The following is a 54,898-nucleotide window of genomic DNA, read 5'->3' as shown; positions in this document are numbered from 1 at the left end:
GGCGGCGGCCATGGGGTGGTTCCCCCGGTCCGTCGCCGCGGTGACGGACTCCGCGCCGTGCTCCACCAGGAAGCGGGTGCACTCGGTCAGCAGGTCGTAGGCGTATCCGTGCCCGCGGTGTTCCGGCAGGACGCCGATGAAGCCGACGCACGGACCGGACATGTTGTGCACGGGGATGTGCATCCCCGCGAGTTCGCCCTGCGGGGTGTACGCCACCTGCCACCACTCCCGCGGCGACGGGCACCAGTGGAAGAAGTCGAGCTCCGACTGCGCCGCCAGGTCGAGCCCGCCCTCCTCGACGTCCTTGAGCGCGTGGGCGTCGAGGGTCGCGGAGTGGATGCGGCGCAGCGCCTCGAAGAACACCGCGTCGTCGGGCTCCGGACGGAAGTCCAGTCGCCCGGGCCGTTCGGGGAGTCCGCACTCGGGTGTCCACCGGTACAGGAAGCGTTCGACCAGCAGCTCGTACCCGGCGGCCCGTGCGGCGGCCATGCGGGCCTCGGTGGCGGTGCGCGCGGCGGGGTCCTCGCGCCAGGTGCCGGGAGGGTTCAGTTCGAGTTCGACCTGCCAGGGCGCGGAGCGCAGGAGCTCGGCTCCGGCCTCCTCCTCGCCCTCGGCCACGTCGAACCAGTTGACGTCGACGGGTTCGGTGTCGTCGGGGCCGCCCCACCAGGCGGCCCGGGCGACGACGGTGCCGTCGCGCAGGGCGACGCGCTTCCACTCGGGGCGGTGGCGGGTGAGCCGGTGGCCCGCACGGGCGTCCAGCGGGTCGGGCAGGGTGTCGAAGAGACGGGCGTCGCTCGCGTCGAGCGCGCGGATGACCAGATCGGTCACGGTTCCTCCGGGAGGTGTACGCGTGGTGCGCTCCCGGGTCAGTCGAGGTACGCCGGGACAACGGGGAGGGAGCGCGGAAGTGGGATGGACTGCACGGCTCTGCCCTCCTTCCGTCGGTCTCGGGGCGTCGGGCAGAGCTTAGGAGACGCCTCACGGGCCCGTCCACCGGTTTCCGGGGGCGGGCGGGTGCGCGGGGCCGCCGAGGAGGGCAGGCGTACGGCTCCGGCCTCCGCGTGCGCGCGGTGCGCGGGCGTAGGAGCGTGGGGGTGTGCGCAAGGTGCCCGCTCTGTCCCCGCGCCGGGGCGAGGACCGGCGGAGCTGGCTGAGCGGGGCGCCGCCGCCCCGCTGGGTCCGGGTGCTCCCGCCGGCCCTCGTCGTGGCGATCTGCGCGGCCACGGTGCTCAGCAGCCGGCCGCAGGACGTCGGCTTCCTGCTGGGCGCCGTCCCGCCGCTGGCCGTCCTGTCGTACGGCCCGCTGGCGACGGCGGTGCTGGGCGGTGCGGTGGTCGCGCTGCTGCACGTCCCGGCGCTCCACCTCGGCCATCCGGGCAACGCCGATCTGGTGACCGTCTCCTTCGTCGCCGCCCTGAGCGTCCTGCTGTCCTTCGTGCGCAGCCGCCGTGACGTCCAGTTGGGCCGGGAGCGCACGGTCGCCGAGGCCGCGCAGCGTGCCGTCGTTCCCCCGCTGCCGGAGCGGGTGGGGGCGGTGCGCTGCACGGGGCTGTACCGGGCGGCGCAGCGCGGCACGCTGGTCGGGGGCGACTTCTTCGACGTGCGGGACGGCCCCTTCGGCGTCCGGGCGGTGATGGGGGACGTGCAGGGGCACGGCCTGGCGGCGGTGTCGACGGTCGCCTCGCTGCTGGGGGCGTACCGGGAGGCGGTGCTCGACCAGCCGGACCTGGCGTCGGTGGCGAGGCGGCTGGACCGCAGGCTGCTGGTGGACTCGGCGGACGCGCGGCACGCCGAGTTGTTCGCGACGGCCGCGCTGCTGGAGTTCTCCGCCGACGCGCTGGAGGTGCGGGTCGTCGTGTGCGGCAACCCGCCGCCCCTGCTGCTGCGGGGCGCGCACGCCACGGAGCTGGAGGTGACGCCGTGGACGCCGCTCGGGCTCGGCCTCGCGGACTCCGGGGCGATCGAGGCGGGCGCGGTGTCGCTGCGCCCCGGCGACCGGCTCTTCCTCGCCTCCGACGGCGTGGTCGAGGCGAGGGACGGCAGCGGCGCCTTCTATCCGCTGGCCGAGCGGCTGGCCGCCCTCGCGGGCGAGGACTCCGCCGCGCTTCCGGGCCTGCTCTGGGCGGACCTGGTGCGCTTCTGCCCGGACGTGCAGGACGACGTGACGATGCTCGTCCTCACTCCTTCGCCGCCGCCCGTGCGGTGACCGTCCCCTCGCCCTCCCCCTCGGCGTCGATGCGCGGCAGGATCCGGTCCAGCCACCGCGGTGTCCACCAGGCGTGCCGCCCCAGCAGCGTCATCACGGCCGGCACCAGGAGCAGCCGTACGACGGTGGCGTCGACGAGGACGCTCACGGCGAGGCCGAGCCCCAGCATCTTGACCACGATGTTGTCGCTGATGACGAACGCCGCGAAGACACTCACCATGATCAGGGCCGCGCAGGTGATGACCCGCGCGGTGATCTCCAGGGCGTGGGCCACCGCACCCTTGGCGTCGCCGGTGCGCAGCCACGCCTCGTGGACCCGGGACAGCAGGAAGATCTCGTAGTCCATGCTCAGGCCGAAGACGATCGCGAACATCATCATCGGGACGTAGCTCTCGACGGGCACGGTGCCGGACACGCCGAGCGCGGGCCCGCCCCAGCCCCACTGGAAGACGGCCACGACGACGCCGTAGGACGCGGCGATCGACAGCACGTTGAGGACGGCGGCCTTGAGGGCGACCAGGGGGCCGCGGAAGACGGCGAGGATGATCAGGAACGCCAGGCCGACGACGACCGCGATGATGAGCGGCAGCCGGCCGGCGACGATGTCGCGGAAGTCGACCTGGGCGGCGGTGGTGCCGGTGACGTAGCCCCGGGCGTCGGTGCCGGCGACCGCGTGCGGCAGGGTGCTGTCCACGAGGCGGTTGGTGAGGCCGGTGGTGGCGGCGCTCTGCGGGGAGTGGGCCGGGTAGACCGTGGCGAGCAGCACGTCGCCGTCCTGGGTCGCGCCGACCGGGGTCACCGCGGCCGTGCCGGACACCCCGTCGAGCCCCTGGGCGACCCGCGAGGCGAGGTCCTGGCGCTGCGACTGGGGCACCCCGCTCTGGTCGACGACCACGGTCAGCGGGCCGTTGGAGCCGGGCCCGAAGGCGTCCGTCATCAGGTCGTAGGCCCGCCGGTCGGTGAAGGAGGTGGGGTCGGCGCCGTCGCCGATGTGGCCGAGCTGGATCGAGAACACGGGCACGGCGAGCAGGGCGAGGACCGCCACGCCGCCGGCCAGGAAGGACCAGGGCCGCCGTTCCACGCGCCGCGCGTAGCGGTGCCAGGTGCCGTGCGGCTCGGCGCCCGGCTCCGCGTCGGTCTCGGCGACGGGGCGGCGGACCCGCAGGCGGTCGAGGTGCCGGCCGGCGAGCCCCAGCAGGGCGGGCACGAGGGTCAGCGCGCCCAGGACGGCCGCGACGACCGTGACGGCCGCGGCGATGCCGAGCTTGCCGATGAAGGACACCCCTGAGGCGTAGAGGCCGAGGAGCGCGACGATCACCGTGCAGCCGGAGACGAGGACCGCACGGCCGCTGGTGCCGGTGGCGTGGCCGGCCGCCCGGACCGGATCGGCGCCGTTCATGAGGTTCTGCCGGTGCCGGGTGATCAGGAAGAGGGCGTAGTCGATGCCGACGCCCAGCCCGATCATGGTGGCCAGGGTCGGGGAGACGGTGGCGAAGGTGAACGCCGCGGCGAGCAGGCCGAGCGCGGCCAGGCCGCCCACCACCGCGATCAGCGCGGTCACCAGGGGGGCGACGGCGGCCAGGACGCTGCCGAAGCCGGTCAGCAGGACGACGATCGCGACGCCGAAGCCGATGAGCTCGCTCGCCCGGTCGTTGGCGGCGGGGCGGGCCAGTTCGCCGAGCGGGCCGCCGTACTCGACCTCGGCGCCCGCCGAGCGCAGCGGCCGGACGGCGTCGTCGACTCCGTCCAGGTAGCCGTCGCCCAGCCGGGCGGGCTGGATGTCGAAGCGGACGGTGAGGTAGCCGGTGCGGCCGTCCGCCGACAGGGGGCCCTCGTCGTGCCCGTCCGGGGAACCGGAGGCGGGGCCGGCGGTGAGCGGGTTCTGGACGGCCAGGACGTGCGGCAGTTTCTGCAGTGCGCCCACCGCGGTGGCCATCGGCGAGTCCAGGGAGGTCAGCGTCTGGTCGCCGTCGTGCACGACGATCTGGGCGCTGTAGCCGCCGGCCGCCGGATCGTGCCGTTGCAGGACGTCCAGGCCCTGCTGGGACTGGGAGGAGGGCAGGGTGAAGTCGTCGGAGTAGGTCCCGCCGAAGGAGCGGTTGGTGAGGGTCAGCGCCACCAGGGCGGCCAGCCAGGCGACGACCACGACCACACCGTGCCGGGCGCACCACTCTCCCCACCGCCGCAGGCCCCCCGTTCCCGCGGCTCCCCGTCCCCCGGCGCCGGTGCGCCTTCGTGCCATGACCGTGGTCCTTCTGCCGGGCGAACGCTCGATCGCTCCATTACACGCCGGGGCGGTGCGGGCGGCACGCCGGACCCGCCCGCGCCGGCACTCCGGATGCGCGGGCCGGTTCCGCGGGGAATGGTGGTAACGGGACATTCGGAACCGAACAACAGCACGGCACCGAAGCAGCGATCCGGATCCGAGGAGCACTGATCATGTCGACGCCACAGCCCGACGCCTCCCGACCCTCCGAAAGCCGCGCGGACGACGACCGCGCCACTCCGGACGACCTGCTCCACGCCCGCACCGGCACGGAGGTGTCCCCGGAGGACCTCGTCCTGGCGGCCGGCCAGGACGTCACCCCCGAGACCCTGGAGCGGGCCAGGCGGAAGCTGGCCGAGGAGGGCCCTTCGGCCATCGACAAACTGCTGCCCTGACCGCGGGGAGCCCCCGGCCGGAGGCAGGTCCGGCCGGGGGCTCCCCGCAGTCGTGACGGTCCTAGGACTCCGGCAGTTCCGTCTCGTCCTCCACCACGTGCACCGCGGCCTCCTCGGCGCCCGCGGCCCCGCCGTCGACGCCGACGTCCTGCGCGACCGTCTCCTTGGTCGTGTCGGTGCGTACGCCCTCGTCGGGGGCGACCAGGCGGCCCGAGCGGTCGGTGCCCGCCTCCGGGTCGACCGGTTCGCCCTCGCCCCCGGGTGCGTCGCCCACGCCGTCCCCGTCGGGCACCGGCTCGTCGGGGACCTCCTCGGCCAGCCGTTCGTCGAGGCTCTCGCCGTCGAGCTGCTCGGCGGCGGTGGTGCCGTGCTTGGTCACCCCCAGGGGCTTCTCCGGCGGGGAGTAGCCCTCGTCGAGCGTGTCGTCGTAGGTCCGCTCGTCGAGGGCGTCCTGGAGGTCGAGGGGCGCGGCGTCCTCCTGCTCCTCGTTGCTGCCGGTGGGCTGGTAGGCGTCGTCCGCCATCGGGTCCGTGCCCATCGCTGCCTCCCTTTCGCGCTCGCGTCGGCTCGGTGGTCTCGCTGTCCGGTTCGCGTTTCCCGATACGCGATCTCTAACCCGGCGGCGCGACGCGGATCTCCAGGCCGGCGAAGGGGTGCGGGGCCCAGTGGCGGGCGTAGGCGGGCGGGGTGCCGCCGGGGCCGGTGAGGGCGGCGACCGGGATCCGCCGGGCGGTGTCCTCGATCTCGGCGGGGGTGGTGTTCTCGTTGCTGCCGCCGGTGTTGCCGGAGGAGCAGCCGGTGTAGTAGCCGACCGGGATGGAGTCGTGCTCCGTGAGCAGGCAGGGCGGCCGGACGCCGAGCCGGTGCAGTTCGTCGGCGACGCGGGCCCATGCCTCGCGGCTGTCGACGTTGCGGTTCACCGTGCCCACCAGGACCGAGAACTGGACCGCCAGGTGTCCGGCCACCGCGAGCGCCACCAGCGTCGCGGCCACCGGCCGCCACCGGTCGCGTCCCGTCCTGACCAGGTGCCACAGGGCGTCGGCGACCGGAAGGGCGAGCAGGGCGTAGGCGGGCTGCAGGAAGCGGGGCGCCGCGTAGCCGATCAGGAACAGGTAAGGCACCGCTGCCGTGACGGCACAGGCCAGCGGGAGCAGCGTCGCGGTGGCGCGCCGGGCCCGGACCGCGACGACCGCGCCGAGCGCGGCGACGGCCGGCAGCAGCAGCCACCACAGGGTGACGACCGGGTGCGGCATGGCGCCGGTGCACGGGCGGCACAGGCCCCGGCCGCCGAGGCTGCGCATCTGGTCGCCGACGGCGATGTTCCAGCCGAGGCCGCCCTGGATCTCGGAGGCCCGGTGCAGGCGCTCCCCGAGGCCGCCGTACCAGGCGTACGCCTCGATCACCCACTCCCCGCCCCCGGCCGCCAGGCCGCCCGCGACGGCGAGCAGCAGCGGCCAGTGGCGGCGTACGAGGACCAGGAGCAGCAGGGGTGCGCAGACCCAGACCGCGTCGGTGGGGCGCATCAGCGCCATCAGCAGGGCCCCGGCGGCCGCCGCGCACAGCACGCCCCGGGCGGGCCTCCGTCCGGCCCGCCGGTCGCCCAGGGCGCGCACCGCGCAGCCCACGGTGATCAGGGCGCCGATCGCGACCCAGTAGTTGGGCATGGCCTGCGGGCCGTAGAAGAGGGTCACCCAGAGGGTGGCGAAGAAGGCGCCGGCCGTGGCGAGGACCCGGTCCGGGAACAGGCCCCGCCATGCGCGCAGGGCGAGGTACAGGCCCAGGCCCGAGAGCAGGGCGAGGTAGACGCGGAGCAGTTCGGTGGAGGCCGACCAGGAGGCGACGGGCGCCACCAGCAGGGGGACGCCGCGGGAGCGGGGCGCGCTGAAGAAGGCGGCGGGGTGGTGGGTGGTGACCTGGCTGACGTACACGATCTCGTCCCAGCCGAGCCCCATCGCGGGGTGGACGAAGACCAGTTGGACCAGGGCGAAGACGGCGGCCACCGCCGCGACCGGCGCCCGGCCGCGCAGCCGCCGCGCAGTGCGGGACCCGGTCGGGTCCGCACCCCGGCGGCCTTCGACGACAAGGGCGTTCACGCCGTCGGCCATCGCGCACCCCTCACCCCCGCGCGTGGCGGGGCCGCTCGTTCCTCACCTCCCGCCGCCCGTGCCGGGGGCCGGAATCCCGGAAAACATGGTCAAACTAACCCGCGTGTCCGCGGCGTGCAGGGTGGAACTCGGCCACTCGCGCGCTCACTCCTCATTCGTTCCCGGCCGGTCGGCGCCGCCGGGGCGGCGGTGCAGGGGCTGTTCCGGGGTGGGCCGCCACTTGGGCGCGGAGATGCCGAGGGTGACCGGCTCCTCCCCCTTCACGTGCACCTCGGTGCCGTAGTGACGGATCGTCAGCGGCGGGCCGCCCAGCAGCGCGTACGACGCCCGGTCGGGACCGATCTCCACCTGCAGGCACCGGCCGCGGAACTGCAGCCGGAAGGCGAGGCGGCTGAACTTCTCGGGCAGGCAGGGCGCGAAGCGCAGGGCGTCGCCGTCCCGTCGGGTGCCGCCGAACCCGACGACCAGCGCCATCCACGTACCGGCCAGCGAGGCGATGTGCAGCCCGTCGCGGGTGTTGTGCTCCAGGTCGGCCAGGTCCATCAGGGCGGCCTCGGTGGCGTAGTCGTAGGCGAGCCGCAGGTGTCCCGTCTGGGCGGCGACGACGGCCTGGCAGCACGCGGACAGGGAGGAGTCCCGTACGGTCAGCGGCTCGTAGTAGGCGAAGTTGGCGGCCATCTGCTCCTCGTCGCAGTGGGCGTCGAACCAGCTGCCGCAGGTGTACATGGCCAGCACGAGGTCGGACTGCTTGATCACCTGTTTGCGGTAGATGTCGAAGTAGGGGAAGTGCAGCATCAGCGGGTACTGGTCGGCCCCCGTGTTCGCGAAGTCCCACCGCTGGTGCCGGGTGAAGCCCGCGTGCTGCTCGTGGACGCCGATCTCCTCGTTGTACGGGATGTGCACGGCCTCGGCGGCGTCCCGCCAGGCCGCGCTCTCCTCCTCGTCCACGCCGAGCCGGGCCGCTTCGGCGGGGTGGCGCTCGCACGCGTCGGCCGCGGCGAGGAGGTTGGCGCGCGCCATGAGGTTGGTGTACGTGTTGTCGTCGACGACGGCGCTGTACTCGTCCGGCCCGGTGACGCCGTCGATGTGGAAGACGCCGTGGGGGTCGTGGTGGCCCAGCGAGCGCCACAGCCGGGCCGTCTCCACCAGGAGTTCCAGGGCGGTCTCGCGTTCGAAGGCGGTGTCTCCGGTCGCCGCGGTGTAGCGCACCGCCGCGTGCGCGATGTCGGCGGCCACGTGGAAGGCGGCGGTGCCGGCGGGCCAGTACGCGGAGCCCTCCGAGCCGTCGATGGTCCGCCACGGGAACGCGGCACCGCGCAGCCCGAGCTGGGCGGCGCGGTCCCGGGCGGCGGGCAGGGTGTCCTGCCGCCAGCGCAGTGCCTCGGCGACGGCCCGGGGCGCGGTGTACGTCAGCAGCGGCAGCACGAACATCTCGGTGTCCCAGAACGCGTGGCCGTCGTATCCGGAACCGGTCAGCCCCTTGGCCGGAATCGCCCGCTGCTCGGCGCGGGCCCCGGCCTGCAGCACGTGGAACAGGGCGAAGCGGACGGCCTGCTGGATCTCCTCGTCGCCGTGCACCTCGACGTCCGCGCGGGCCCAGAAGTCGTCGAGGTACTCCCGCTGTTCGGCCACCAGCCCGTCCCAGCCGCCGTGTGCGGCGGCGGCCAGCGCGGCCTCGACCTGGTCGCTCATCGCGGGGCGGGAGCGGGCGCCCGACCAGCCGTGGGCGACGGTCTTCTGCACCCGCAGCCGCTGGCCCGGGTCGAGGACCGAGGTGACGGTCAGGCGGGACACGTCCGTGTTGCTCTCGCTGCTGGCGCTGATCTCCCCGGGGGCGTCGACGACGTGGTCGGCGGCCACGGCGACCCTGAGGCCGCTGCGCCGGGTGCGGTGGACCAGCCGCAGCCGTGAGCCGTCGGCCAGGTCCTCCTCCGGCTCCAGCGGGGACCGCAGCGCCTTGGCCGTGCGCGGGTCGCCGTCGGAGGAGGGCAGGCTCTCGTTGGCGACCAGCTCCGACTGGATGACCACCCGGGCGCGGCTGTCGACGGGCTCGACCTCGTACTCCACGGCGGCGATGGCCCGCTGGGTGAGGGAGACCAGGCGGGTGGAGCGCACCCGGACGGTCGTGCCGGCCGGGGAGGTCCACTCGCAGGTCCGCTCCAGCACCCCGCGCCTGAAGTCGAGGGTGCGTTCGTGCTTGCGGAGCCGCCCGTAGCGCAGGTCGAAGGGCTCGTCGTCGACCAGCAGCCGCAGCAGCTTGCCGTTGGTGACGTTGATGATGGTCTGGCCGGACTCCGGGTAGCCGTAGCCCGCTTCGGCGTAGGGCAGCGGGTGGAGTTCGTAGACGCCGTTGAGGTAGCTGCCGGGCAGGCCGTGCGGTTCGCCCTCGTCGAGGTTGCCGCGCCAGCCGACGTGCCCGTTGGACAGGGCGAAGACGGACTCGCTCTGCGCGAGGAGGTCGAGGTTGAGGGCGGTCTCGCGCACCCGCCAGGGCTCGACGGTGTACGTCCGGTTGGTGATCACGCGTGGCCCCCCAGCTCGGCGAGGTCCTTGACGACGCGGTCGGCCCCGTGGGCGTACAGGGCGTCCCTCTGGCCGACGCGGTCGACGCCGACGACGTAGCCGAAGTGTCCGGAGCGGCCCGCGTCCATGCCGGCCAGCGCGTCCTCGAAGACGGCGGCGCGGGACGCCTCCACCCCGAGGTCGCGGGCGGCGGCGAGGAAGGTGTCGGGACGCGGTTTGCCGGGCAGTCCGCGCTCCCGGGCCACCACGCCGTCGATCCGTACGTCGAACAGCCGCTCGGCGTCGATGGAGCGCAGCACGTCGCGGGTGTTGGCGCTGGAGGAGACGATCGCGGTGGCGAGGCCGGCGGCGCGCACGGCGTCGATGTAGTGCAGCGTGCCCTCGTAGGGTTCCACGCCGTCGGTGCGGATCTTCTCCAGCAGGAGTGCGTTCTTGCGGTTGCCGACGCCGTTGACGGTCTGCGCGTCCGGGGGGTCGTCGGGGGTGCCCTCGGGCAGTTCGACGCCGCGGGAGGCGAGGAAGGAGCGCACGCCGTCGGCGCGGGGACGGCCGTCGACGTACTGGTCGTAGTCGGCGTCGGTGAAGGGGCGGAAGTCCGCGCCGTCCCGCTCGCGCAGGAAGGCGTCGAAGGTCGCCTTCCAGGCGGCGGCGTGCACCACCGCCGTGCGGGTGACGACCCCGTCGAGGTCGAAGAGGCAGGCCCGGATGTCGTCGGGAAGTCCTAGCTGCGTCATACATCCCACAGTTCCCCGTAGGGGCGGGTCCGATCAGGTGACACACTGTGGGTTGTGCCTGTGACCTTCGAGGACCTGCTCGCCCGTGCCCGCCGTCTCCCCCGGGACGGGCGGCGCGCGATCCTGGGAATCGCGGGCGCTCCCGGCGCGGGCAAGTCGACGCTCGCCGCGCGTCTGGTGCGGGAGCTGAACGGCACGGGCGAGCCCTGGGTGGCGCACGTGCCGATGGACGGCTTCCACCTCGCCGACGCCGAACTGGAGCGACTGGGCCGCAGGGACCGCAAGGGCGCGCCGGACACCTTCGACGCGGCCGGGTACGCGGCCCTGCTGGAGCGGCTGCGCGAGCAGGGCGCGGAACCGGACGGCGACACCGTCTACGCACCCGGTTTCGAGCGGGTGCTGGAGCAGCCGGTCGCCGGGGCCGTACCGGTGCCGCCGACGGCACGGCTCGTCGTGACGGAGGGCAACTACCTGCTGCTGGAGAGCGGGGCCTGGGCCCGGGTGCGGTCCCGCCTCGACGAGGTGTGGTTCTGCGCGCTGGAGGAGACCGAGCGCGTGCGGCGGCTCGTGGCGCGGCACGAGCGCTTCGGCAAGTCCCCGGCGGACGCGGCCGCGTGGGCGCTCGGGCCCGACCGGCGCAACGCCGAGCTGGTCGCCGCGACCCGGCACCGGGCCGACCTGGTGGTGCCGGCGGACGCGGTGACGGGCCGGGCGCAGGGCGGGCGGGCGCAGGGCGGGCGGACGCCGGGCGGGCGGGGGTCCGCGTCCTCAGCGTCCGTCTGAGGCGGTCACTTCTCGTCGAAGTCGTCGGGGCGGACGTCCGCCTCCTCCAGGGCCTCGCGCAGGGTCCGGCCGGTGCCTCCGGGCGGGCGGGGCCCGTCCTCGCGCCGGCCCGCGGGCTGCTCGAGAACGTCGTCGGTGGTGTCGGTCTTGGGCCGGTTCTCTTCCGGGACGGTCATGACGTCGGCTCCTCGTCCGTGTCTGCGGGTCCTTGTGCGGCGGCGGGTTCCCGGGCGACGCGGGGCTATCCCCGTCCCGGCCGTGCGGTTGCCGTCCGGGCGGTCCGGTGCCGCGGTGCCGTGCGCGGCCGTCCGCCCTGCCCGGCGCGGGGGGTGAGCTATGTTGACCCCCGTGGGAGACCCGGCAGACAAGGGAGGCGCACCCGTGCCATCGCCGCAGCAGGCACGTGCCCGGGCGTCGGCGATCACCTCGGGCCGGGCGGCCCCCGAGGCGGAGATCTCCCCCACCTCCCGGCTCCGGACGCTCTTCGACCGGCCCCGCCTCTCCCCCGGACAGCGGCGCATCGCGCAGTACCTCATCGAGAACCTCACCGAGGCGGCGTTCCTGTCGATCACCGACCTGGCCGACCGGGTGGGCGTGAGCCAGCCGTCGGTGACGCGGTTCGCCTCGGCGGTCGGCTTCAGCGGCTACCCGGCGCTGCGGGAGCGGCTCCAGGCGATCGCACTGGGCGGCCGGGGCGGCTTCGCGGCCGAGGAGCACCGGGGCAACGAACTCCAGGCGGCCGTGGACGCCGAGATCGAGAACCTGGAGAACCTGCGGCGCGACCTCGCGGACGCGGACCGGGTGATCGGCGTCGGCCGCGAACTGGCCGCCTCCGCGCCGCTGACCGTCCTCGGGCTGCGCATCTCCGTCTCGCTCGCCGAGTACTTCGCCTACGCGGCCCGCCGGATCCACCCCGACGTGCGCCTGGTGACCCGGGGCGGCACCGTCGCCTACGACGCCCTGCTGCAGTCCCGGGAGGCGGGCGGCACCTGGGTGCTGGCCTTCTCGATGCCCCGGCACGCCCACGAGACGCTGGGTGCCGTGCGGGTGGCACGCGGGGCCGGTCTGAAGGTGGCGCTGATCACCGACCTGGCGCTCGGCCCGGTCGTGGACGAGGCCGACGTCACCTTCGCGACGGGCACGGGGTCCCGGCTGGTCTTCGACTCCTACGCGGCGCCGGGCGTGATGGGCGCGGCGCTGCTCCAGGCCATGACGGACGCGGACCCCGAGCGGACGCAGGCCCGACTGGAGGAGTACGAAAGGGTCGCGGACGAGCACCAGTTCTTCCTGCGGGACTGACCCTGCCCGGTCCCAGCAGGAATGAATGTTTTCATGCGTCTTGAAAAGCAGATGGCATATATAAATACTGCTCACGGTTGGCGACCCGTCGACGCCGCACCCCCGGAAGCGATGACCATGCCCCTCACGACCACGCGCATCAGCCCGGACTGGCCCTGCCAGGTCAAGACCCCCGGCAGCTACGACTGGGAACGCTCGGCCACCAGGTGGCTGCGCGAACTGGTGCCGGCGCGCTACGCCGGCTACCCGGCCCTGATCCGGCACCCGGTGCTGCTCGCCCGGCACGCCCAGATCCAGGTCCAGCAGGAGATCCGGGTGGCCCGCACCGCGCTGCAGACCGCCCGGGCGGACCTGCCGCGGCTCGGCCTGCACGAGGCGGCCATCGAGCACACCATCAAGCTGTACGCGGCGGAGGTCCTCCAGTTGCAGCACATCGCGCGTGCCGTGCGGGCGGTCACGGAGGCGCTGGCCGAGCGGGGCACCGCCGGCCGCTGACCGCCGGCCGCGCCTCAGTCCACCGGATGCCCCGGCGCGATGGTGCGCGCGTCGGCGAGCCGCAGCAGCGGGCCGCCCGTCTTCCCGTGCCCGCCCCACTCGACCGGTTCGAGGACGAAACCGACGTGGTCGCCGCCCGCGATCCGTTCCAGGACCCGCCCGACGAACCACGCCTCGGCGTCCTCCAGCACGGCGGCCCCGCCGTACGCCTCCCGCCAGCGGACCCGCCGGAACTTGTCCACGTCGTCGCCGCTGCGCCCGCCGAACAGCTCGGCCGTCCCGCGCCGGTCGCGGGCCAGGAGATGGACCGCGAGCACGTCGGCCAACCGGGCGACGCGGAAGGTCCGGTTGACGTCGGAGATCCACACGACGTACCGCACGGGCCGGATGGAGCACTGGGAGGAGAAGCCGACCAGGCAGCCGGCCCGTTCCCCGCCCGCGGCGGCCGTGACGACGCACATGTCCGGGTCGAGCCGGTCCAGGAACACGTCCATGACGGCCATGCTAGACACGGGGCGCGGCTCAGGCGGCGAGCAGCCGGCGCAGGGCCGTGCGCAGGGCGGCGACGAAGGCGTCGCGGGCCGGGTCGTCCAGGGCGTCCAGGGACAGGTAGGGATTGAGGTCCTCCAGTTCGACCAGCAGCAGCTCACCGCCGGGCGCGCGGCAGGCGTCGACCCGCTGGATGCCGTGGTCGACGGCGTTCCACTCGATGAACCGCCGCGCGAAGTCGAGGTCGGCCACGGTGGCGTCGTACGGCTCCAGTTGCCAGCGGCGGCCGGGGTGCGGGGCGTGGAGGGCGTACTGGTAGTCGTGGTCGACGAAGTAGAAGGAGACCTCGTAGGAGAAGTCGACCCGCGGCTGGACGAGGAGGTCCCCCGCACCTTCGACCGCCTCCGCCACGCGCGCCGCGGGAACGATCCGCAGTCCGGCCGAGTCCGCGCCGAGCCTGGGCTTGACGACGTAGGCGTCCGCCGCGGGCAGCAGGTGCAGGTCCTCCGCGCGGCCGACCGTCGGGATGACCGGGAATCCCGCCGCGGTCAGGTCGAGCAGGTACTGCTTGCCGCGCATGTCCGCCCGGCCGGTGAGCTGGTTGTACACCCGCGTCCCGCGCTCGGCCGCGCGCTCGCGGAAGGCGTCGTAGGCGGCTTTGTACCCCTGCACGGGACCGCTGTTGCGCACGACGACGGCGTCGAAGCCGTCCAGGAGCGCGGCGGCGTCCCGGGGATGGCACAGGGCCAGGTCGAACTCCTCGCGCAGCCGCGCGGTCAGGAAGATGTCCTCGTCGCAGTACCGCCGCCCGCGCGCCGGGTAGGCCAGGTCGGTGACGTACAGGATGCGGGGGCGGGTGAACGGCATGCGGGGCTCCTCCGGGGCTGACCGGAAGTGATCGTATGCGACCGGTCCGGCGCACCGGCGAGGGTGCACTCAGTTCCCTCCGTTCGCTGCACCCAGTGCCACGGATCAGGCCGGACTGCTACGTTCCCCTCCATGAGCACCAGCAGTGCGGCGCCCCGCCGCGAGGACGGGACGGAGGCGGCGGAGGTCCGGCCGCCGATGCGGGAGGCGCTGGTCGCGGCGGCGTTCCGGCTGTTCATCGAGCGGGGGTACGAACAGACCACCGTGGACGACATCGTCGCCCTCGCCGGCGTCGGACGGCGGTCGTTCTTCCGGTACTTCCCGTCGAAGGAGGACGTGGTCTTCCCCGACCACGAACGGTGCCTGGCCGACATGGAGGCGTTCCTGGCCCGCTCCCCCGAGGACGCCGACCCGGTGCGGCGGGTGTGCGACGCGGCCCGGCTCGTGCACCGCATGTACGCCGAGAACCCGGCGTTCTCCGTACAGCGTTACCACCTGACGAAGAAGGTCCCCGGGCTGCGCGCCTACGAGTTGTCGGTGGTGTGGCGCTACGAGCGCGCGCTGGCCGCGTACCTGCGCGGGCGGCTGGGCGGGCGCCCGGACGGGATCCTGCGCGCCGACGTGATCGCGGCCGCGGTGGTCGCCGCGCACAACAACGCCCTGCGGTCCTGGCTGCGTTCCGACGGCCGCGACGACGCGGGCGCCGCGGTGGACCACGCGCTGGCGTACGCGCAGTCCGTGTTCGGCGACGTGGCCGTGCCGCCGCGCGGCGTCGCGCCCGAGGACGTGGTGGTCGTGGCCGCGCGCCGGGGCACGCCCCTGTGGCAGGTGCTGCGGGAGATCGAGACGGCCCTCTGAATCGGGGGTACCGAGTGCCTTTACGGGTGACACTGAGTGCCATACGCTGTGCTGCGTGCACGGCGGCACATGAGCCGCGCACCCGCGTGCCCGGTGACCGCGCATGCGGGATTCCGGCCCGAGTGCAGGGAGTTGACCAGCGTGTACCACTCAGGAAACGTCGCTCAGCAGACGGCCGGCCCCGCCACCGGCCTGCTCGACCCCGCGGCCGGTGGCCGCACCCAGGACACCGAGGCCGTCTTCTACCAGCGCTGCACCTGGTGCGGCACCGCCATGTACCACCGGGTCCTGTGTCCGGTCTGCCGCGGCAGCGAGCTGCGGACCGAACGGAGCGAGGGCACGGGCACGGTGCGCCACGCCACCGTGGTGCACCGCAACACCCCTGCCGCGCGCAACGTCTCCCTCATCGAGATGGCCGAGGGCTTCGTGCTGCGCGGCCGGGTCATGGGCCCGCTCATCGGCATTCACAGCGGAGACCGGGTGCGGCTGTCCACGGCCCAGGACCCGGTGCGGGGCGAGCCGGTCTTCCAGCTGGTCGACGAGCCCTACCGGGCCTGGACCTGAGGGCGGGTCGGTGGCGGGTCAGTCCCCGGCCGCCGGTCCGGGTGCCGGCGTGATGCGGATCCCCACGGTGCCGTCGAGGCCCCGGCGCAGCCGGCTGCCGAGGAGGGTGAGCAGGCCGAGGACGCCGTACTTGCGGATCAGCAGCTTGCGGTAGCGGGCCGTGGTGGCCGGGTCGCAGATCTCCGCCGTCCCCGGGACCTGGTCGCCGGTCGGCCTGCCGCGCACGTCGCAGGGGCCCACCAGGACGTCGGCGCGGTTGCGGACGCGTGTGACCTTCCAGGAGTCGGCCACCGTCCAGATCCCGAGCGCGTCCCCGTCGCGCACGACCCACACCGGGGTGGCGACCGGGGTGCCGTTCTTGCGGTAGGTCGTGACCAGCAGGTACTTGCCGGTGCCGAGCCGGTCCAGTGAAGCGTCGTCCATGGTCCGGGAGTCTAGACCCGGACGCGGACGGGCCCGCGGCGCACAAGGCGCCCGGACCCTCGCGCCTCACCGCAGGGCCGTCGCCATCCTCCGCACCGCCTCCGTGAGCACCTCCGGCGAGGTCGCGAGGTTGAGGCGTACGTGTCCCGCCCCGCCGCTGCCGAAGGGGACGCCGGAGCTGAGGGCCACCCGGCCCTCGTCGAGGAAGACCTGCGCCGGGTCGTCGCCGAGGCCCAGGGCGCGGCAGTCGAGCCAGGCGAGGTAGGTCGCCTCCCCGGGACGGTGGACGACCCCGGGCACGTGCTCCGCGAGCAGGCCGGTGAGCAGCCGCCGGTTCTCGTCGAGCCCGGCGAGCACGGCGTCCAGCCAGGCCGTGCCGTCCCGCAGGGCTGCCGTGTGGGCGAGGACGCCGACGTGGCTCGCCCCGTGGCCGACCTCCTCGGGCATCCGGGCCAGGTCGGCGGCGGCACCGGGTCCCGCGAGGGCCAGGGCCGCCTTGAGGCCGGCCAGGTTCCATCCCTTGGACGCGGACATCAGCGCGAGGCCGCGTTCGGCGCCGGGCACGCTCAGGTAGGGCACGAAGCGCGCGTCGGGTGCGGTGACGACGGGGGCGTGGATCTCGTCGGCGACGACCCGGACGCCGTGGCGCTCGGCGAGGGCGGCGACGGCGGCCAGTTCCTCGGCGGTGTGCACGGTGCCGGTCGGGTTGTGCGGGTTGCACAGCAGGTAGGCCGCCCGGCCGCCGCCCGCGACGGCCCGCCGGAACGCCTCCTCCAGCACGCCGAGGTCGATCCGGAGGCCGGGGCCGAGCGGTGCCTCGACCACCCGCCGGTCCAGGTGGGCGACGAACGCGTAGAACGGCGGGTACACCGGCGGGTTGACGATCACCGGATCGCCGGGCCCGGTGACCAGCTTGAGCATCTCGACGACGCCCAGCATCACGTCGGGCACGAGTGCCGTGCGCTCCGCGGCCAGGTCGTCCCAGCCCCACCGCTTGCCCGCGAACGCGGCCAGGGCCTCGGCGTAGGCGGTGCCGGCGGGGTAGCCGGTGTCCCCGAGTTCCATGGCGCCGGTGACGGCGCGGACCACGGATCCGGCGAGCGGCACGTCCATCTCGGCCACCCACAGCGGCAGGACGTCCGCCGGGTGGGTGCACCACTTCATGCTCGTGCGGCGGCGAAGCTCGTCCAGGGTGAGCGCGTGCAGGGGGTTCGGTTCTCCGGACTGGTCCTGCGGGATGCTGGTCATGCGCCCAAGATAGGACGCCGTGACGGGTGGGGTGAACACCGCGCGTTCCGAGGCCGTATGGGAGGAGGGTGCTCGTCGTCCGGGGGCCCCCGCGGCGCTGACGCCGCGCGGTCGGGTTCGGGAGCGCACGCATGAGGCACGCACGACGACGCATCGTCCGGCGAGTGGCACGGCTGGCGGCCGTCGGCGGGCTGCTGCTCGGCGCCACGATGGTCACCCGGGCCGTGGCGGGTGAGCCCCCGGGCCCCTCCGCCGCGCCGCGCACCCTCGCGCAGAGCGCGCCCGGCACGGGCGCCGCTCTCGTGGCCCGGCTGGGCGGCGCCCGTACGGCGGGTCACTGGGTGGACCCGGACGGGCGGCCGGTCGTGGCGGTCACGGACGAGTCCGCGGCCGACGCGGTGCGGCGGGCCGGTGCCACGGCGAAGACGGTCCGGCACAGCATGTCCGAGCTGAGGTCGGCGGCCTCGGCGCTGCGCGCGGCACCCCAAGTGCCCGGTACGGCCTGGGCGCTGGACTACCGGGCGAACGAGGTGGTCGTGCGCGGCGACCGCACGGTCTCCGGGTCCGACTGGTCGCGGCTGACGGGCGTGGCGGAGAGCATCGGCGGGTTCGTCCGCACGGAGCGCACCGGGGGCACCTTCACCACCCGTCTGAACGGGGCGGAGCCGATCCTGTCCACGGCGGGCCGCTGCTCGGCCGGGTTCAACGTGACCGACGGCACGAGAGACTTCGTGCTGACCGCGGGCCACTGCGGGCCGACGGGTTCGGTCTGGTTCGGTGACGGCGCGGGGGACCGGCAGATCGGCACAACGGTCGCCGGGAGCTTCCCCGGGGACGACTTCTCCCTGGTGGCGTACGCGGACGGCGAGGCGGGCGACGGCGCCGACGTGGTGGCAGTCGGCGACGGCAAGGGCGTGCGGATCACGGGGACCGGTGAACCGGCGGTCGGGCAGCGGGTGTTCCGCAGCGGGAGCACCAGCGGACTGCGGGGCGGACGGGTGACGGCGCTGGACGCGACGGTCAACTACCCGGAGGGCAGGGTCACCGGTCTCATCGAGACGGACGTGTGCGCCGAACCCGGGGACAGCGGCGGGCCGCTGTTCTCCGAGGGCCTGGCACTCGGCGTGACCTCGGGAGGCAGCGGTGACTGCGCCCGGGGCGGTACGACGTTCTTCCAGCCGCTGCCGGAGGCCATGGAGTCGCTCGGGGTCCGCCTGATCGTCTCCGGCCGGGAGGGTGCCGCGGCCGGCACCTCGGCGCCGGGCGGCGCGGTGGCGGGCGGCCCGGTGACGGGGGCCCCGGTGCCGGGCGCCGGGGGCACGCCCCTGCTCGCCCGGCTCACGGACCGTCGCCACCTCGGTCCGGGCCTGCTGGTCGTGGCGGGCAGCCTCGTGGCGCTGGTGGCCACGCGGCGGATCCGCACGGAGCAGGACCGCAAGGCGTACCGGCGGCGGTACTCGGCGATGTGGGGCTGATCCGGGCCGGTGCGAGGACCGGCCCGTGACTGCTGCCGACGGGCCGGGGCGAGGATCCTCCGGGCGCCGGTCAGGCGGCGTTCGCGGACTCCGGGGCCGCGCTGGCCCACTCCATGACGAGCCGCTGGTACTCCGCGCGCTGCTCGACGCTCAGTGTCCCGCCCGACCGGAGCCACAGGGCCCGGATCTCCTCGTTGACCTCGGCAGCCGATCGCTCGGAGGAGGGTTCAACAGTGGACATGCTGTGAAGCATACGGCGCCCGGCGTGAAGACGATGTGAGTAATCGCGAGCCAACCGGACATATCGGACCGTGTTACTGATCACGTCGATCTTCTCATCTGTCAAGACCTGCGGGCGAGTTCGTTCCCCTCTCCTGTGTCCTGCGGCACACGCGCCGGGATCAGGTGCCCGGCTTGCGGCCGTACACGTAGACGTCGTCGCCCTTCTTCAGCAGCGACCAGTACTTCTTGGCGTCGGTCTTCGTCATGTTGACGCAGCCGTGCGAGCCCGGCGGGTTCCACATGCTGACGCCGACGGAGTGGAAGGCCTGGCCGCCGTCGAAGAACTGGCTGTAGGGCATCGCCACGTGGTAGATCGTCGAGACGTGGTCGATGTGGCGCCAGTAGACCTTCTTCAGACCGGTGCGGGTCTCGTAGCCGTCGCGGCCGGTGCGGACCGGGACCGGCCCGTACACGAGCTTCTTGCCGTCCTGGATCCAGCTCAGCTGGAGCGTGAGGTTCACACAGGCGATACGGCCCTTGTTGGTCGGGCACTTGCCGGATTTGTTCGGGTTCTTCCCGACCGCCTTCTGCTTCGTCATCAGGTCCATCACCCCCCAGGTGACGGGACCCGCGTAGCCGGCGTTGGGCGTGATGCCGTGCTTGGTCTGGAAGGCGCGGATGGCCTGGCAGTCGGCGGTGGACTGCTTGCCGTCGGCCGTGCGGCCGACGAACTTCTCCACCTTCTTCTGGTACGGGCCCGCCTTCGCGGTGCAGCTCGCGGCCTGGGCCGGTGCCGCCGTGAGTGCGAGTGTGAGCGGTGCCACCAGTGCGGTGATCCCGAGTGCGACGGCTCCCCGTCGGCGTGTGTCCCCCATGGCCGGTCATGCCTTTCGCGTCGAGGCGGTGCGCTGGGCGGAAGGTCGCCTTGGTGCGATCCCCGCCTGCTAGACCGCCGCCCGGCGGCTTTGGTTGCGTGCCGCCGGGCACCGCGACGAAACAGTGACAAAGGCCATCGGACGGCCCTTACCCGTCAGTCCGTGCCGTCCCGCTCCGCCACGGCCCGCCGGAAGCCGGTGTTGACCGCGGTCAGGCCGCCGTCGACCACGAGGGTGGTCCCCGTGATCCAGGAGGCGTCGCGCGAGGCGAGGAAGGCGACGGCCGCGGCGATGTCCCCGGGTTCGCCGACGCGCCCCAGCGGATACAGCCCCTGTACGGCCGCCAGGTCCTCGTCCCGGCCCTCCCAGGCCGTGGTGCGCACCGTGCCCGGCGTCACGAGGTTCACCCGGACACCGCGCGGTGCCGCGTGCCCGGCGAGGGTACGGGTCAGCGACGCGAGCCCTGCCTTGGCGGCGCTGTAGGCGTGGTTGCCGAAGTCCTGGACGCCGTTGACCGAACCGATGCTCACGATCGCGCCGCGTCCCGAGGCGGCGAGGTGGGGCAGCGCGGCCCGGCAGCAGCGGTAGGCGCCCGTGAGGGTGACGTCGAGGTCGCGGGCCCAGGTCTCGTCCGGCTCGTCCTCGAAGAGCGGGGCGTCGGGCGCACAGGAGTAGGCGTTGTTGACCAGCACGTCGAGTCCGCCGAAGACGTCCACGGCACGGGCCACCGCGGCCTCGACGGACGCCCGGTCCCCCACGTCGCAGGCGAACGCCTCGACGGTGAGCCCCTGTTCCGTCAGCCGCGCCGCCGTGCCCCGCGCCGCGTCGGGGTCCACGTCGGTCAGCAGCACCCGTGCCCCCTCCGTGGCGAGCCGCCGCGCGGTGGCCGCGCCGATGCCCCGGGCCGCGCCCGTCACGAGTGCCGTGTGGTCGGTGAAACGCGTGGTGTCCGTCATGGGCCAGACGGTAGTACCGCGACGATCACAGGGGCAGACACCGTGCGGCCATGTCCGCGTTCCTGCAGCAACTCCCCGCTCGGGCCCTGCTGGAGAGGCAACGCACCGCGCGTGAGGGCTGCTGCACGGCCGTGCGGGAGGATCCGGCGCTGCCGCCGGGGCACGGCGCCCGCCGGCCGCAGCCGCCCGTCAGCGATACCCCGTGACGTCGGCCGGCTTGCCCGGGTCCTGGACCTCGACGATGTAGCGCCAGGCGTCCGGGCGGCTGCCGTCGAGGTCGGTGAAGCCGTACTCCCGGGCGAGCGCGCCGCTGGAGAGGGACTGCCCGTTGAAGCGGGCCACGTCGGGGTCGGCGGCCAGGGCGGCGACCGCGCGGCCGACGTAACGGGGGGTCTCGGAGATGGCGAAGTGCGGCACGCGGTCGAGGGCGTCGCGCCAGTTCTCCTCGCGCACGCCGAAGTGGTCGAGCATCATCTCCGAGCGCAGCCAGCCGGGCGTCAGCGCGACCGCCGTGGCACCGCGGGGCCCCAGTTCGTGCCCGAGGGAGAAGGCCATGCGCAGGACGGACGTCTTGGCGAGGTCGTAGAAGAACGAGTTGCGGTAGTGGTCGCGGTTGTAGGCGTCGGTGCCGTCGGTGACCTCGACGACCAGTCCGCCCGGGCGGCGCAGCAGCAGCGGCAGGGCGTGGTGACTGGTGATCGCGTGGGTCTCGACGGCGAGCCGCAGCAGTCTGAGCCCGTTGTCGAGGTCGTGCTCCCAGACGGGGGTGTCCCACTCGAAGAGCTGCTCGCCGCCCCAGATGTCGTTGACCAGGACGTCGAGCCGGCCCTGTTCGCGGGCGATGCGGTCGACGAGGCCGGCGACCTGCGCCGCGTCGAGGTGGTCGACGGGTACGGCGATGCCGTGGCCGCCCGCCTCGGTGACCAGGTCGGCGGTGCCCTCGACGGTCTCGGGGCGGCCGTACTCCGAGCGCCGGGCGCGGGTGCTGCGTCCGGTGACGTAGACGGTGGCGCCGGCCGCGCCCAGTTCGACGGCGATGCCGCGTCCGGCGCCGCGGGTCGCCCCGGCGACCAGTGCGACCCTGCCCGCCTGCGGACCCTTCGGTGACCCTGTCATGTCCGGCTCCCGTTCCTCTCCCTCGCGTCCCGCACGCGCTCGCGCACGGGTGGTGTCGGGTTCGAGGGTGCCGGGAAAGCCGGACATCTTCTGTCACCTTTGCCGCGTGTCCCGGGCGGTCAGTGTCCCCGCTTGATCCACTCCTCCAGGTGCGGGGCCTCGGCGCCGATGGTCGTGGAGTCGCCGTGGCCGGTGCGGACCTCCGTCTCGGGCGGGAGGACGAGCAGCTTGTCGCGGATGGAGTCGATGATGGTCGGGAAGTGGGAGTAGGAGCGCCCGGTGGCGCCCGGTCCGCCCTGGAAGAGGGTGTCGCCGGTGAAGACGGTGCCGAGGCCGGGGTCGTGGAGGCAGACCGCGCCGGGCGCGTGGCCCGGGGTGTGCAGGACGGTCAGGTCGGCGCCCGCGGCCTCGATGACCAGGCCGTCGGTCAGCCAGGCGTCCGGGTCGCGGTCCGGGTGGGTCTGCTGCCACAGCGGCAGGTCGTCGCGGTGCAGCCAGATCGTGGCGCCGGTGCGTTCGGCGAGCGCGGGCGCCGCGTTGACGTGGTCGTTGTGGGCGTGGGTGCACACGATGGCGGTCAGCCGGCGGTCCCCGACGGCCTCGGCGATCGCGTCGGCGTCGTGGGCGGCGTCGATGACGACGACCTCGTGGTCGTCGCCGACGAGCCAGACGTTGTTGTCGACGTCCCAGGTGCCGCCGTCGAGGCTGAACTGCCCGGAGGTGACGAGGCGTTCGATGCGGGGGGCCATCAGAGCACCACCACCGAACGCAGCACGTCACCGGCGTGCATCCGGTCGAAGGCCTGCTCGACCTCGTCGAGGCGGATGGTCTCGGTGACGAACTTGCCGAGGTCGAGGCGGCCCTGGAGGTGCAGGTCGATGAGCATCGGGAAGTCCCGGGAGGGCAGGCAGTCGCCGTACCAGGAGGACTTGAGGGAGCCGCCGCGCCCGAACACGTCGAGCAGGGGCAGCTCCAGCTTCATCTCGGGGGTCGGGACGCCGACGAGGACGACGGTGCCGGCCAGGTCGCGGGCGTAGAAGGCCTGCCGGTAGGTCTCGGGGCGGCCGACGGCCTCGATGACGACGTCGGCGCCGAAGCCGCCGGTCAGTTCGCGGATCGCCTCGACGGGGTCGGTCTCGCGGGAGTTGACGGTGTGGGTGGCGCCCATCCCCCGCGCGGTCTCCAGCTTGCGGTCGTCGATGTCCACGGCGATGACCTTGGACGCGCCCGCCAGGTACGCCCCGGCGATCGCCGCGTCGCCGACGCCGCCGCAGCCGATGACGGCGACGGTGTCACCGCGGCCGACGTTGCCGGTGTTGATGGCGGCGCCGATGCCGGCCATCACCCCGCAGCCCAGCAGCCCCGCCACCTCGGCGGAGGCGGCCGGGTCGACCTTGGTGCACTGTCCGGCGGCGACCAGGGTCTTCTCGGCGAAGGCGCCGATGCCGAGGGCCGGGGAGAGTTCCTGACCGGTCGAGGCGAGGGTCATCTTCTGCTCGGCGTTGTGGGTGTCGAAGCAGTACCAGGGCCGCCCGCGCAGACAGGCCCGGCACGTGCCGCACACGGCACGCCAGTTGAGGATCACGAAGTCCCCGGGGGCCACGTCGGTGACTCCGTCGCCGACCGACTCCACGACGCCCGCGGCCTCGTGACCGAGCAGGAAGGGGTAGTCGTCACTGATGCCGCCCTGCTTGTAGTGCAGGTCGGTGTGGCACACCCCACAGGCCTGGATCTTCACCACGGCCTCGCCCGGACCGGGGTCCGGCACGACGATCGTCTCGATCCGTACCGGCTCGTCCTTGCCCGGCGCGATCACACCGCGTACTTCCTGCGCCATGCTCCTGACCCCTTCCTCGGCCGTTCAGCGTTCTCCCAGACCCTACGCGCAAGTGATCGGAAAAGGGCAGGTGACGGGGCGGTTCACGGGGTGCGGCCGGTCGCGGGCGGACCGCCGGAGGGCGGCGCCGGGCGCCGACGTAGCCTGAGGGCCCCGTCCGCGTGCCGAAGGAGCGACGTGACCACCGCACCGCCGGAGACCTCCGCGCCCGCCTGGCGGCTGCTCCTGACCTACGTACGGCCGCACCGCACGGCCCTGTTCACGGGCGCCCTGCTCTCCCTGGTCACCGGGGGCACGGGGCTGTTGCTGCCGCTGGTGGCGCGGGAGCTGATCGACGACCTGGCGCACGACCGGCCCATCACCGGGGCGCTGCTGGCCATGTCGGGGCTCGTGGTCGCCAACACGGTGCTGGGCGCGCTGGGTTCGTACGTGCTGCGGCGCACCGCGGAGTCGGTGGTCCTCGGGGCGCGGCGGACCCTGTCGTCGTATCTGCTGCGGCTGCGGATCACGGCGGTGGACCGGACCGAGCCCGGCGACCTGATGGCCCGGATCACCTCCGACACGACGCTGCTGCGCCAGGTCACCACCGACTCCCTCATCGGCCTGGGCACCGGCGGGCTGACGCTGGTGGCGACGCTGGTGATGATGGGCGTGGTCGACGCGGTGCTCCTCGGGGTCACGCTGGCGGTGGTGGTGGGCGCGGGCACGGTGCTGGGCCTGATCGTGCCGCGCATCAACCGGGCGAGCCGGCGGGCACAGGACGCGGTGGGTGTGATGGGCGCCGCGCTGGAGCGCACCCTCGGCGCGCTGCGCACGGTGAAGGCCTCGGGTGCCGAGCCGCGGGAGGAGCGGGTGCTGCACCGGGCCGCCGAGGACTCCTGGCGCCAGAGCGTGCGCGCCGCCAAGTGGTCGGCCGCCGCGGGCCACACGGCCGGCCTCGCGATGCAGATCGCCTTCCTGACGGTGCTCGCGGTGGGTGGCGCGCGGGTCGCGACCGGAGCGATCGATGTGGGCACGCTGGTCGCGTTCCTGCTGTTCGTCTTCTACCTGCTGTCACCGATCCAGCAGGTCGTCGGCGCGATCACGCAGTACCAGACGGGCCGGGCGGCGCTGGGCCGGATCGAGGACGCGCTGCGCCTGCCCGCGGAGCCGCCGACCCGGCCGGTTCCGCTGCCGTCGCCGGGCGAGCGGCCGGCGTCCGTCGCCTTCCACGACGTCCGCTTCCGCTACTCCGAGGACGCGCCGTACATCCACCACGGGGTGAGCTTCGAGGTGCCGCCCCGGGGCATGACGGCGTTCGTCGGCCCGTCCGGCGCCGGCAAGACCACCGTCTTCTCCCTGATCGAGCGGTTCTACGACCCGGACTCCGGGGAGATCACGCTGGACGGCCGGAGCCTCGGGGAGTGGGACCTGGCCTCGCTGCGGGCCGCGATCGGGTACGTGGAGCAGGACGCCCCGGTGCTGTCGGGTTCCCTGCGGGACAACCTGCTGCTGGGCAACCCGGAGGCGGACGGGTCGAGCCTCGCCGCCGTGCTGAAGACGACGCGGCTGGACGGTCTGGTGGAGCGGTTGCCGAACGGCCTGGAGACGCTGGTCGGGCATCGCGGCACCAAGCTGTCGGGCGGCGAGCGCCAGCGGGTGGCCGTCGCACGGGCGCTGCTGCGCCGCCCCCGGCTGCTGCTGCTCGACGAGGCGACCTCGCAGTTGGACGCGGTCAACGAGGCCGCGCTGCGCGACACCGTCACCGACGTGGCCCGCACGACGACGGTGCTGGTCGTCGCGCACCGGCTGTCGACGGTGACGACGGCCGACCGGATCGTGGTGATGGACGCGGGCCGTGTCCGCGCGGTCGGCACGCACCGGGAGCTGGTGACCGCCGATCCGCTGTACGCGGAGCTGGCGGCCACCCAGTTCCTGACGGCGGGCGGCTGACCGGAGCGTCAGCCCAGGGCGGGGACGGCGCCGAAGAGGGGCGAGACCAAGCCGGTGACCTGCTGGAGCTGCTCCAGGTCGTGCAGCCGGTTGAGCTGCTGGGACGGGAGCGGCATCCGCGCCCGGTCCTCGGCGGGCATGTCACCGACCGCGAGCGAGTCGAGGGTGTTGGTCACGCTGAGCTTCTCCGCGCCCAGCGGGCCGCCGGCCGCGCTCGCCATCGGGGCGGCAAGGCCGGTGACCCCGGCGGCGAGCCCGACGACGGCGACGATACGTCGTGTTGTGATCATGTGCTGCGCAACTCCGACGGGCCGGGGGCGGACACGGGACGGCGATGCCGGTCACCCGGGTGGAGCAGTGCCCCGGCGGGCGTTGCCCCGGGCGCCGGAAGGGAGGAAGCTCGAAGGGAGAGGGCCGAGACGGCCCGTTCCCGCTGCGGGCCGCGGCCTTCGCGTACGAAGGAGGTCGTCATGAGTACCACCGCAGGCCCCGGCTTCGACACCGAAGCACTGCGCCGGGGCATCGAAGGAGAGTCGGCGGCACCGTTGTTGTCGCTGTACGCACGGGACGCGGAGGTCCGCGTCGTCGACCGCTACGACCAGCCGAGCCGGCCCAAGGTCCTGCACGGCCGGGACGAGATCGCCGAGATGCTCGACGACGTCTACAGCCGTGACATGACCCACCGGATGACCCGCTGCGTCGTCCAGGGCGACCGGGCCGCGTTCGCCGAGGAGTGCACCTATCCCGACGGCGTGCGGGTCTTCGCCGAGTCGATGCTGTCCCTGCGGGACGGCGAGATCGTCGAGCAGACCATGATCCAGGCCTGGGACGAGTAGACCGGGACTCCGGGACCAGGGGCCGGCGGGTCAGCGGGGCAGCGCGTCAGCGCGTCCAGGCGCTGTACTCCATGACGTCGCCCGCCGTGACGCCGTACTCCGGCTGTGCCTCGGTGAACGTGGTCTCCAGACCGAGAACGGCGCCGGTGGCCGGGTCCATGATCAGCATGCGGCGCACGCCGGTCGTCTCGTAGACGTAGGCCTGGCCCGGCCGGCCGAGGCGGTCGGTGACCTCCCCGGCGGGCCGCAGGCCGCCGGTGTCGGCCAGGAGCCGGGCGAGCGCCGCCGACTCGCGGGCGCCCAGGGTCCAGTTGTCGAGGAGCAGGGCGGCCGCGTCCAGCAGTCGGGAGGTGTCCAGGGAGGGGGTGCGCTGCGCCTCCTCCAGGTAGGCGCGCAGCCGGCCGGCCTCGTGCGGCGGGCGGGACGCGGGCGGGGCGTCGCTCCAGCTCGGCGGGTACGTCGCGTCGGTGATGACGTGACCGTCCTCGACCTGGCGGGGGTTGCCGTCCTCGTCCTCGCCGAGCACCGGGCGGCCGGGGTGGCGCGGGTCGGTGGCCACCACCAGTTCGGTGTGCCGGCCGTCGGCCGTCCAGCGCACGATGCGCTCCTCGGGCAGGGTGATCGGGGGCGCGTCGTCCGACATGCCGAGGCTCCAGGACTGCACGTGCGTGCCCCTGCGCAGTGCGGGCCCGCCGTCCGCCGCGGCCGCTTCGGCCCGCTCGGCGAGCCGGTCCAGCGACACGGGGGTGGCGTCGGCGCGTACGACGAGCGGACGGGGTGCGGCGACGGCGGGCGGCGTGCCCGGGCCGCCGAGCAGCAGGGCCACGGCGGTCACGGCGACCACGGCGCCGGCGGCGAGGCCCCAGGCCAGGCGGACGCCGCGGCGGGCGGGCCGCGGGCGGGCCGGCCGTCCCGGAGAGGGGGTCGGCCCGTGCAGCAGCCGGTGCAGGTGACGCTCGCCGTGGGGGTCGAGCGGCCTGTCGGCGAAGGGCGGGGCGTCGGCCGGCGCCGGATTGGCGCGGCGCAGGAGGTCGAGTTCGTCAGCCATGGCCGTGTTCCTTCGCGGGGGTGGCGTCGACGGTGGCCGCCGGACGCGGTGCGTGCGGGGCCTCGGCGGTGGGCGGGCCCATGCGGTCGATCTCCGATCTCAGCCGGGCGCGGGCGCGGTGCAGCCGCATCGACGCGGCCCGGCTGCCGCAGCCGAGGGCGACGGCCAGCTCGTCCACGCCGAGCTCCTCCCAGGCCGTCAGCCGCAGCACTTCCTGGTCCTTGGCGGAGAGCCGGGCGAGGGCCTCGTGCACCCAGTCGCCGGGCGGCTCCGCCTCGGGTCCCGAGGTGATGTGCCGCCCGTGGGCCGCGTCGTCGTTGCCCAGCCGCGCGAGGAGCCGGCGCCGGCGCCCCTGGCCGCGTACCGCGTTGGCCAGGCAGTTGCGTGCCACCCCGTACAGCCAGGGCAGCGGGGCGTGCGGCAGCTCGGCACGGCGGCGCCAGGCCACCGTGAAGACCTCCGCCACCACTTCCTCGACCTCGCCCGTGTGCCCGGCCAGCCGGCGCGCCACATAGCGGCTGACCGCCCAGTAGTGCTCCCGGTAGGCAGCGGCGAAGATCTCGTCGTTGCTCATGCCCCGTTTCTGTCCGGCACCCTCGTGATCGTCACGGCCGTTTTCGTGACGCTCGTCTCGTCCGTCGAGTGTGACGTGCGGGCCGGGCGCGGACACAGGCGGGGCGTGAGGAACCTCAAAAGCATCAAGTGGCTGACGACCACGGACCACAAGACGATCGGCACGCTGTATCTGGTGACATCGTTCGCCTTCTTCTGCATCGGCGGGGTGATGGCGCTCTTCATGCGCGCCGAGCTGGCCCGGCCGGGTCTGCAGATCATGTCGAACGAGCAGTTCAACCAGGCGTTCACGATGCACGGCACGATCATGCTGCTGATGTTCGCGACGCCGCTGTTCGCGGGCTTCGCGAACTGGATCATGCCGCTGCAGATCGGTGCGCCGGACGTGGCGTTCCCGCGGCTGAACATGTTCGCCTACTGGCTGTACCTGTTCGGCTCGACCATCGCGGTGGGCGGGTTCCTGACCCCGCAGGGCGCGGCCGACTTCGGCTGGTTCGCGTACTCGCCGCTGTCGGACGCGGTGCACTCGCCGGGTATCGGCGGTGACCTGTGGATCATGGGTCTGGCCTTCTCCGGCTTCGGCACCATCCTCGGCTCGGTCAACTTCATCACCACGATCATCTGCATGCGCGCGCCGGGCATGACCATGTTCCGCATGCCGATCTTCACCTGGAACGTGCTGCTGACCGGTGTGCTGGTCCTGCTGGCCTTCCCGGTGCTGGCCGCGGCCCTGTTCGCGCTGGAGGCCGACCGCAAGTTCGGTGCCCACATCTTCGACTCGTCCAACGGCGGGGCCCTGCTGTGGCAGCACCTGTTCTGGTTCTTCGGGCATCCGGAGGTGTACATCATCGCGCTGCCGTTCTTCGGCATCGTCAGTGAGATCATCCCGGTCTTCTCCCGCAAGCCGATCTTCGGCTACATGGGCCTGATCGGCGCGACGATCGCCATCGCGGGTCTGTCGGTGACGGTGTGGGCCCACCACATGTACGTCACGGGCGGCGTGCTGCTGCCGTTCTTCTCCTTCATGACCTTCCTGATCGCGGTCCCGACCGGTGTGAAGTTCTTCAACTGGATCGGCACCATGTGGAAGGGGTCGCTGTCCTTCGAGACACCGATGCTGTGGTCCACCGGCTTCCTGGTCACCTTCCTCTTCGGCGGTCTGACCGGTGTCATCCTGGCCTCGCCGCCGCTGGACTTCCACGTCTCGGACTCGTACTTCGTGGTGGCGCACTTCCACTACGTGGTGTTCGGCACCGTGGTGTTCGCGATGTTCGCCGGCTTCCACTTCTGGTGGCCGAAGTTCACCGGCAAGATGCTGGACGAACGCCTCGGCAAGATCACCTTCTGGACGCTGTTCACCGGCTTCCACGGCACGTTCCTGGTCCAGCACTGGCTGGGTACGAACGGCATGCAGCGGCGGATCCCGGACTATCTGGCGGTGGAGGGGCTGACGGCCCTCAACACCGTGTCGAGCGTGTTCTCCTTCCTGCTCGGCATGTCGCTCCTGCCGTTCTTCTACAACATCTGGAAGACCGCCAAGTACGGCGAGAAGATCGAGGTGGACGACCCGTGGGGCTACGGCCGTTCGCTGGAGTGGGCGACCTCCTGCCCGCCGCCGCGGCACAACTTCCGCACGCTGCCGCGCATCCGCAGTGAATCCCCCGCCTTCGACCTGCACCACTCCCCCGCGGCCGGCCCGGAGCGGGAGCTGACCCTCCGGTGACCGGCGGGGAGCGCCGTCCCACGGCCGTCCGGGGGCTGATCCACGAGATCGAGGGCCATCTTCTCGTCGCCGCCGCCCGCGAGGAGGGGCGTACGGCCGCCGCGCGCTTCACCGCGCCGTTCGACTGGCTGAGCGGCGACCGGCGCCGGGAGGTGGAGGAACGCTTCGAGGCCGAGTACCTCGCCCTCGCCCGGAACTCCTGGCAGCGCACCGCCGAGCGCGCCGGGCAACTGCGCGGGGACTACGAGGCGCGCTACCGGGCGCTGCGGCGGCGGCTGCTGGCCGGCTGTCTGCTGGGGGCGTGTGCGGTGCTCGGGTGCGTGGGTGTGCTGGTCCTGGCACGGGGGTAGCCGGCGCGTCGCCTCAGCGCGGTGGCAGTCGGTGCAGTTCGACGTCCCCGAGGCGGCCGTCGGTGACCGTGGCGGTCATGTACGTGTGGTGCGGCTGACGGCGGCGGTCGGTGGGCGAGCCCGGGTTGAGCAGGCGCAGGCCGGTGGCGGTGGTGGTGTCCCAGGGGATGTGGCTGTGTCCGAAGACCAGGACGTCGAGGTCGGGGAAGCGGGCGGCGCAGCGGGCCTCGCGTCCCTGCGCGGCGCCGGTCTCGTGGACGACGCCGAAGCGCAGGCCGCCGAGGTCCGCGCGGGCCACCTCGGGCAGCCTGGCGCGCAGGGCGGGGCCGTCGTTGTTGCCGTACACCCCGACGAGCCGGCGGCTGCGGCTCTCCAGCAGGTCCAGGGTGGCCGTGTCGACCCAGTCCCCGGCGTGCAGGACGACGTCGGCGCGCGGCAGCTCCGCCAGCAGCGGCGCCGGCAGTTCCCTGGCCCGCTTGGGCAGGTGGGTGTCGGACGTGATCAGCAGACGCACGCCGTCCAGTTTAATCGACAGGTAAAACTGTGCAGCCTCACCTGGACAGTCTTACCTGTCGAATTTACGGTGGGAGCGGGCGCCGGCCGGCGGTCCCCGCACCGTCCGAGCACCATCTGAGAGGCACCACCCCATGGCCGTCACCGCCCTCGACCCCCGCACCGCCCTCGTCGTCATCGATCTCCAGGCCGGGATCGTCGCCGCGCCGACCGAGCCGTACTCCGGCGCCGAGGTCGTCGCCCGCAGCGCCGGACTGGCCGAGGCCTTCCGGGCCCGCGGCCTGCCGGTGGTGCTGGTCCGGGTCTCCTTCGCCGCCGACGGCGCGGACGCCGTGCCCGGCCGCACGGAGGCCGGCGCCGCCGGCCCCCGGCCCGAGGGCTGGGACGTCCTCGTCGGCGAACTGGCCGGGCACCCCGGCGACATCACCGTCACCAAGCGCAACTGGGGCGCCTTCCACGGCACCGGGCTCGACGTCCAGCTGCGCCGCCGCGGCGTCACCCAGATCGTGCTGACCGGCATCGCCACCAGCATCGGCGTGGAGTCCACCGCCCGCGCCGCCCACGAGCACGGCTACCACGTCACGCTCGCCACCGACGCGATGAGCGACATGAGCGCCGAGGCGCACCGCGGCAGCGTCGAGCGGATCTTCCCGCGCCTGGGCGAGACCGGTACGACGCGGGAGATCCTGGACCTGCTCGCCAAGACGCACGGCTGACCGGGCCGACCGGCCGGACGCCGCCCGTCAGCCGGCCTCCGTGCGCCGCTTGAGCGGTTCCCACCAGGCCCTGTTGTCCCGGTACCAGGCGACGGTCTCGGCCAGTCCGGCCGCGAAGTCGCGCCGGGGCCGGTAGCCCAGTTCCTCGCGGGCCTTGCTCCAGTCGACCGCGTAGCGCAGGTCGTGGCCCTTGCGGTCCTCGACGTGGACCACCCGGTCGGGGCCCGCCCCGCAGGCGTCGAGGAGCAGGCCGGTGAGCTCGCGGTTGGTCAGCTCCGTGCCGCCGCCGATGTTGTAGACCTCGCCCGCCCGGCCCCGGGTACGGACGAGGTCGACGCCCCGGCAGTGGTCGTCGACGTGCAGCCAGTCGCGGACGTTGCGCCCGTCGCCGTACAGCGGGACCCGGCGGCCGTCCAGGAGGTGGGTGACGAACAGCGGCACGAGCTTCTCGGGGAACTGGTGCGGGCCGTAGTTGTTGGAGCACCGGGTCACCCGTACGTCGAGGCCGTGGGTGCGGTGGTACGACAGGGCCAGCAGGTCGCCCGACGCCTTCGACGCGGAGTACGGGGAACTCGGCCGCAGCGGATGCTCCTCGGTCGCCGCGCCCGACGCCAGGGAGCCGTACACCTCGTCGGTGGAGACGTGCACGAAGGGGCCCACCCCGTGGCGCAGGGCGGCGTCCAGCAGGGTCTGGGTGCCGACGACGTTGGTGAGGACGAAGTCGGACGCGGCGTGGATCGAGCGGTCCACGTGGGACTCGGCGGCGAAGTGCACGACCTGGTCCGCCCCGGCCGTCAGCCGGTCGACGAGCACCGCGTCGCGGATGTCGCCGTGCACGAACTCCAGCCGGGGATGGCCGATGTCGAGGTTGGCGGTGGTGCCGGCGTAGGTGAGGGCGTCCAGGACGGTGATCCGCGGTGCGCCGGGCCCCTCGGCGGCCAGGAGGCCGCGCACGTACCGGGAGCCGATGAAGCCGGCGCCGCCGGTGACCAGGATGTTCATGAGCGGTTCCGTGCCTTGCTGCGGTCGGGGGCGGGCGGGGTGCCTGTGACGCTACCCGCGTGCCCTTCGTCCGCCGCGAGCGGCCCGGAACGCGCACCGCGCCGGCACGGGGCCGGCGCGCTGGGCGGTGTCGCCGCCCTCGGGGCTGGTTCGGTCCTGGCTGGTTCAGTCCTCGCCCCGGACGATGTTCGACTCCTGGCCCGGTTGCGGTGTGCGGGTGGTGCTGCCGTCCTCGACGGCCGGCACGCAGGTGCGCGGCACGCCCTTGCTCCGCAGTCGGCGGGCCTTGGACCAGCCGGTCTCCAGCCGACGGACGGCGGTCTTGCCGCTGGTGTCCGTGGTCACGGGCATCATCTTCCTTCTGGCCTTCCGGCCTTCTGGGGGTTGCGACGTTTCGCGCCTCGCGCGACGTTTCGCGCCTCTTGCGCGTCCTGCGCCCGGTGGCGCTCGCCCGTCCGGGTCCCCTCGCGGGGCGCCGTGAAACCCGGGACGCAGGGGGCCGCGAGGGGCCTACGGGGTGTGCACGCCCACGGACATCTCGCTCCACACCTGCTTGCCCCCGCCGACCGGGAGCGTCCCCCAGGCCGCCGACAAGGCCTCGACCAGGAGGATGCCGCGTCCGCCCGTGGCCTCCCAGCCGATGCCGGTCGGCCGGGCCGGCGTACGCGGGGAGGCGTCGGCGACCGCGACGCGCAGCCGGCCGCCGATCAGGGTGAGGTCGAGCCGCACCTGTCCGTCGGTGTGCACGAGGGCGTTGGTGACCAGCTCGGAGACGACGAGCAGGACGCCGTCGACGTCGTCGCCGGGGACGCCCCAGGAACGCAGCGTCCGCCGGGTGAAGCGGCGGGCGTGCCGCACGGCCTCGGGCAGCCGCCACACCGACCAGCTCTCCCGCAGCGGGCGCAGCGCCATGCCGTCGTAGCGCACGAGCAGCAGGGCGACGTCGTCGTTGCGGCGGGCGTTGCCGAGCAGGGCGTCGGCGACGAGTCCGAGGTGGGCGGGGTCGGAGACGGCCAGCGCGTGCGCGAAGCGGCCCATGCCCTCGTCGATGTCGGAGTCGGGCGACTCCACGAGGCCGTCCGTGGTGAGGGCGATCAGCGTGCCGGGGCGCAGCCGCAGCGGGCTCATCGGGAAGTCGGCCTGCGTCACCACGCCGAGCGGCGGGCCGCCCTCGGCCTCCGCGATCTCGGTGCTGCCGTCGGGATGGCGCAGCACCGGCGGCAGGTGCCCCGCCCGCACGCACCACGCGGAGCCCTCCTCCATGTCGAGGTCGACGTAGACGCAGGTGGCGAAGAGGTCGGTCCCCATGCCGGTCAGCAGCCGGTTGGCGTGGGAGACCACCACGTCCGGCGGGTGGCCCTCGACGGCGTAGGCGCGCAGGGCGGTGCGCATCTGGCCCATGAGGGTGGCCGCGCCGGTGCTGTGGCCCTGGACGTCGCCGATGACGAGGGCGACGTGGTGGTCGGGCAGCGGAATCACGTCGTACCAGTCGCCGCCCAGTTCGAGCCCGGCCGTGCTGGGCAGGTAGCGGGCGACGGCGACCGCGCCGGGCAGCTTGGGCAGGCGGCGCGGCAGGAGCTGGCGCTGGAGCATGCCGACCAGTTCGTGCTCGGCGTCGAAGGCGTGGGCGCGCATGAGGGCCTGCCCCGCGAGGCCCGCGGACGCGGTGAGCAGGGCGCGCTCGTCGGGGCCGAAGTCGTGCGGGGCGTCCCAGCCGATGAGGCAGGCACCGGCCATGCGGCCGCCCGCGGGCAGCGGCAGTACGGCCAGGCCGCCCGGGCCCACGTCGGCGAGGGCGGGCTCCAGGTCGCCGGTGCCGGCGGGCCAGATCCGGGCGCGTCCCTCGCGCAGTGCGGCGGCGAGGGTGGGCATGGCCCGTACCGGCGCGTCGGGCCACTCGGTGCGCCATTCCAGGCGCCACAGCTCGGGCCAGGACTCGGAGTCGGGGGGATCGAGGACGGTGACGACGAGCCGGTCGTGCTCCAGTTCGGCCAGCGCGATCCGGTCGGCGCGCAGCGGTCTGCGCAGGGCGGCGACGACGGCCTGACTGACCTCGCGGACGGTCCCGGCGGTGGCCAGCGCGGCGGCGAGCCGCTGGACGCGGGCGACGTCGGTGACGTCCGGACGCAGGGTGGAGGCGTCGGCGACGGTGCCGACCAGGCGGGCCGGCCGGCCGTCCCCGCCGGGCAGCAGGCGTCCGCTGAGCCGGAGCCACTTCGGCGGCCCGGTGGGCTGCAGCACCCGGAACTCCAGCTCGCGCTCCCCGATGGTCATGTGGTCGGACTCGGTCACCGACATCAGCGACGGCAGGTCCTCCGGCACGGTGAGGCCGAGCAGCGTCTCCACCTTGCCGTCGAACTCCTCCGGCGTGAGGCCGAACAGGCCCAGCACGGCGCCGCCGACCTCCGCACGGCCGGTGTCCATGGCCAGGGTGAAGGCGTCCGGCCGGAGGACGCCGGGCTCGGGGGTCCCGGCCGGGGCGGGGCAGGTCATCGCCTCGGCGATCGCCTCCAGGCACGCGCGGTCCTCCGCGTCGAACCCTCCGGGGTGCTCGGTCAGGGCGAAGAGGCAGCCGCCGCCGTCCCCGCGCACGGGCAGCACGGCCAGCGAGAAGCCGCTCGACGGCACGTGCCGCGACTCCGCCGATCCGGCGAACTCCTCCGGCCCGATCCACACCGGCTCGCCGGCACGGCGGGCGTCCGCCACCGGGGAGCCGCCGGACGCGGGGTAGCTGTCGCGTACGCCGTACAGGGTGCGCGGCACGCCGACCGCCTCGGCCAGACACAGCAGCTCACGGTCGTCCCCGGGCATGTACAGGGCGGCGAAGGACGCGCCCGCGAACACCAGGGCCTGTTCGAGGAACCGGCGCTGCCGGTCCCGCGGCGCCGGTCCGGCCGCGACCGCCCGCAGGGCGCCCTCGGCACGCAGCACCCTCGATCCGCGTTCCGCAGTGCCCTCGTCGACCACGTCGCCCATTACAGCGCTTACGGGACATCTGCGCAGCCCCTGCGACTCGGGCATCGGCGGGCCGGACACACGCCGGGGGCTCAGGGACGGGTGCTGCGCGTCGGGGCGGCGGGGGCAGGGCGGGTACGGGCGGAGGCGGGCCTGCCGGTGGGCGCGAAGGAGGGCCTAGGGCACAGGGCACGCACCTCTGCGCAAGGGCTGCACCCCAACCGCACCGTGGTCGTCGGCCGGCGACGCTCCGGGCCTGGGGCGACGGACCGGGCCCGGAGCACAGCCGAGCGGGTGTGCAGGGCGCCGCGCCTGCCCCACCGGCCACCGTGCCCGCCGGTACGGAGCGCGTCCGCCGGGCACCTGGGACACCGCCGGTCCCCGCCGGGAGCCGGCATCCCACCCCGCCCCACCCCGCCGGAGACAGGGCCGGTCCCACCGGGGCCGGTCCCGCCGGGGGCCGCCCACCCGGGAGGCCGGGTCCCACCAGCGGGCGGCGGACACGGCGTCAGCCCGTCATTCCCCGGCCCCCGAGCCGTCCCCGGCCACCCCACCGGCACCCGCGTGCCCCGCACCGGCACCCGCGCCCTCACCGGCACCGCCACCGCCACCGCCACCGCCACCGGCACTCGCCTCCCCGTCGTCGGCCGCCTCGCCCGCGCCCGCGCCCGCGCCCTCGTCCCCGAGGGTCGCGCCGACCGCGTTCAGGGCCGTGGTGACCGGCTGGAAGAAGGTCTCGCCGCCGGTCGTGCAGTCGCCGCTGCCGCCGGAGGTCAGGCCGATCGCGAGACCGTCCCGGGTGAAGAGGGAGCCGCCGCTGTCGCCGGGCTCGGCGCAGACATCGGTCTGTATGAGGCCGGTGACGGTGCCCTCGGGGTAGTTGACGGTGGCGTCCAGGCCGAGCACCCGGCCGTCGGCCAGGCCGGTCGTACTGCCCATGCGGAAGACCTCCTGGCCGACCGTCGCCTCGGCGGCCCCGCTGATCGGCAGGGTCTGGTCGCCGAGGTTCACCTCGCTCGGGGCGTCCGTCGCCGGGTCGTCGTACCTGACGAGCGCGAAGTCGCCCTGGCCGGGGAAGACCGCGCGGTCGACGGTGGCGATCGGCCGTCCGCCCTGTGCGTCGGACCACTGGGCGGCCGCGACCCCGCAGTGACCGGCCGTCAGGAAGGCGGGCGAGCCGTCGCCCGCGGTGACGTTGAAACCGAGCGAGCACCGCGCTCCGCCGCCGAAGACCGCGTCGCCGCCCGACACGAAGGTGGTGAAGGTGCCGGCGGACCTCCTGATCGTCGCCATGCCGGAGCCGAGCCCCTCGACGGTGGACTCCAGGCGGTCCCACCGGTCGCCGGTGACGGTGCTGTCGGCGGTCACCAGGATCCTGTTGGTGCGCGGGTCGATCGCCCACGAGGTGCCCGGGATGCTCGCCTCGGACTCCAGGGTCCGCGCGCCGCTGCGCAGTTCGCCCATGCTGTTGTCCACCTCGCGGACCTCCGCGCCCGCCCGCTTCGCCCGCACGACGGCTTCGTCGTCGTCCCCGGGGACGACGTTGACGACGAGCCGCCGCGCGCCGGAGTCGTAGTAGGAGCCGGCGAAGGTGTCGCCGAGCAGGCCGGCGAGGCGTGCGGCGAGATCCGGCGCGTCGGCGGCCTTGAGGGTCCGGGGCGCCGCCGCCTCGTCCGCCGAGCCGCCGTCCTGCGCGGCGTTGGCGTGCGGGAGCAGGAGGGCGGCCGCGCCGAGCGCGATCACACCGCCCGCCGCCATCGCGGCCCTGCGCTTGGGAATTCGCTTGTGACTCAACCTGCTCGACCTCCTGGGACCGGGGCCCGTGCCCACCGGTCCGGCAACTGTTGGGGGCGCCTGGACGGCTGTTGGTACGCACGGGCCGGGCGGGGCGTTCAGCCGGACCGCCGGGCCCCCGGGGCGCCCCTCCTCACCTCCCCCGAAAGTCGCACCGCGACGTCAGGTCCCGAAGTCGCACCGGACCTACGTCGCTTGAGACCGATCAGGCACCCTCCGCGTCCATCCGGAGACGCAACGTGACGGGCGGGGAGCGGAATGACCGCTTCAGTGAATCTGCACATCGAATGCTCAACCCGGTCACCCCCGTTGGAGCATCTGCACAGCCCGCGGGGGCCCGTACGCCTTTGGGCCCGGAGTGTCCCAATCGCCCGGGCGCGGGCAAGGGGCCGCACGAGCCGATCTCGCGCAGCGTGTGAAGAAGTCTGCGCGAAGGGGTGCGCACTCCTGCACGCTTGGGTGCCCGTCCGTCGCAAGTGCGCTGGTCGGAGGGGTGATTGATTGGAAGCCCGAACCGGCCGCGTGCTTTGATCCATCGCACCGCGGGGGCCGCGGAGAGCTCGGGAAACGGGCGTCCGGCGCCTGCGGCCGCGGCCGTCATCTGTCCCCAGAGGGGGCCGCTCCCCCCTTGTGAAATGGCTATACGAAGGGAAGTTCCATCATGAACTCCACCCCCCAGGTCGAGACCGTCGAGATCTCCGACGCCGACCTCGACAACGTCTCCGGCGGCCTGAACGTGAACGCCGTCGGCACCGTCACCGGCCTGGTGGACGGCGTCGCCCCGGTCTCGGGCCTGCTCAACACCGCCGTCGGCACCGTCGAGGGTGTCACCGGCCTGAACACGGCCCCGGTCACCAACCTGGTCGCCGGTCTCTGATCGCGCCTTGTGTCGCTGAGTCCCGGAGCCCGCCAGGCTCCGGGACTCTTCGGCCGTTGTCGTTCTTCGGCCGTTCTCCTCGAGCCCGGGACACGTCAGCCGTGCAGTTCCGCCAACAGGCCCTCTCCAAACTCCAGTCGCCGGACGAGCTCGATCTCCCGGTGCGTTTCGCCCGTCCCCAGGGCTGGCTGGTGCTGTCCGTGACCGTGGTCGCCATGGCCGCCGCGTCCGTGTGGGCCGTGAGCGGCTCGGTGACCTCCACGGTCGACGCCCCTGCCGTCCTCACCCACGGGCAGGGCAGCTACCTCCTGCAGAGTCCCGTCTCGGGCCAGGTCACCGCGGTCCTGGCGCGGCCGGGACAGCGGCTGGCCGCCGACGCCCCGGTACTGAAGGTCCGCACGTCCGAGGGCGAGAGCGTGGTCCGCACGGTCGACGCGGGCCGGGTCAGCGCGCTCGCGGCCACCGTCGGGCAGATCATCCGGACCGGCGCGAACGTCGCCGCCGTCGAGAAGGTCGCCCACGCCGACGACCCCCTCTACGCCACCGTCTACGTCCCGGCCGAGAACGCCGCCGCCATCCCCGCCCACGCCTCCGTCGACCTGACCGTGCAGTCGGTGCCGGCCCAGCGGTACGGCGTCCTGCACGGCGAGGTGAAGTCCGTGGACCGCTCGGCCCAGTCGGCGCAGACGATCGGCGCCTTCCTCGGGGACGACACGCTCGGCGAGCAGTTCGCCAAGGACGGCAGGCCCGTCGCCGTCACCGTGCGGCTGGAGACCTCGGCGTCCACGAAGAGCGGCTACGCGTGGTCCTCCGCCGAGGGGCCGCCGTTCGGGCTCACCTCCATGACCCTGGCCTCCGGCTCGATCCGGCTGGCCGACCAGCGTCCCGTCGATTGGCTGCTGCCGTGAGCACCGCACAGGAGACCCGGGAGACCCGCGGCCGGCGCCGTGCCGCCCCGCCGAGGCGCGGCGTGCCCAAGAGCCGCGCGAAGACCGTCCGTACGCCCACCGTGCTCCAGATGGAGGCCGTGGAGTGCGGCGCGGCCTCCCTCGCGATGGTGCTCGGGCACTACGGCCGCCATGTCCCGCTGGAGGAGCTGCGGATCGCCTGCGGGGTCTCCCGCGACGGTTCGCGCGCCAGCAACCTGCTGAAGGCGGCCCGGAGTTACGGGCTCACCGCCAAGGGCATGCAGATGGACCTGGCCGCGCTCGCCGAGGTGGCGGCACCGGCGATCCTGTTCTGGGAGTTCAACCACTACGTCGTCTACGACGGCATGGGCCGCCGGTTCGGACGGCGCGGGGTGTTCGTCAACGACCCGGGCAAGGGACGCCGTTTCGTGTCCCTGGAGGAGTTCGACGGCAGCTTCACCGGTGTCGTCCTGACCATGGAGCCCGGCGAGGACTTCACCCGCGGCGGTCGCCGGCCCGGTGTGCTCGGCGCGATGCCGGCCCGGCTGCGCGGCACCGCCGGCACGCTGCCCGCCGCCCTGCTGGCGAGCCTGCTCCTGGTGGCGGTCGGGGCGGCGGTGCCCGCGCTGAGCCGTACCTACATCGACATGTTCCTGATCGGGGGGCAGACCTCGCTGCTCGGCGTGCTGTTCGCGTCGATGGGTGCCTGTGTGCTGCTCACCGTGGTGCTGACCTGGCTCCAGCAGGCCAACCTGCTGCACGGCCGCATCATCTCCTCGACCCTCTCCAGCGCCCGGTTCCTGCGGCACCTGCTGCGGCTGCCGGTGACCTTCTTCTCCCAGCGCAGCCCCGCCGACCTCGTGCAGCGGCTGCAGTCCAACGACGCCGTCGCCGAGACGCTGGCCCGCGACCTCGCCGCGGCGGGCGTGGACGCGATCGTGGTCGTCCTGTACGCCGTGCTGCTGTACACCTACGACCCCCAGCTCACCTTCGTCGGCATCGGGGTGGCGCTGCTCAACATCGTCGCGATGCGGGTCGTGATCCGGCTGCGCGCGACCCGTACGGCGAAGCTGCGGGCGGACACGGCGCGGCTGACCAACACCGCGTACACCGGTCTGCAGCTGATCGAGACGATGAAGGCGACCGGTGGCGAGGACGGCTACTTCCGCAAGTGGGCCGGGCAGCACGCGACCACCCTGGAGGAGCAGCAGCGGCTCGGGGTGCCGAGCGCCTGGCTGGGCGTGGTCGCGCCCACGCTGGCGACGCTGAACAGCGCGCTGATCCTGTGGATCGGCGGCATGCGCGCGGTCGAGGGCCACATCTCGGTCGGCCTGCTGGTCGCCTTCCAGGCGCTGGTGGTCCGCTTCACGGCCCCGCTGACCCGGCTGAACGGCGTCGCGGGCCGCATCCAGGACTTCGCGGCCGACGTGGCGCGGCTGAAGGACGTGGAGAACTTCCGCGCCGACCCGCTCTACGACCGTCCCGGCGGCACCGGTTCGACGCGCCGGCTGCACGGGCACGTCGAGCTGCAGAACGTCTCCTTCGGCTACAACCCGCTCGACAAGCCGCTGCTGAGCGGTTTCGACCTGACCGTCGGCCCCGGGCAGCAGGTGGCCCTGGTGGGCGGTTCGGGCAGCGGCAAGTCGACGGTGTCGCGGCTGATCTCGGGCCTGTACGCGCCGTGGGACGGGGTGATCCGCGTGGACGGGCAGCGGCTCGACGACATCCCGCGCGGGGCGCTGGCGTCCTCCGTGTCCTTCGTCGACCAGGACGTGTTCCTGTTCGAGGGCTCGGTGCGCGACAACGTGGCGCTGTGGGACCCCTCGATCCCCGACGACGCCGTGGTGGAGGCGCTCAAGGACGCCGCGCTGTACGACGTGGTGACGCGCAGGCCGGGCGGCATCCACAGCCCGGTCGAGCAGGACGGCCGCAACTTCTCCGGCGGGCAGCGCCAGCGTCTGGAGATCGCGCGGGCGCTGGTGCGCCGGCCCAGCATCCTGGTCCTGGACGAGGTGACCAGCGCCCTGGACGCGGAGACCGAGCTGGTGGTCATGGACAACCTGCGCCGGCGCGGCTGCGCCTGCGTGGTGATCGCGCACCGGCTGAGCACCGTGCGGGACAGCGACGAGATCGTCGTCCTGGAGCACGGCACGGTCGTGGAGCGCGGGCGGCACGCGGAGCTGGTGGCACACGGTGGCGCGTACGCCGCGCTGGTCGGGGAGCGCTGAGGTGACGACCGTGCGGGAAGAACACGGCGACCTGGTCCTCGGGGCGCTGGGCGCGCTGGGCACGCGCGTCGACTGCGCCGGGTCCAGCCGGCTCGACCTGGAGGGGCCGCAGGTGCTGTGGCTCGTGGTCTCCGGCGCGGTGGACCTGTTCGCCGTCGACGCCGCGGAGCAGGGCCACTGGCACCACCTGGGGCGTCTGGAGGCGGGCTCGGCGCTGCTGGGTCCGGTCGCGGGACCGCGGCACACGCTGGTGGCGCGTCCGCTGCGGGACTGCGTCGTGCACCGCATCGGGCTGCGCGAGCTGTACCAGCAGGCGCCCACCCAGACGTGGTCGTACGACGCGTACGGCAATCCGCAGTACGTGCCGCCGGCGACGAGCCCGCTGGAGTACGCCCTGGCCCTCGGCGTGGGCCGGGGTCTGACCGTCCTCTTCCAGGCGCCGATGGCCGGCGAGCGGGCCGGCGCCCCCACCGACGACGACGTGTTCTGGATCCAGGTGCCGCCGGGCAGCGTGCAGTACGGGGCGGTGTACGGCGAGGAGGCGTCCGCCGACCTGCTGATGGACCCGGCGCTGTGGCAGGGCGTGGTCGACCAGCAGTACCGGCTGCTGACCACCCTGGACCGCTGGATCGAGCAGCTCGAACGGACCCATGAGACGCGGACCGCGGCCGGCATCGAGGCCGGTGAGGCGGTGCGCGCGCAGGCGGACCGGACGCTGCTGGCCTCCCTCGGCAGGCGGAAGGCGCGGCGCACCACGGCCGCCGACGCGGACGCGACGTACGCGGCCTGCCGCCTGGTCGCCCGCGCGGCCGGGATCCCGCTCGCGGAGCCGGCCCGCGACCGTACGGAGAGCGACCGGCTCGACCCGGTGGAGCGGATCGCGCTGGCCTCGCGCGTGCGGACCAGGTCGGTGCGGCTGGAGGAGCGCTGGTGGCGGGACGATGTGGGGCCGCTGGTCGGGCACCGCACCCTGTCGGGGGCGCCGGTGGCGTTGCTGTGGCGGCGCGGCGGCTATGTGGCCGTGCATCCGGCGACCGGTCGTGAGACGCCGGTGGAGAAGGCGAACGCCGGGGAGTTCGAGCCGCGGGCGGTGATGTTCTACCGGCCGCTGCCCGAACGCCGGCTCGGTCCGCTGCGGCTGCTGCGGTTCTGTCTGGCGGGCACGCGCCGGGACCTGGCCGGTCTGCTGCTCGCCGGTCTGGTGACGGTGGGTCTCGGCGCGCTGGTGCCGGTCGCGACGGGAAAGGTGCTCGGCGAGTTCGTGCCGAAGGCGCAGACGGGGCTGATCGTGCAGGTGTGTCTCGCGGTGATGCTGAGCGGCGTCGTCGCGGCGGCCTTCATGCTGCTGCAGAACCTCACCATCCTGCGTCTGGAGGGCCGGATCGAGGCGACGCTGCAGCCCGCCGTGTGGGACCGGCTGCTGCGGCTGCCGACGAGGTTCTTCACCGAACGCTCCACCGGCGAACTGGCCAGCGCCGCCATGGGCGTCAGCGCGATCCGCCGTCTCCTCGCGGGGGTCGGCCCGACGGTGGCCCAGTCGGTGACCGTGGGGGCGGTGAACCTGGCGCTGCTGCTCTGGTTCAGCGTGCCGATGGCGCTGGCGGCGATCGGCATGCTGGTGGTCGTCGCCGGGGTGTTCCTGGGGCTCGGGCTGTGGCAGGTGCGCTGGCAGCGGCGGCTGGTCAAGCTCACCAACAAGCTGAACAACCAGGCGTTCCAGACCTTGCGCGGGCTGCCCAAGCTGCGGGTGGCGGCGGCCGAGAACTACGCCTACGCCGCGTGGGCGGAGCGGTTCGCGCACAGCCGTGAGCTGCAGCGGCGGGCGGGGCGGATCAAGAACCTGAACGCGGTGCTGGGCGCGGTGTACCTGCCGCTGTGCACGCTGCTGATGTTCATGCTGCTCGCCGGCCCGGCGCGCGGTTCGATGTCGGCGGCGGAGTTCCTCACCTTCAACGCCTCGGTGACGATGCTGCTGACCTCGGTCACCCAGGTGACCGGCGCGTTCGTGTCGGGGGTGGCTGCGCTGCCGCTGTTCGAGGAGATCAGGCCGGTGCTGGAGGCGACGCCGGAGGTGCGGACGGCGAGCACCCGGCCGGGGCCGCTGTCGGGGGCGGTCGAGGCGCGCCGGCTGTCGTTCCGGTACACCGACGACGGTCCGCTGGTCCTGGACGACGTCTCCTTCGAGGCGCGTCCGGGCGAGTTCGTCGCGGTCGTCGGCCCCAGCGGCTGCGGCAAGTCGACGCTGCTGCGGCTGCTGATCGGCTTCGACCGGCCGTTGTCGGGCAGCGTCCTGTACGACGGCCAGGACCTGGCCGCGCTGGACCAGTCGGCGGTGCGCCGGCAGTGCGGGGTGGTGCTCCAGCACGCGCAGCCGTTCACGGGGTCGATCCTGGACGTCATCTGCGGCACCGAGCCGTACACGCCCGAGGAGGCCATGGCGGCGGCCGAGATGGCGGGGCTCGCGGAGGACATCAGGCGGATGCCGATGGGCCTGCACACCATCGTGTCGGGCAGCGGCGCGGTCTCCGGGGGCCAGCGGCAGCGGCTGATGATCGCGCAGGCGCTGATCCGCCGCCCGCGCATCCTCTTCTTCGACGAGGCGACCAGCGCCCTGGACAACGCGACGCAGCGCACGGTGATCGAGTCGACCAAGGCGCTCAACGCCACCCGCGTCGTGATCGCGCACCGGCTGTCCACGGTGCTGGACGCCGACCGTGTGATCGTGATGGAGGACGGCAGGGTCGCCCAGCAGGGGCCGCCGGCCGAGCTGCTCGCCGACACGGGAGGCCGGCTGCACGAGCTGGTGCGGCGCCAGCTGGCCTGACCGGCGCTCGAACGGGTACCTGTTGCCCTCATGCGGATCAGCGTGGTGGACGTGGGGTCGAACACGGTCCGGCTCATGGTGGCGGACGCCGAGGGCGGGGTCCCGCTGCCGGTGCACACCGCCAAGTGGCGGCTGCGGCTGTCGGAACAGGTCCGGCCGGGCGGCCCGGTCCCGGAGGAGGCCGTGGAGCGGCTCGTCGAGGCGGTCGCCGACGCGAGCCGGACCGCGGAGCGGTGGGGCGCGCCGGGGCCGCCGGCCTTCGCGACCGCCGTGGTGCGCGCCGCGCCGAACCGGTGCGAGGTGCTGCGCACCGTCCACGCCCGCACCGGTGTGCCGCTGTGCACGCTGCCGGGCGAGGTGGAGGCGGAGCTGACGTTCCTCGGGGCCCGGCGCTGGATGGGCTGGCGGTCCGGGCCGCTCGCGCTGCTCGACATAGGCGGCGGCTCCCTGGAGGTCGCGTTCGGGCGCGGCCGGCTGCCCGGCTTCGTGGCCTCGCTGCCCCTGGGAGCGGCCCGGCTGACCCACGAGTTCCTGGCGGGCGGCCGGGACCCGGCGTCGCGGGACCAGATCAGGGCACTGCGCCGCAGGGTCCGCCACCAACTGCGGGACGTGGCGGCGCGGATCCGCTGGGAGGGGCCGCGGACCGCCGTGGCCACCTCGCGGACCTTCCAGCAGCTCGGGCGGCTGTGCGGTGCCCCGCCCGGGCGCCACGGGCCGTTCACGGAGCGCCGGATGCGCCGCCGCGACCTCGGGGAGGCGGTGGGCCGGCTCGCCGCCCTGCCCGCCGCCGAACGGGCCCGGCTGCCCGGCATCTCCGCGCCGCGCTCGGCGCAGAGTCTGGCCGGCGCCGTCGTGGGGCACACGGCGATGAAGCTGACCGGTCTGGAGTCGGTGACGCTCTGCCCCTGGGCGATCCGGGAGGGGGTCCTGCTGCGCCACATCGAGGACGGCCCGTCCTGGTGGGCCGACGTGGTCCGGCGCAGCGACGAGGCCGCGGTGCGGGCGCCGGTGCCGCTGCGCCTGGCGTCCGCGTCGAACTGAACGTCCCACTGAACCGACCCGGCGTACGCACCGTACGCCACGAGCGAGAAGGAGGACTTCGTGTCCCGGAACGGCGAGCACGACGACAAGAAGCCCGAGACCGCGGTCGAGGAGGTCCTGCGCGAGATCGAGGAGGCCAGGCCCCGCGACGCGGAGTCCGACCAGGGCGCACACCGGGGCGAGGCGGGCGACGCCACCTCCCCCAACACCGGCGCCCAGCGGGACGCCGAGGGCGAGTGAGACACCGCTTCGCGCGACCGGGGGTGCCGCGGCGGCGTCCGGGTACTCGCGGCGCATGGAGTACGACCGTGAAGGACCACCGCTGCCGACGCCCCGGGGACCGCTCTCCGGGGCCGTCGGCGCCCGTCTGCGCGGGACGGGCCCGCTGCCGGACCCCGAGGCCGTCGCCGCCGCATCGGCGTACGGCGACGACCTGCAGCTCGCGCTGTACCAGTGCTACGAGCTGCACTACCGCGGCTTCGCGGGCGTCTCGCCCGGACTGGAGTGGGACCCGGACCTGCTGAGGGTGCGGGCCGCACTGGAGCGGCGGTTCCTGGAGGCCCTGCGGGCCGGCACCCCGGTCCACGAGAGCGTGGCGGACGCGGTCGGCGCGCTGCTCGTCGAACCCGTGCACGGCGAGGGCGTGAGCCACTTCCTGCGCGACGAGGGAGAGCTCTGGCACCTGCGCGAGTACGCGGCCCAGCGCTCCCTGTACCACCTCAAGGAGGCCGACCCGCACGCCTGGGTGCTGCCGCGGCTGTGGGGCCGCTCGAAGGCGGCGATGGCGGCGGTGGAGTTCGACGAGTACGGCGGCGGCCGTGCCGACCGCGTGCACGCCCGTCTGTTCGCCGACCTGATGACGGACCTGGGCCTGGACACGACGTACGGGGCCCATCTCGACGCGGCCTCGGCCGCCTGCCTGGCGACGGTGAACATGATGTCCCTGTTCGGCCTGCACCGGTCGCTGCGCGGCGCGCTGGTGGGGCACTTCGCGGCGGTGGAGATCACGTCGTCGCCCGGTTCCCGGCGGCTCGCCGAGGCGATGCGCCGCACCGGTGCCGGACCGGCCGCCGAGCATTTCTACGACGAGCACGTGGAGGCCGACGCCGTGCACGAGCAGATCGTGCGGCACGAGGTGATCGACGGTCTGCTGGAGCAGGAGCCGCACCTGGCGGCGGACGTCGTCTTCGGCATCGACGCCACCGGCCACCTCGAGGACCGTTTCGGCGCCGAGCTGCTGGCCCACTGGCGGGCGGGGCGGTCCTCGCTGCGCACGCCGCTGCCGGCCGCACCGCGCGTGCCTGCGGAAACCTCCCATACTTCGTGACGGCCGGGGTACTTGGGGTCCGTGAATTTCACGGTGCTTCCGGGCGTCTACGCCCCACAGGATGACACCGCCCTGCTGGCCGGGGCGCTGTCCGACGAGTCGCTCCCGCCGGGCGCGGCGGTGCTCGACGTGGGCACCGGCACGGGCGCCCTCGCCCTGGCCGCGGCGCTGCGCGGCGGCCGGGTGACCGCGGTGGACGTGTCCTGGCGCGCGGTGTGCGCCGCGCGGCTCAACGCGGCCCGGGCCGGGGTGCGCATCCGCGTCCGCCACGGCAACCTCTTCACGCCCGTACGCGGTGAGTCGTTCGACCTGGTGCTGGCCAACCCGCCGTACGTGCCGGCGCCCGCCGGCGGCCGCCGGCCGCGGGGTGCCGCCCGGGCCTGGGACGCGGGCCACGACGGCCGCATGGTCCTGGACCGGATCTGCCGACAGGCGCCCGGGCTGCTGCGCCCCGGCGGGGTGCTGCTGCTCGTGCAGTCCGCGCTCAGCGACCCCGCGCGCACCGAGGCGCTGCTGCGTGAGGCGGGGCTGAAGGCCGCGGTCACCCGGCGGCGGCGGATCGCGTTCGGTCCCGTGGTGCGCGGCCGGGAGCGCTGGCTGCGGCAGCGCGGTCTGCTGTCCGTGGCCGAGTACGAGGAGGAGCTGGTGGTGGTCCGTGCCGAACTCCCCGTCTGAGCCGCCCCGCCCGCCCGCCGCGCCCCGCCGGATCAAGGTGCAGCGCCGGGGCCCGCTGCTGGTGGAGGGCCCGGTGGAGGTGGAACTGGAGGACGGCACGACGGTGTCCTCCGACCGCTTCCGGGTGGCGCTGTGCACGTGCCGTCGCAGCCGGCGCTTCCCCTGGTGCGACACGAGCCACCGGGCCCGGTCGGCGGGGCCCGGCGACGGGCCGGCCACGAAGGACTGACGCGGCCCGGGTTCCCGGTACCGGAGGACGGCGGACGGCCCCACTCCGTCCGCCGTCCCCGGTGCGGGCCCGCGGGACCGGTGCGGCGGCGCTCGCACTCCCCAGCGGCGAGCAGCCGGTCATGCCGCACGGTCCCGGCGGGCCCGGTCCCTCAGAACGTGAAGACGCTCGTACTGGCCGCGTTCTTCACGCACTCGTTGGCGAAGGTGCGTTCGTAGGAGAGGCGCGGGCCCTGCCAGACCCCGTCGACGGTGACGACCACGGGGGCGTACTCCCGGGTGCACGTCACCGGCTCGTCGGCGCTCAGGGCGCCCGGGTCGCCGTGTGCGGCGCGCAGTTCGGCGCAGGCCGCGGCGGGCGCCGGGTGGCTGCCGGAGGCGGTCGGGGCGCAGGTCAGGGTGACCGCGCGCAGGGGCGCGGTGGTGGCAGCGCTCTCTCCGCGCCCCACGGTCAGCACCAGGGCCGAGGGGGCGTGGAGCGACGCGGGGGCGGTGGCCGGGGAGGCGAGGGAGGCCCCGGCGAGGGGCCCGCAGACGGCGGTGGCCGTCAGGCCCAGAGTCGCTGCCCGGCGCGCGGTGTTCCGCATCGTGTGCATCCTTCCGCTCGTGTCGAGGGTGGTGCCGGCCCGGCCCGGTGGGTGCCGGGGCGGCGAGCGCGAGTCTGCCGAGTCCGGCGCCGAAACTCATCTCGACCCCACGGGTTTCGGTAACCTTGCGTATTGAATCAGTGGCGTGAAGTAACGGAGTTGGAACGTTCCAAGTCCGGAACAGGGCACTTCTTGATCGAATACGGGGTCCGGAACAGGCCGAATGGCGTGATCCACGCCTTCGCCAATAGGCCTGAAACATCCCTGGAACAGCCCCGCCGCCCCGGCGTCCGCCCCCGGCATACCGACGGGTATGGTGCCGGCAGCGCGAGCTCGACGACGAGAGGCGGACGTGGGATGCCGAAGCACTGGGCGGACTTCCAGTACGAGATCTACCTGAACGGCATGACGGGCGCGGTGCCGCGGCTGCCCACCGATCTGACCCGACTGGAGGAACTGACCGAACGGCGCCTGGCCCCCGGCCCCTTCGGGTACGTCGCGGGCAGCGCGGGCGACGGCAGCACCGCCCGCGCCAACCGGGCGGCGCTGGACAGGCGCCGGATCGTGCCGCGCATGCTCCGCGACGTGCACGAGCGGGACCTGAGCGTCGAGGTGCTGGGCCGCGCCCTGCCCGCCCCGCTGGCGCTGGCCCCGGTCGGCGTCCTGTCGATCATGCATCCGGACGCGGAGCCGGCCGCCGCCCGGGCCGCGGCCGCGCAGGGCGTTCCGTACATCCTGTCCTCCGCCTCCAGCACGCCCATGGAGCAGGTCGCCGAGGCGATGGGCGACGCCGAGCGCTGGTTCCAGCTGTACTGGCCCAAGGACCGTGAGGTGGCGCGCAGTTTCCTGGACCGGGCCGGGGCGGCCGGGTACACGGCGCTGTTCGTCACGCTGGACACGCCCCTGCTGTCCTGGCGCCCGCGTGACCTGGACCAGGCGTACCTGCCCTTCCTGCACGGGGTGGGCACCGCCAACTACTTCTCGGACCCGGCCTTCCGGGCGGGTCTGGCCAAGCCGGTGCACGAGGATCCCGACGCGGCGGTGATGCATTTCGTCGGCATGTTCTCCGACCCCGCCAAGTCGTGGCCCGACCTGGCGTTCCTGCGGGAGAACTGGGACGGTCCGATCGTCCTCAAGGGCGTCCTGCACCCGGACGACGCACGGCTCGCCGCCGACGCCGGGATGGACGGCGTGGTCGTCTCCAACCACGGAGGCCGCCAGGTGGCCGGCTCCCTCGCCGCGGCCGACGCGCTGCCGCGCGTGGTGGAGGCGGCCGGCGACCGGCTCACCGTGCTGTTCGACAGCGGTGTGCGCACCGGCGACGACGTCTTCAAGGCCCTCGCCCTCGGCGCGCGGGCGGTACTCCTGGGCCGCCCCTACGTCTACGGGCTCGGCCTGGACGGGCAGGCGGGCGTCGAGCACGTGATCCGCTGCCTGCTCGCCGAACTCGACCTCACGCTGGCCCTGTCCGGTCACGCCTCACCGGCCACGCCGGGCCCCGCCGACCTCGTCGAGGGCCCGGTGTGAGGGGACGGCGGCGCCGTCCCCTCACACCCCACCGGGAGACTGCGGTCTCCTCAGCCGCCGGACAGGTCCACGGCCCGCGCGTCGGGGGCGTCGGTGCGCCCGATCGTCGGGGAGTCCTCCGCCGCCGGTACCGGTTCGGTGCGCCAGTGCTGGTCGTCGGAGCCGTCGTGCACCTTGACGACGACGTCGGCGTCCGGGGCGCGGGTGGTGGCGGCGAGCGCGAGCAGTCTCTGCCCGCGCGGCACCAACTCCCCCTGCGCGGTGAGGTCGTAGCGCACGTCGTCGCTCCGCTCGGCGCCCCGGTCGACGCAGGTGCCGAGGACGACGACTCCGGCGTCCGCCCGCGAGTCCAGGCACAGTCCCGGGTCGGCGACACTGCGCAGCAGCCCGTCCTCCTCGTGGGTCCACTGCTGGGTCCACGCCTCGGAGCACTTCGCCAGCCGGGCACCCGCTCCGGCTTTGGGCTCGCCCCGCACGTCGAGGCACAGGTGGGCGGCGACGTTGCGCAGCCGCGTGCGGTCCGGGGACGTGGGCATCCCGGCCGCGCCGGGCGGTTTCGGGCGGCTCGTCGCGGACGTCTGCCCCTTGCCGTCGACGGCGCTGGTGGAGGCGGCGGGATCGGCGCTCCCGCCGTCGTAGGACCACACGCTCACCACCAGCACGACGGCCAGCACACCGGCCGAGGCCGCGCCGAACTGCCTGAGCGGCGACCGGCCCGAGCGCGGCCCGCCCGACGGCCTGCGCACGGTCACGGGCAGCGGGATGCGGCCCAGCAGCCCGGGGCGTGACCCGCGGTGCCGGGCGGTGCCCCCGGCCGGCCCGCCCCGCGTCGCACGCGCCGGCCGGGAGTCGAGGTAGCGCCGGGCACCCCAGCCGAGCACCGCTTCGGCGATCAGCGTGCCCAGCGTCCGCTCGAAGTGGCCGAGCTGCTCGGCGGCGTGCCGGCAGTGCCGGCAGTCCGCCAGGTGCTTGCGGACGTCCGGCAGCAGGGCGCCGCCCCGGCGGATCGGGACGTCGAGCAGCCGGCTCTGGAAGCGGCACTCCGGACTCGGCGCGAGCTGCCTGTGGGCGTGCAGACAAGCCTCGCGGAATTTCTCCCGCGCTTGTTCCAGGGTGGCCGACGCGGTGTCGGTATCCATGCCGAGCAGACCGGCCGGCACACTTATGGACTCCCCTTCAACCTCCGTGTGCCACAGCAAACAACGGGCCGGTCCGGGAAGTGAGGCGAATGCCCGCGCGGCCAGCGTGCGGTTTTCCGGAGTCAGGGACTTCGCCGCCCGCATACCGCGCCCGCCGGCGGGTTTGAGCAACTGCGGCAGGACGCCGGACGTCGCCTCGTCCCCGGACCACTGCCGGACCGTGTCCCGCACGGCCACCAGCAGGCGCGGGCGCAGCGCGGTGGCCGGTTCGCCCTGGGCGAGACGGGCCAGCACCCGGTGCCAGGCGGCGGCGGTGACCATGCCGGCGACCTCGTCCGACGTGGCCAGGCACAGGGTGGCGTAGTCGTGCGCGGGCCGCCAGTGACGAGCCATCAGCAGCGCGGCGCTGCGGCCCGCCTCGCTCTGGGGACCGTCCCGCAGCCGAGCGGCCAGCAACTCGTCGGACTCCCCGGGGCCCCCGCCGGAAGGCGGGTGGACGGGCCGGGGAGGGTGGGGGGTGGGCACTGAGATCTTTCCTTCCCACGCGCAGGCGGCTCAGACGTTCGGATGCCGGAAAGGACCCACGGATTGGTGTGTACCTCTCGGGCATGGCGCGGAAGGCGTGAATTCGCCATGGCGAAATCGGACCCGGCCCGTCAAAGCGCGTGCGAGACCCGGCCTTTACCCCCCGCACGGGTGCTTCACTCTCGCACAAACCCTCATGGCCAACAAGGCGACCGGGCAACCCGGGCCGCCTTTGAAAGAAGGTCAGAATCCCCGGCATGCCGAGAGGGCCGCACCGCTTTGCGTTTTTCCTCGACGGATGCGGTGCGGCCCTCGGCCGGGCGGGGGGGGGCTTGCGGTCAGCCCTGGTCCGCCACGAAGGAGGCCATCCGGGCCAGTGCCGCGTTCCAGTTGATGGTGTGCTCGTTGGTCGACCAGGACTGGATGTCGTCGATGAAGCAGAACTGGCCGACGCAGCCCTGGAGTTTACTCTGCGCGTAGGGGTCCTGGATGCTCGAGTTCGGGCCGCCGGACAGGGTTCCGTCGGGCGGCGCCGGCAGCGCCGGGTCGAGCTGGTGGGCGTACCAGCGGCTGTGCTGCTGGTGCGCGTTGACCTCGCCGTATCCGGTGACGTACGACATGTTGAGGGCGTTGCGGCCGAGGATGTAGTCCATGCTCTGCACGGCGCCGTCACGGTAGGTGGCGCCGCCGGTGATGTCGTAGGCGGAGGCGAGCACGACCGCGTTGTTCAGGACCTGGTGGCTGGAACCCCAGTCGTACACGTTGCCCTCGGGGGCGTAGGGCATGCCGTACGGGTGGGCCTTGAGCGTGGCCAGGTAGCCGTCGGCGCCCCGGACGACGGAGCGGCGGACCCGGTCCCGGCCGGGGAGCCTGCTGGGCACGGTGGCCAGGTCGAGCCGGGCCGCGGCGGCGGTGCGCGCCCAGTCGAAGCCGGTCGGCCCGAAGATGTCGGCGGTGTGGACCGGGGAGTTCAGCACGTACTCCTCGAAGTCCCGCTCCCCCGTGGTGAGATACAGCTCGGCTGCGGCCCAGTAGAACTCGTCGGCCACCTCCCCGTCGGGGTAGGCACCGCCGCCGATGCCGTCGCTCTCGTCGGCGAGCAGGCCGGGGTGGGCGAGCGCCGCCCGCCAGGCGGTGCGGGCCGCGTCCAGCGCCCTTGCGGCGAACTGGCGGTCGTAGGGCCGGTACAGGCGGGCGGCCTGCGCGGCCGTGGCCGCCAGGTTGAGGGTCGCCGCGGTGGTCGGCGGGTGCAGCTCGCGCTTTTGCGGGTCGTCGCTCGGCAGCAGCGGCAGCCCGGTCCACTGCTCGTCGTGGATCTTGTGGTGCGCCATTCCGGCCAGCGGCTGTCCCTGCGGCACCTGCATCTTCAGCAGGAACTCCAGCTCCCAGCGGGCCTCGTCGAGGATGTCCGGCACCTTGTTGCCGCTCTCGGGGATGGCGAGCGACCCGTCGCCGAGCTTCGCGGGTTCCCCGGTGCGGGCGTGCAGCGAGCGCTCGTAGGTGCTCAGCAGCTCCCAGGCCGAGATGCCGCCGTTGACCACGTACTTGCCGTGGTCGCCGGCGTCGTACCAGCCCCCGGAGACGTCGAGCGTGTAGTCGCACACGCCGGGTTGGCAGGGCACCTCGGTGTCGCCCTGGTTGGGGGCCGTGCCGACGTGCCCGGCGGGGCGGCCGTAGCCCGGCCGGAGTCCGTCGCTGATGGCGGTGCCGCTGCGCTGTGTGTAGTAGTACTTCGCCGAGTCCAGGCGCAGCCGCTCGTAGGCGGCCGTGCCGATGTCGAAGGGGCGGCTGGTCTCGGCGTCGGCGACGAGCGTGTAGCCCTCGCCCCGCTTCTTGTAGCGGCCGAAGTCGATCGAGTGGACGTTCTGCCCGGAGGAGGCGTCGACGCCGCGCGGCACGCTCCAGCCGTGGGCGACGACCCGTCCGGCGTCGTTCTTCAGCTGCCAGCGCAGCCGGGAGGTCGCGTCGGTGACGAGGGTGGCGTTCTTCGGCCCCGCCGGCAGGTAGCCGACCTGGTTGACCCGCACCCGCGGCCCGGTGTCCGGCACGTACGGCTCGGGCGCCACGCCGCCCAGCAGGGACACGTCGTCCACGCAGAACCGCCAGGCGTCGGGCGTACCGCCGAGCTGGAAGCCGACCTGTCCCTGCGCGGTGTCGACGGGCGAGGTGAAGGTGTACGAGTAGGTGTTGCCGGAGACGCTGAGCTGCGGGCTGACCTCGAAGTAGGTGTCGTACGGGGACACCGAGAGGCCGACGATCGCGCGGACCACGTGGTCGGCGGGCGTGCCGGTGGCGGTGAAGGAGAACCTGTACGACTCCCCCGCGACCAGGGTGACGTCGTTCTGGCCGAGGGCGGCGTCCCAGCGGTTGGCGGTGCCGCCGGGGGCGTCGGCGCACAGCCGGCCGTCGGTCACGGCCGCGGTGACGTTGCTGCTCGCCCACCAGGAGTCGGTGCCGTTGTCGAAGGTGCCGTTCCTGACCTGCTCGGTCTCCTCGGCGCCGGCCGGGGCGGCGGGCAGCGCGATGACGGCCGTCGCCAGCAGGGCCGTCAGGGAGACGAGCGCGGTTCTGCGTCTTTTCACGTCCGGGCTCCTCGGGGAGGTGGCGCCCCACGGGAATGGGAGCGCTCCCAAATGCGGTCGCGAGCCATGCTTGTGGCAGACATGACATGCCGTCAACGGTCCGGACGGGACCGGTTTCCCGGGCCGGTCCCGTCCGGAGCGTGGTGGGGCGGCTCAGGCGGCGGGCGCCTCCAGGCGGCTGACGCGGACCGCTCCCCGGGCCTCGCCGGGGTGGCGGCTGGTGAGGGTGAGGCGGACGCGGGAGCCGCGCAGCCGCTCGAAGGTGACGACCGTGGGCGCGTCGGAGGCGGTGGCCCAGTCGGTCCGGACCCTCTTCGCCGTGCGCCAGGCACGGCCGTCCCAGACGGCGACCTCGACGGACGCGGGCAGGCTGTGGCCCTCGTCCACGGTGAAGGAGACCTCGACCCGGTCGTAGGTGCGCGTGCGTCCGTGGTCGACGGAGATCCAGTCCTCGGCACGGGCGCCCTCGAAGGCGGGCAGCAGGGCGGTGGCGTCCTTGTGGAAGGCGTTGGACCAGCCGGTGGCCGGGTCGCCGTCGAGCACGGCGGCGGGCAGGGTGTCGGGCCGCCCGGAATAGCCGGCGTCCGCGTGCGGGTGGTCCACGGGCGCCGGGTGCTCGGGGCGGAAGACCGGGGCCGGTGTGGTCGCCCGGTCCGTGGCCTGCCGGGCCCGGACGGCCGCCGTGCCGGTGCGCAGCCCCTCCGCGCGGGCCGTCACCCGTAGCGTGCCCGGCCGGGTGCCGGACCGGACGATCGCGAGCGCCTTGCCGTGGAAGGCGGTGCGGGTGCTCGCCTGGTAGCGCTCGGCGCTCTCCTGGCGGCCGTTGTCGAGTCCGGCGAGCGAGCCGCCCGCGACGTCGAAGGAGATCAGGTGCTCGGCGTCGGGCACCACCACCCCGTGCCGGTCGACCACCTCGGCGGTCACGAAGACCAGGGCGCGGCCGTCCGCGTCGACGCTCCCCCGGTCCGGGGTGAGGCGCAGGGCGTGCGGGGTCCCGGCGGTGCGCAGGACGTCGGTGGCGACCGCCTTGCCGTCCCGCCGGGCGACGGCCTTCAGCTCGCCCGCCTCGAAGGGCACCTTCCAGGTCAGGTGGAGCTTGCCCGCGCTGCCGTTGGGGCTGGTGTAACTGCCGGGGTAGGGCCCGTCGGTGAAGGTCTTGTCGTCGCCGGTCGCCTCGGTGGTCTCCAGGTAGCTCCGGCCGTCGGCGGTCTGCTTCCGGTCGAAGCGGCGGGTGCCGAGCGACGTCCCG

53 protein-coding genes (2 of these 53 cut by a window edge) are annotated in these 54,898 nt (G+C 73.9%); 24 read left to right on the top strand and 29 right to left on the bottom strand.

Annotation, left to right across the window (positions count from 1 at the left end; translation table 11 throughout):
- A protein-coding gene (locus Sdi02f_RS04590) for a GNAT family N-acetyltransferase (protein WP_108932720.1) crosses the window boundary here: on the bottom strand, window positions 1–831 show its 5' portion. Its footprint begins 69 nt before the window's first position; only the first 831 of its 900 coding nucleotides appear in the window; the start codon lies at window positions 829–831; the stop codon falls past the left edge of the window.
- 268 nt (window positions 832–1,099) lie between these two features.
- On the opposite strand from Sdi02f_RS04590, the gene Sdi02f_RS04585 reads away from it, so the two are divergent.
- A complete protein-coding gene (locus tag Sdi02f_RS04585) occupies window positions 1,100–2,209 on the top strand; it encodes a PP2C family protein-serine/threonine phosphatase (RefSeq protein WP_030402944.1) in 1,110 nt (369 codons plus the stop codon).
- Here the strand turns inward: Sdi02f_RS04585 and Sdi02f_RS04580 are convergent.
- The gene (locus tag Sdi02f_RS04580; RefSeq protein WP_031084868.1) at window positions 2,181–4,451 is read right to left on the bottom strand and encodes an MMPL family transporter; all 2,271 of its coding nucleotides are present in this window, start codon (window positions 4,449–4,451) and stop codon (window positions 2,181–2,183) included. The two genes, Sdi02f_RS04585 and Sdi02f_RS04580, sit on opposite strands and share 29 nt — an antisense overlap.
- Before the next feature lie 197 nt (window positions 4,452–4,648).
- On the opposite strand from Sdi02f_RS04580, the gene Sdi02f_RS04575 reads away from it, so the two are divergent.
- Window positions 4,649–4,870, top strand: a complete 222-nt coding sequence (locus tag Sdi02f_RS04575) for a hypothetical protein (protein WP_030402942.1) — start codon at window positions 4,649–4,651, stop codon at window positions 4,868–4,870.
- 61 nt (window positions 4,871–4,931) lie between these two features.
- Here Sdi02f_RS04575 and Sdi02f_RS04570 read toward each other — a convergent pair whose 3' ends face one another.
- The 4 genes from Sdi02f_RS04570 to Sdi02f_RS04555 all read right to left on the bottom strand — a co-directional run bounded on the left by Sdi02f_RS04570 (window position 4,932) and on the right by Sdi02f_RS04555 (window position 10,232).
- The gene (locus Sdi02f_RS04570) at window positions 4,932–5,408 is read right to left on the bottom strand and encodes a DUF5709 domain-containing protein (RefSeq protein ID WP_053638379.1); all 477 of its coding nucleotides are present in this window, start codon (window positions 5,406–5,408) and stop codon (window positions 4,932–4,934) included.
- 73 nt (window positions 5,409–5,481) lie between these two features.
- Window positions 5,482–6,975: a hypothetical protein gene (locus tag Sdi02f_RS04565; protein WP_030402940.1), complete on the bottom strand. Its 1,494-nt coding sequence runs from the start codon at window positions 6,973–6,975 to the stop codon at window positions 5,482–5,484.
- Between the two features lie 144 nt (window positions 6,976–7,119).
- Entirely contained in the window at window positions 7,120–9,498 is a 2,379-nt protein-coding gene (locus Sdi02f_RS04560; RefSeq protein WP_030402939.1) for a glycoside hydrolase family 65 protein, read from the bottom strand.
- Window positions 9,495–10,232 carry a beta-phosphoglucomutase family hydrolase gene (locus tag Sdi02f_RS04555; RefSeq protein WP_030402938.1) on the bottom strand — a complete coding sequence of 246 codons (738 nt, stop codon included), beginning with the start codon at window positions 10,230–10,232 and terminating at the stop codon, window positions 9,495–9,497. The genes Sdi02f_RS04560 and Sdi02f_RS04555 overlap by 4 nt, the downstream gene beginning before the upstream one ends.
- A gap of 54 nt (window positions 10,233–10,286) precedes the next feature.
- Between Sdi02f_RS04555 and Sdi02f_RS04550 the strand changes: the two genes are divergently transcribed.
- Window positions 10,287–11,015 (top strand): nucleoside/nucleotide kinase family protein, encoded by a 729-nt coding sequence (locus Sdi02f_RS04550; protein WP_174843302.1) that lies wholly within the window; start codon window positions 10,287–10,289, stop codon window positions 11,013–11,015.
- A 5-nt stretch (window positions 11,016–11,020) separates the two neighbouring features.
- On the opposite strand, the gene Sdi02f_RS35805 is transcribed toward Sdi02f_RS04550, so the two are convergent.
- Window positions 11,021–11,191, bottom strand: coding sequence for a hypothetical protein (locus tag Sdi02f_RS35805; RefSeq protein ID WP_167458113.1), 171 nt, complete (start codon window positions 11,189–11,191; stop codon window positions 11,021–11,023).
- 205 nt (window positions 11,192–11,396) lie between these two features.
- Between Sdi02f_RS35805 and Sdi02f_RS04545 the strand changes: the two genes are divergently transcribed.
- Together Sdi02f_RS04545 and Sdi02f_RS04540 are read left to right on the top strand one after the other, a co-directional pair.
- Window positions 11,397–12,314 carry a MurR/RpiR family transcriptional regulator gene (locus Sdi02f_RS04545; RefSeq protein ID WP_030402936.1) on the top strand — a complete coding sequence of 306 codons (918 nt, stop codon included), beginning with the start codon at window positions 11,397–11,399 and terminating at the stop codon, window positions 12,312–12,314.
- Window positions 12,315–12,425: 111 nt separating this feature from the next.
- Window positions 12,426–12,809 carry a hypothetical protein gene (locus Sdi02f_RS04540; protein WP_030402935.1) on the top strand — a complete coding sequence of 128 codons (384 nt, stop codon included), beginning with the start codon at window positions 12,426–12,428 and terminating at the stop codon, window positions 12,807–12,809.
- 14 nt (window positions 12,810–12,823) lie between these two features.
- On the opposite strand, the gene Sdi02f_RS04535 is transcribed toward Sdi02f_RS04540, so the two are convergent.
- Together Sdi02f_RS04535 and Sdi02f_RS04530 are read right to left on the bottom strand one after the other, a co-directional pair.
- On the bottom strand, window positions 12,824–13,312 hold the full coding sequence (locus Sdi02f_RS04535) for a flavin reductase family protein (RefSeq protein WP_030402934.1): 489 nt from the start codon (window positions 13,310–13,312) through the stop codon (window positions 12,824–12,826).
- A gap of 19 nt (window positions 13,313–13,331) precedes the next feature.
- Window positions 13,332–14,165 carry an ATP-grasp domain-containing protein gene (locus Sdi02f_RS04530; protein WP_030402933.1) on the bottom strand — a complete coding sequence of 278 codons (834 nt, stop codon included), beginning with the start codon at window positions 14,163–14,165 and terminating at the stop codon, window positions 13,332–13,334.
- Between the two features lie 132 nt (window positions 14,166–14,297).
- Between Sdi02f_RS04530 and Sdi02f_RS04525 the strand changes: the two genes are divergently transcribed.
- Window positions 14,298–15,023, top strand: coding sequence for a TetR family transcriptional regulator (locus tag Sdi02f_RS04525; RefSeq protein ID WP_108932719.1), 726 nt, complete (start codon window positions 14,298–14,300; stop codon window positions 15,021–15,023).
- Between the two features lie 141 nt (window positions 15,024–15,164).
- Complete coding sequence (locus tag Sdi02f_RS04520) at window positions 15,165–15,587, top strand: Zn-ribbon domain-containing OB-fold protein (protein WP_030402931.1); 423 nt, start codon at window positions 15,165–15,167, stop codon at window positions 15,585–15,587.
- A gap of 18 nt (window positions 15,588–15,605) precedes the next feature.
- Here Sdi02f_RS04520 and Sdi02f_RS04515 read toward each other — a convergent pair whose 3' ends face one another.
- A complete protein-coding gene (locus Sdi02f_RS04515) occupies window positions 15,606–16,010 on the bottom strand; it encodes a PPOX class F420-dependent oxidoreductase (protein ID WP_030402930.1) in 405 nt (134 codons plus the stop codon).
- A gap of 66 nt (window positions 16,011–16,076) precedes the next feature.
- Complete coding sequence (locus Sdi02f_RS04510; RefSeq protein ID WP_108932718.1) at window positions 16,077–17,258, bottom strand: MalY/PatB family protein; 1,182 nt, start codon at window positions 17,256–17,258, stop codon at window positions 16,077–16,079.
- 131 nt (window positions 17,259–17,389) lie between these two features.
- Here Sdi02f_RS04510 and Sdi02f_RS04505 point away from each other — a divergent pair, with 131 nt between their 5' ends.
- Window positions 17,390–18,733 carry a S1 family peptidase gene (locus tag Sdi02f_RS04505; RefSeq protein ID WP_108932717.1) on the top strand — a complete coding sequence of 448 codons (1,344 nt, stop codon included), beginning with the start codon at window positions 17,390–17,392 and terminating at the stop codon, window positions 18,731–18,733.
- Window positions 18,734–18,803: 70 nt separating this feature from the next.
- On the opposite strand, the gene Sdi02f_RS04500 is transcribed toward Sdi02f_RS04505, so the two are convergent.
- The 3 genes from Sdi02f_RS04500 to Sdi02f_RS04490 all read right to left on the bottom strand — a co-directional run bounded on the left by Sdi02f_RS04500 (window position 18,804) and on the right by Sdi02f_RS04490 (window position 20,786).
- The gene (locus tag Sdi02f_RS04500; protein ID WP_030402927.1) at window positions 18,804–18,986 is read right to left on the bottom strand and encodes a hypothetical protein; all 183 of its coding nucleotides are present in this window, start codon (window positions 18,984–18,986) and stop codon (window positions 18,804–18,806) included.
- 148 nt (window positions 18,987–19,134) lie between these two features.
- Entirely contained in the window at window positions 19,135–19,830 is a 696-nt protein-coding gene (locus Sdi02f_RS04495) for a L,D-transpeptidase family protein (protein ID WP_108932716.1), read from the bottom strand.
- 155 nt (window positions 19,831–19,985) lie between these two features.
- The gene (locus Sdi02f_RS04490; RefSeq protein ID WP_030402925.1) at window positions 19,986–20,786 is read right to left on the bottom strand and encodes an SDR family NAD(P)-dependent oxidoreductase; all 801 of its coding nucleotides are present in this window, start codon (window positions 20,784–20,786) and stop codon (window positions 19,986–19,988) included.
- Window positions 20,787–20,836: 50 nt separating this feature from the next.
- Here Sdi02f_RS04490 and Sdi02f_RS35555 point away from each other — a divergent pair, with 50 nt between their 5' ends.
- A complete protein-coding gene (locus Sdi02f_RS35555) occupies window positions 20,837–20,992 on the top strand; it encodes a hypothetical protein (protein ID WP_158716732.1) in 156 nt (51 codons plus the stop codon).
- Here Sdi02f_RS35555 and Sdi02f_RS04485 read toward each other — a convergent pair.
- From Sdi02f_RS04485 to Sdi02f_RS04475, 3 genes are all read right to left on the bottom strand, one after another.
- Window positions 20,976–21,902: an SDR family oxidoreductase gene (locus Sdi02f_RS04485; protein ID WP_030402924.1), complete on the bottom strand. Its 927-nt coding sequence runs from the start codon at window positions 21,900–21,902 to the stop codon at window positions 20,976–20,978. The two genes, Sdi02f_RS35555 and Sdi02f_RS04485, sit on opposite strands and share 17 nt — an antisense overlap.
- Before the next feature lie 119 nt (window positions 21,903–22,021).
- On the bottom strand, window positions 22,022–22,651 hold the full coding sequence (locus tag Sdi02f_RS04480) for an MBL fold metallo-hydrolase (protein ID WP_030402923.1): 630 nt from the start codon (window positions 22,649–22,651) through the stop codon (window positions 22,022–22,024).
- Window positions 22,651–23,739: an S-(hydroxymethyl)mycothiol dehydrogenase gene (locus Sdi02f_RS04475; RefSeq protein WP_030402922.1), complete on the bottom strand. Its 1,089-nt coding sequence runs from the start codon at window positions 23,737–23,739 to the stop codon at window positions 22,651–22,653. The genes Sdi02f_RS04480 and Sdi02f_RS04475 overlap by 1 nt, the downstream gene beginning before the upstream one ends.
- 177 nt (window positions 23,740–23,916) lie before the next feature.
- On the opposite strand from Sdi02f_RS04475, the gene Sdi02f_RS04470 reads away from it, so the two are divergent.
- On the top strand, window positions 23,917–25,671 hold the full coding sequence (locus Sdi02f_RS04470) for an ABC transporter ATP-binding protein (protein ID WP_031185447.1): 1,755 nt from the start codon (window positions 23,917–23,919) through the stop codon (window positions 25,669–25,671).
- Window positions 25,672–25,679: 8 nt separating this feature from the next.
- Here Sdi02f_RS04470 and Sdi02f_RS04465 read toward each other — a convergent pair whose 3' ends face one another.
- Complete coding sequence (locus Sdi02f_RS04465) at window positions 25,680–25,961, bottom strand: hypothetical protein (RefSeq protein WP_030402920.1); 282 nt, start codon at window positions 25,959–25,961, stop codon at window positions 25,680–25,682.
- Window positions 25,962–26,141: 180 nt separating this feature from the next.
- Here Sdi02f_RS04465 and Sdi02f_RS04460 point away from each other — a divergent pair, with 180 nt between their 5' ends.
- Window positions 26,142–26,507 (top strand): nuclear transport factor 2 family protein, encoded by a 366-nt coding sequence (locus Sdi02f_RS04460; protein WP_030402919.1) that lies wholly within the window; start codon window positions 26,142–26,144, stop codon window positions 26,505–26,507.
- A 46-nt stretch (window positions 26,508–26,553) separates the two neighbouring features.
- Here the strand turns inward: Sdi02f_RS04460 and Sdi02f_RS04455 are convergent, their stop codons facing one another.
- Together Sdi02f_RS04455 and Sdi02f_RS04450 are read right to left on the bottom strand one after the other, a co-directional pair.
- Entirely contained in the window at window positions 26,554–27,555 is a 1,002-nt protein-coding gene (locus Sdi02f_RS04455; protein ID WP_108932715.1) for a CU044_5270 family protein, read from the bottom strand.
- Entirely contained in the window at window positions 27,548–28,129 is a 582-nt protein-coding gene (locus Sdi02f_RS04450; RefSeq protein ID WP_030402917.1) for an RNA polymerase sigma factor, read from the bottom strand. The genes Sdi02f_RS04455 and Sdi02f_RS04450 overlap by 8 nt, the downstream gene beginning before the upstream one ends.
- Before the next feature lie 105 nt (window positions 28,130–28,234).
- Between Sdi02f_RS04450 and ctaD the strand changes: the two genes are divergently transcribed.
- Both ctaD and Sdi02f_RS04440 read left to right on the top strand, forming a co-directional pair.
- Window positions 28,235–29,851: an aa3-type cytochrome oxidase subunit I gene (gene ctaD / locus Sdi02f_RS04445; protein ID WP_108932924.1), complete on the top strand. Its 1,617-nt coding sequence runs from the start codon at window positions 28,235–28,237 to the stop codon at window positions 29,849–29,851.
- On the top strand, window positions 29,848–30,201 hold the full coding sequence (locus Sdi02f_RS04440; RefSeq protein ID WP_108932714.1) for a hypothetical protein: 354 nt from the start codon (window positions 29,848–29,850) through the stop codon (window positions 30,199–30,201). Before ctaD ends, Sdi02f_RS04440 begins: the two co-directional genes overlap by 4 nt.
- Window positions 30,202–30,214: 13 nt before the next feature.
- Here the strand turns inward: Sdi02f_RS04440 and Sdi02f_RS04435 are convergent, their stop codons facing one another.
- The gene (locus Sdi02f_RS04435; protein ID WP_030399648.1) at window positions 30,215–30,715 is read right to left on the bottom strand and encodes a metallophosphoesterase family protein; all 501 of its coding nucleotides are present in this window, start codon (window positions 30,713–30,715) and stop codon (window positions 30,215–30,217) included.
- A gap of 133 nt (window positions 30,716–30,848) precedes the next feature.
- Between Sdi02f_RS04435 and Sdi02f_RS04430 the strand changes: the two genes are divergently transcribed.
- Window positions 30,849–31,430: a hydrolase gene (locus Sdi02f_RS04430; RefSeq protein WP_030399647.1), complete on the top strand. Its 582-nt coding sequence runs from the start codon at window positions 30,849–30,851 to the stop codon at window positions 31,428–31,430.
- Window positions 31,431–31,457: 27 nt separating this feature from the next.
- Here Sdi02f_RS04430 and rfbB read toward each other — a convergent pair whose 3' ends face one another.
- From rfbB to Sdi02f_RS04410, 4 genes are all read right to left on the bottom strand, one after another.
- On the bottom strand, window positions 31,458–32,432 hold the full coding sequence (gene rfbB, locus Sdi02f_RS04425) for a dTDP-glucose 4,6-dehydratase (RefSeq protein ID WP_108932713.1): 975 nt from the start codon (window positions 32,430–32,432) through the stop codon (window positions 31,458–31,460).
- Between the two features lie 165 nt (window positions 32,433–32,597).
- The gene (locus tag Sdi02f_RS04420) at window positions 32,598–32,777 is read right to left on the bottom strand and encodes a hypothetical protein (protein WP_030399645.1); all 180 of its coding nucleotides are present in this window, start codon (window positions 32,775–32,777) and stop codon (window positions 32,598–32,600) included.
- Between the two features lie 165 nt (window positions 32,778–32,942).
- Window positions 32,943–35,408 (bottom strand): SpoIIE family protein phosphatase, encoded by a 2,466-nt coding sequence (locus tag Sdi02f_RS04415; protein WP_108932712.1) that lies wholly within the window; start codon window positions 35,406–35,408, stop codon window positions 32,943–32,945.
- A gap of 495 nt (window positions 35,409–35,903) precedes the next feature.
- A complete protein-coding gene (locus tag Sdi02f_RS04410; RefSeq protein ID WP_108932711.1) occupies window positions 35,904–37,181 on the bottom strand; it encodes a S1 family peptidase in 1,278 nt (425 codons plus the stop codon).
- Between the two features lie 661 nt (window positions 37,182–37,842).
- On the opposite strand from Sdi02f_RS04410, the gene Sdi02f_RS04405 reads away from it, so the two are divergent.
- The 9 genes from Sdi02f_RS04405 to Sdi02f_RS04365 all read left to right on the top strand — a co-directional run bounded on the left by Sdi02f_RS04405 (window position 37,843) and on the right by Sdi02f_RS04365 (window position 47,290).
- The gene (locus Sdi02f_RS04405) at window positions 37,843–38,058 is read left to right on the top strand and encodes a hypothetical protein (protein ID WP_030399642.1); all 216 of its coding nucleotides are present in this window, start codon (window positions 37,843–37,845) and stop codon (window positions 38,056–38,058) included.
- 101 nt (window positions 38,059–38,159) lie between these two features.
- A complete protein-coding gene (locus Sdi02f_RS04400; RefSeq protein ID WP_031085300.1) occupies window positions 38,160–38,966 on the top strand; it encodes an HlyD family efflux transporter periplasmic adaptor subunit in 807 nt (268 codons plus the stop codon).
- Window positions 38,963–41,194, top strand: a complete 2,232-nt coding sequence (locus tag Sdi02f_RS04395) for an NHLP family bacteriocin export ABC transporter peptidase/permease/ATPase subunit (RefSeq protein ID WP_030399640.1) — start codon at window positions 38,963–38,965, stop codon at window positions 41,192–41,194. Before Sdi02f_RS04400 ends, Sdi02f_RS04395 begins: the two co-directional genes overlap by 4 nt.
- Window position 41,195: 1 nt before the next feature.
- Window positions 41,196–44,018 (top strand): NHLP bacteriocin export ABC transporter permease/ATPase subunit, encoded by a 2,823-nt coding sequence (locus Sdi02f_RS04390; RefSeq protein ID WP_108932710.1) that lies wholly within the window; start codon window positions 41,196–41,198, stop codon window positions 44,016–44,018.
- 30 nt (window positions 44,019–44,048) lie between these two features.
- Window positions 44,049–45,059: a Ppx/GppA family phosphatase gene (locus Sdi02f_RS04385; RefSeq protein ID WP_108932709.1), complete on the top strand. Its 1,011-nt coding sequence runs from the start codon at window positions 44,049–44,051 to the stop codon at window positions 45,057–45,059.
- A gap of 60 nt (window positions 45,060–45,119) precedes the next feature.
- Window positions 45,120–45,299: a hypothetical protein gene (locus tag Sdi02f_RS04380; protein WP_055468500.1), complete on the top strand. Its 180-nt coding sequence runs from the start codon at window positions 45,120–45,122 to the stop codon at window positions 45,297–45,299.
- 55 nt (window positions 45,300–45,354) lie between these two features.
- Entirely contained in the window at window positions 45,355–46,386 is a 1,032-nt protein-coding gene (locus tag Sdi02f_RS04375; RefSeq protein ID WP_055468501.1) for an iron-containing redox enzyme family protein, read from the top strand.
- 12 nt (window positions 46,387–46,398) lie between these two features.
- On the top strand, window positions 46,399–47,061 hold the full coding sequence (locus tag Sdi02f_RS04370) for a HemK2/MTQ2 family protein methyltransferase (RefSeq protein WP_030399635.1): 663 nt from the start codon (window positions 46,399–46,401) through the stop codon (window positions 47,059–47,061).
- A complete protein-coding gene (locus Sdi02f_RS04365; RefSeq protein ID WP_030399634.1) occupies window positions 47,042–47,290 on the top strand; it encodes a CDGSH iron-sulfur domain-containing protein in 249 nt (82 codons plus the stop codon). Before Sdi02f_RS04370 ends, Sdi02f_RS04365 begins: the two co-directional genes overlap by 20 nt.
- A gap of 151 nt (window positions 47,291–47,441) precedes the next feature.
- On the opposite strand, the gene Sdi02f_RS04360 is transcribed toward Sdi02f_RS04365, so the two are convergent.
- A complete protein-coding gene (locus Sdi02f_RS04360; RefSeq protein ID WP_108932923.1) occupies window positions 47,442–47,876 on the bottom strand; it encodes a protease inhibitor in 435 nt (144 codons plus the stop codon).
- A 357-nt stretch (window positions 47,877–48,233) separates the two neighbouring features.
- Here Sdi02f_RS04360 and Sdi02f_RS04355 point away from each other — a divergent pair, with 357 nt between their 5' ends.
- A complete protein-coding gene (locus tag Sdi02f_RS04355) occupies window positions 48,234–49,403 on the top strand; it encodes a lactate 2-monooxygenase (protein WP_108932708.1) in 1,170 nt (389 codons plus the stop codon).
- Between the two features lie 50 nt (window positions 49,404–49,453).
- Here Sdi02f_RS04355 and Sdi02f_RS04350 read toward each other — a convergent pair whose 3' ends face one another.
- The 3 genes from Sdi02f_RS04350 to Sdi02f_RS04340 form a co-directional block, all read right to left on the bottom strand.
- Window positions 49,454–51,067 carry an RICIN domain-containing protein gene (locus Sdi02f_RS04350; protein ID WP_030399631.1) on the bottom strand — a complete coding sequence of 538 codons (1,614 nt, stop codon included), beginning with the start codon at window positions 51,065–51,067 and terminating at the stop codon, window positions 49,454–49,456.
- 338 nt (window positions 51,068–51,405) lie between these two features.
- Complete coding sequence (locus Sdi02f_RS04345) at window positions 51,406–53,649, bottom strand: cellulase (protein WP_108932707.1); 2,244 nt, start codon at window positions 53,647–53,649, stop codon at window positions 51,406–51,408.
- Between the two features lie 153 nt (window positions 53,650–53,802).
- Window positions 53,803–54,898, bottom strand: partial view of a glycoside hydrolase family 2 TIM barrel-domain containing protein gene (locus Sdi02f_RS04340; RefSeq protein ID WP_108932706.1) — the final stretch only. The gene runs 1,991 nt beyond the window's last position; 1,096 of the gene's 3,087 nt are visible here — the last part of the coding sequence; its start codon lies beyond the right edge, outside the window — the gene reads right to left on this strand; it ends in the stop codon at window positions 53,803–53,805.

It is taken from the genome of Streptomyces ardesiacus, assembly GCF_003112575.1.
Classification (GTDB): domain Bacteria; phylum Actinomycetota; class Actinomycetes; order Streptomycetales; family Streptomycetaceae; genus Streptomyces; species Streptomyces ardesiacus.
Note: the sequence above shows the minus strand (reverse complement) of the source record. Positions and strands in the feature narration are given on the sequence as shown.

What these genes read in the sequence shown, in the direction of transcription:
- Sdi02f_RS04580 (WP_031084868.1), bottom strand. Translation starts at nt 4,451, where the DNA reads ATGGCACGAAGGCGCACCGGCGCCGGGGGACGGGGAGCCGCGGGAACG.
- Sdi02f_RS04575 (WP_030402942.1), top strand. Translation starts at nt 4,649, where the DNA reads ATGTCGACGCCACAGCCCGACGCCTCCCGACCCTCCGAAAGCCGCGCG.
- Sdi02f_RS04570 (WP_053638379.1), bottom strand. Translation starts at nt 5,408, where the DNA reads ATGGGCACGGACCCGATGGCGGACGACGCCTACCAGCCCACCGGCAGC.
- Sdi02f_RS04565 (WP_030402940.1), bottom strand. Translation starts at nt 6,975, where the DNA reads ATGGCCGACGGCGTGAACGCCCTTGTCGTCGAAGGCCGCCGGGGTGCG.
- Sdi02f_RS04555 (WP_030402938.1), bottom strand. Translation starts at nt 10,232, where the DNA reads ATGACGCAGCTAGGACTTCCCGACGACATCCGGGCCTGCCTCTTCGAC.
- Sdi02f_RS35805 (WP_167458113.1), bottom strand. Translation starts at nt 11,191, where the DNA reads ATGACCGTCCCGGAAGAGAACCGGCCCAAGACCGACACCACCGACGAC.
- Sdi02f_RS04540 (WP_030402935.1), top strand. Translation starts at nt 12,426, where the DNA reads ATGACCATGCCCCTCACGACCACGCGCATCAGCCCGGACTGGCCCTGC.
- Sdi02f_RS04535 (WP_030402934.1), bottom strand. Translation starts at nt 13,312, where the DNA reads ATGGCCGTCATGGACGTGTTCCTGGACCGGCTCGACCCGGACATGTGC.
- Sdi02f_RS04530 (WP_030402933.1), bottom strand. Translation starts at nt 14,165, where the DNA reads ATGCCGTTCACCCGCCCCCGCATCCTGTACGTCACCGACCTGGCCTAC.
- Sdi02f_RS04525 (WP_108932719.1), top strand. Translation starts at nt 14,298, where the DNA reads ATGAGCACCAGCAGTGCGGCGCCCCGCCGCGAGGACGGGACGGAGGCG.
- Sdi02f_RS04515 (WP_030402930.1), bottom strand. Translation starts at nt 16,010, where the DNA reads ATGGACGACGCTTCACTGGACCGGCTCGGCACCGGCAAGTACCTGCTG.
- Sdi02f_RS04510 (WP_108932718.1), bottom strand. Translation starts at nt 17,258, where the DNA reads ATGACCAGCATCCCGCAGGACCAGTCCGGAGAACCGAACCCCCTGCAC.
- Sdi02f_RS04505 (WP_108932717.1), top strand. Translation starts at nt 17,390, where the DNA reads ATGAGGCACGCACGACGACGCATCGTCCGGCGAGTGGCACGGCTGGCG.
- Sdi02f_RS04500 (WP_030402927.1), bottom strand. Translation starts at nt 18,986, where the DNA reads ATGCTTCACAGCATGTCCACTGTTGAACCCTCCTCCGAGCGATCGGCT.
- Sdi02f_RS04495 (WP_108932716.1), bottom strand. Translation starts at nt 19,830, where the DNA reads ATGGGGGACACACGCCGACGGGGAGCCGTCGCACTCGGGATCACCGCA.
- Sdi02f_RS04490 (WP_030402925.1), bottom strand. Translation starts at nt 20,786, where the DNA reads ATGACGGACACCACGCGTTTCACCGACCACACGGCACTCGTGACGGGC.
- Sdi02f_RS35555 (WP_158716732.1), top strand. Translation starts at nt 20,837, where the DNA reads ATGTCCGCGTTCCTGCAGCAACTCCCCGCTCGGGCCCTGCTGGAGAGG.
- Sdi02f_RS04485 (WP_030402924.1), bottom strand. Translation starts at nt 21,902, where the DNA reads ATGACAGGGTCACCGAAGGGTCCGCAGGCGGGCAGGGTCGCACTGGTC.
- Sdi02f_RS04480 (WP_030402923.1), bottom strand. Translation starts at nt 22,651, where the DNA reads ATGGCCCCCCGCATCGAACGCCTCGTCACCTCCGGGCAGTTCAGCCTC.
- Sdi02f_RS04475 (WP_030402922.1), bottom strand. Translation starts at nt 23,739, where the DNA reads ATGGCGCAGGAAGTACGCGGTGTGATCGCGCCGGGCAAGGACGAGCCG.
- Sdi02f_RS04465 (WP_030402920.1), bottom strand. Translation starts at nt 25,961, where the DNA reads ATGATCACAACACGACGTATCGTCGCCGTCGTCGGGCTCGCCGCCGGG.
- Sdi02f_RS04460 (WP_030402919.1), top strand. Translation starts at nt 26,142, where the DNA reads ATGAGTACCACCGCAGGCCCCGGCTTCGACACCGAAGCACTGCGCCGG.
- Sdi02f_RS04455 (WP_108932715.1), bottom strand. Translation starts at nt 27,555, where the DNA reads ATGGCTGACGAACTCGACCTCCTGCGCCGCGCCAATCCGGCGCCGGCC.
- Sdi02f_RS04450 (WP_030402917.1), bottom strand. Translation starts at nt 28,129, where the DNA reads ATGAGCAACGACGAGATCTTCGCCGCTGCCTACCGGGAGCACTACTGG.
- Sdi02f_RS04430 (WP_030399647.1), top strand. Translation starts at nt 30,849, where the DNA reads ATGGCCGTCACCGCCCTCGACCCCCGCACCGCCCTCGTCGTCATCGAT.
- rfbB (WP_108932713.1), bottom strand. Translation starts at nt 32,432, where the DNA reads ATGAACATCCTGGTCACCGGCGGCGCCGGCTTCATCGGCTCCCGGTAC.
- Sdi02f_RS04415 (WP_108932712.1), bottom strand. Translation starts at nt 35,408, where the DNA reads ATGGGCGACGTGGTCGACGAGGGCACTGCGGAACGCGGATCGAGGGTG.
- Sdi02f_RS04405 (WP_030399642.1), top strand. Translation starts at nt 37,843, where the DNA reads ATGAACTCCACCCCCCAGGTCGAGACCGTCGAGATCTCCGACGCCGAC.
- Sdi02f_RS04385 (WP_108932709.1), top strand. Translation starts at nt 44,049, where the DNA reads ATGCGGATCAGCGTGGTGGACGTGGGGTCGAACACGGTCCGGCTCATG.
- Sdi02f_RS04375 (WP_055468501.1), top strand. Translation starts at nt 45,355, where the DNA reads ATGGAGTACGACCGTGAAGGACCACCGCTGCCGACGCCCCGGGGACCG.
- Sdi02f_RS04360 (WP_108932923.1), bottom strand. Translation starts at nt 47,876, where the DNA reads ATGCGGAACACCGCGCGCCGGGCAGCGACTCTGGGCCTGACGGCCACC.
- Sdi02f_RS04355 (WP_108932708.1), top strand. Translation starts at nt 48,234, where the DNA reads ATGCCGAAGCACTGGGCGGACTTCCAGTACGAGATCTACCTGAACGGC.